Raw genomic sequence first — 57,671 nt, forward strand, 5'->3', positions numbered from 1 at the left:
CTGGTACCCACCATGTCCGTCGCTGATCAGTACGACTCGATGGCCGGGAAACAGATCCACGTAGCCGCCGTCGGGCGTCGAATGAATTGGATACCGCCCTATCAAGACCAGGTCCCCGCCCTCGACGCGCGCGTCGCGTTCCAGGAGCACGATGCCTGACAACCACGTCGTGGACGTGTAGGCACCGGGTTCGACGTCGGCGAATGCTTGACCGACCGTGCCAAAGATCGTGGCGGCACCCACGGCCACGGCGATCGCAGCAGTCCGGACTATCGCTGGTCTGGCGCGTATGGACATCGCCAACTCCTGTCGCCTCGGGTTACCAACTCTACGCCTGTCAACTCCGGCTGATCCGGCCGAAAATGATACGCGCCGTCCAGGCACTCGAATCGGACATCTCCCCCGGCATCATCACTGTCGTCGCCGACGAGCCTGCCGCGAGTCACTGACCACGGCGCCGTTGCACCGGGCTCGCGCCCGGCGAAAGAGGTTCGTCCTCAGCCTGTTCGGCGAGGGCGATCGTCACGCGGTCCACTCGGGTCGAGCCAGTGTAACGTTCGTCACCGTTGTTGCGACAATTCATTCAGCACACACCGTCCCAGACCCCGCCGGTGCTCTCGACCACCTCACCGCGGGAAGGGTTAGTGGAGATGGCTCAAGAATTCTCCCGAATGCGCCAAGAGCGCCCGCGCTGCCATCGCAGCGGCAACCACGGTGAGCACTCACCGCCACTGAACTGATAGCCGATACTTCGCATTCTGCAGCCTTGCCGCACCGTGCACATTTCGCACGGAACGGCGTCAGATTTGCTTTCAGTACTTTTTGCTTCGGCCGCCGTTTGATGACCGGAGTCCTCAGATGAGGTGTGTCCCATGGTTGAGAAAACTGCTGTCAGCCTGGTTATTCCAGCGCGCAATGAAGCACGCAATATCGCGTGGGTGCTGGACCAGATTCCGGACAGCATTACCGAAGTCATCCTTGTCGACGGCTCGACGGACGCGACCCTGATCACCGCCCGCAGCTCCCGGCCCGATATCAAGGTGGTGCCGCAGCAGGGCCTCGGAAAGGGTTGCGCGCTGCGCGCCGGATTCCTCGCCGCGACAGGCGATGTGATCGTGATGATGGACGCCGATGGCAGTATGTCGCCGCAGGAGATCTCGCATTACGTGCACTTCCTGGAGAACGGCTACGACTTCGTCAAGGGATCGCGTTTCATCGGCGGCGGCGGTTCACTCGACATCACCCGGATCCGGCGTTGGGGTAACCGGTTCCTGCTGACGGTGTTCAACGCGATCTATCACACGCGCCTCACCGATTTATGCTACGGGTATTGCGCATTTCATCGGCGCTATCTCGAGCATCTGAATCTGTGCGCGACCGGCTTCGAGATCGAGGCCGAGATGACAGTGCGCGCGATGCAGGCGGGTTTGCGGATCGCGGAGGTGCCCAGCCTGGAGTTACCGCGGCGGGCAGGCCAGTCCAACCTGCGCGCGATCCACGACGGTACCCGGGTCCTGCGGACCGTGGTGCGTGGTCATCGGATGGGGTCTGTGCGGGCGGGCGCGGCTGAATCGGTGCCGAATACACCTCCCGGCGTCGCGATGGGATCGTCATGATCGCCGTGACCCGGCACCTGAAGCCGCACCGGGAATTCAAGGAGACGGGTGCGGCGCGTGCGCTCGAGCAGACCGACCTGCCGATCGGGCGGATCGATGTCGAGCTGAGCTTGCCGGAGAGCGAACTCGTGCTCGCGGATCCGTCGGTGCGGCCGGCGAAGATCCTGGCGCTGCTGCGGTTGCACGGGCACCCCGTCGGGATCGCGGTGCTGGATGGGCGGCTCGGCCTGTCCTGGTACAGGCATGCTCCGACGGTCTGGACGGCGGTCGGCGACGCCGTCAACGCGCACCTGGCCGCGGACGGGCTGCCCCGAGTGGAGTGTCTCGCCGAGGTGGCGCGCGAGCCTGTGGTGTCGGCGCAGTGTCTGCGCTGGCATGAGGAGCTGCTGCTGCACGCTCCGGTGATCACCGTCGTCGTTGCCACCCGGGATCGGCCGGACAGTGTGTGCGAGTGCCTGGAAGCGCTGTTGCGGATGGAGTATCCGGCCTTCGAGATCGTCGTCGTCGACAACGATCCGACCACCGAGGAGACCGCCACGGCGATCTCGCGGCGTTTCGGTGGCCGCGTGCGGTATGTCCGCGAGAACCGGCGCGGTCTGGCGGCGGCACATAATCGGGGACTGTCCGCGGCCCGCGGCGAGATCGTGGCCTTCGTCGACGACGACGTGGTCGTCGACCGCCATTGGCTGACCGGGATCGCCGAAGGCTTCGCCTCCGGACCCGACGTCGCCTGCGTCACGGGCCTGATCCTGCCCGCCCAACTCGAAACGCCTGCCCAGCTGTTGCTCGAGCAGCACGGCGGGTTCGACAAAGGCTTCGACCTGCACGTCTTCGACACCAGCCGGAACCGGCCCGCGGATCCGTTGTTCCCGTTCACCGCGGGCAGATTCGGTTCCGGCGCCAATATGGCGTTCGATACCGCGGTCCTGCGGGGGCTCGGCGGGTTCGACCCGGCGATCGGGGCCGGCACGTTCGCGCGTGGCGGTGACGATCTGGCCGGGTTCTTCCGTGTTGTCGTCGCTGGACATCAGCTGGTGTACCAGCCCAGCGCGGTGGTGTGGCATCGCCACCACCGGGATATGGCAGCGCTGCGCAATCAGGCCTACGGCTATGGCGTCGGGCTCGGTGCGTTCCTGACCAGTGCGCTGGTCCACGAGCCCGCGATGGTCGCCGGGCTGGTGCGGCGATTGCCTCGCGGGCTCGGGTACACCTTCGGCGCGGCCTCGGATCGCAATCGTGGCCGCTACGACGGACTGCCCGGCGATCTGGCGAGGCTCGAGAAGCGCGGCGTGTTGTTCGGGCCCGTGGCGTACGTGGTCAGCCGGTGGCGCACCTACAGGGCGAGCAGTCCGGGTGGTCGGCAGTGAGTGTCGGGATGGCACGGCGACGAGCGCTGTCGGCAACGCCAGCACCGGCCATGCTCGGCACGTTCGCCCGGGATTGGCGTAAACCACTGCTGCGCAACGGCATACTGCTGACGGCCAGCTCCGGGCTGTCCGCGCTGATCGGGTTCGGCTTCTGGGCGCTCGTCGCGCGGCACTACGACGCCGCCTCGGTGGGCAGCAACGCGGCCGCGATTTCGATGGCGGTGCTCGCCGCCACGGTTGCCCAGCTGAACCTGTCCAGTGCCATGGTCCGGTTCGTGCCGACCGCGGGGCGCCGCACGACCGCGCTGATCGCGGGGGCACATGTGGTCAGCGCGAGCCTTGCTCTGATCATCGCCGTGGGTTCGGTGCTGGCGGTCGGGGTGTTCGCGCCCGGCACGACTTTTCTGTCCGACGACCGGGCCCAGGTGCTGTTCGTCGCGGGCACCGTCGCGGTCACCCTGTTCGTCCTGCAGGACGGTGTGCTGGTCGGATTGCGGCGCACTCCCGTTGTCCCGCTGGCCAACATCATGTTCGCGGTGACCAAGCTGGTCCTGGTCGTAGCCGTGGCTTCGACGTTGCCTCGCTATGGCATCTTCGCGTCGTGGACGGTGGCATCGGCGGCCATCGTCGTGCTCGTCGGCGCCTACCTTTTCCTGTGGGCGATCCCCCGCCGGGTCCGGGCAGCGAATCTCATCGAGGCGCTGCCGCCGATGCCGCAGATCGCTCGCTTCGTGACAGTCGACTATGTCGGATCGGTGTGCTCGATCGGTGCGGCGATGCTGTTGCCCATCCTTGTGCTCCACGCACTCGGCCCCGTGCCGACCGCCTACTTCTCGATCGCCTGGGCCATCGCGAACGTCATCCATCTGATCAATGTCAATTTCGGCACTTCCCTGGTCGCGGAATCCGCCGCCGATCCGTCACAGCTGGCTCGCAATGTGCATCAGATTCTGGTCCACGGCGCCAAGTTGGTGCTCCCGATCGTGGCCGCGGTGTTCGTGCTCGCCCCGGTCGTGCTCGCTATCTTCGGCAGCGAGTACCGCGCGGGTGCCGATGTGCTGCGCGTGCTCGCGTTCGCGGCGGTTCCCGGTCTGCTGGTCTCGACGGCGATCAGTTCGGCACGGGCGCATCGCCGGCTGGGTCTGCTCCTGACGATCCAGGCATCGAACTTCGTGCTCACTGTCGGCCTGGCGTGGGTATTGCTGGACCTCGTCGGCGTGGTCGGAGCGGGGGTGGCCTGTCTGCTGAGCCAGACCTCGATTGCCTGCGCACTGCTGGTGCGCCGCGATCTCTGGTGGTCCGTCGATGCGCCCCGGACGATTGTCGCAGCGCCGATTTCGGTCCGGTTACGCAGTGCGGCAGCACTTTTCGTTCTCAGGGCGGCCGGAGCCACGCGTCGACGGAGGACCCTGGACCGAGCGAGGGCAGTGTTGCGCAGGCCGGATTCCGCCGACGCGAGTCGTGACCTGGTGCGCCGGGCCGCACGGCTGGACACCGATGTGCCCTCGAAGGAATGGACCCGCGCCCGGCCCGTCCGGACGGTTACCGATGTCGCGGTCGCCTACCTCGGTCACGGTGACGGTCCGCCGACCGCGGTCCTGAAAGTCGCCAGGTCGCCGCTGGCTGCCGCCGACCTGCGCCGGCAACGGGAGATCCTGTCTGCCGACTCCCCGCTCGGCGACTGGCCCCTGCTCCCCCGCGTTCTCGCGTTCGGCGACGACGCCGACGGGGTGGCTTCCATCGAGACATACCATCCGCGCGTAGACCTGACCAGGGTCCTGACCGCGCACCCGGACCGGCTCGAGGCCCTGACGACGCTCGCGCTCACCTCGATCGACGAGTTGCACCGCCGCACAGGTCGCCTCGCCGTGGTGGATGACACCATGCTGACCCGATGGGTCGACGAGCCCGTGCACACCCTGACCGAGATGTGCCGGACCCTCTCCCCCGCGTCGATCGACACTGCCGACCGGATCAGGACCGTGGTGCGCGCGGCACTGGCCGACCACACCACGGTGATCGGCTGGGCGCACGGCGACTTCCACAGCGGCAACGTCTTGCTCGAATCCGGGCGCGTTAGCGCCATCATCGACTGGGGTGGCGCCCGGCCGGACTGGCTCTGCGCGCTCGACGCGTACCACCTGGTCTTGACGGCATCCTGCACCGTCGAACAGCGCGAACTCGGCTCGGTGCTGGTACGGCGGTTGCGCGCAGGCGGCCTCACCGAGCGCGAACGTCGTCAGCTCGACCTCGTCGGTGGTGCTGCGGCGCGCGGCGACCCGCTGGACGAGCGGATAGCGATCCTGCTGACCTGGCTGCATCATGTCGCGGCGTTGTCGCGCACATGCGGTGTCTATCGCGAGCACCGCGTCTGGTGGGCCCTCAATGCCGAACCTGTGCTGCGCGCGTTCGCCGACCTCGCCCCGAAGCTCGAGGCACAGCAGCGCATCACGGAACTCGTCGGTGCCGCCGACCGATCGGATCGGCCGGTCGCGGCGGCACCGGCAGATCTCGTGGAATTCGAAGCCGAATGGGACCCCGACGCCGCACCTGCACCCGCACCGGATCACGGAGGGCGGTTCGACCAGCTGACCGTCTCGGTTGTCATCTGTTCCTATGCCGAGGACCGTTGGGACACGTTGGTTCTCGCGGTCACCTCGATCCAGGCGCAGTCGCGGCCCGCCGAGGAAATCGTGGTGGTGATCGACCACAACACAGCGCTACTGGATCGCGCACGCACCCTGCCCGGCGTGACGGTCGTTGCGAACCGCGACGCGTCAGGGCTGTCCGGCGCCCGCAACACCGGAACAGCGGTCAGCACAGGCGATATCGTGGCGTTCCTCGACGACGACGCCTTCGCCGACGCCGACTGGCTGGCCGAACTCGCCGCGCCCTACGCCGATCCCGCTGTGCTCGGCGTCGGCGGCCTGGTCACCGCGAACTGGCTCACAGCACGGCCGTCCTGGTTTCCCCCAGAATTCGACTGGGTGGTCGGCTGCAGCTATCGCGGCATGGCCACCGGGCGCGCGGCGGTGCGCAACATGATCGGCGCCAATATGTCGTTTCGGCGTGAGCTGCTCGTCGAATCGGGCGGATTCCATATCGACCTCGGCCGGGTGGGGACACGGCCGCTCGGCTGTGAGGAGACCGAGCTGTGCATCCGCCTGCAGCGCGGCCACCCGGATGGCGTGCATGTCTATGAACCCGCGGCGCGGGTGTGGCACAGCGTCCCCGGCACGCGCGCGACGTGGTCGTATTTCCGCTCGCGCTGCTATTCCGAAGGCCTGTCCAAGGCGAAAGTCAGTGTTCTCGCGGGCTCCGATCGAGCCTTGGCCAGTGAACGGTCGTATCTGCGATCGACGGTGCCGCTGGGGGTGCTGCGCAACCTCGGTGCCGGATTGCGCGGGCGCCTCTGGGGATTCGTCACCGCGGTCGTGATGATGGTGGGGGTCATGGCTACCGCGATCGGCTATGCCGCGGGCACCCGCGCGGGACATCGCACACCGGCGGCGCGGCCCACTTTCCGGCGGACAGGCGTCTGGCGCTACATCGGTGTGGCGGTAGCGACAGGGTTGTGGCTGGTTTCGCTGCCCCGCATCGAGCTCGATCGCATCGGTGACTACGGCCTGCTGCCGCTGCTGCCGTTCACCTTCTGGGCGGCATTGGCTGTGCTGCTGGTGAGTTTCGGTGTGCTGGTGCAGGCAAAGGCGGCGACGACGCGGCTGTTGGCCGCGCATGTTGTCGTCCTGATCGCGATACTGCACGCGACGCCGTCGGTGACTTATGAGACGCTGCGCTATTCGTGGGCGTGGAAGCACGTGGGCATCGTCGACTTCTTCCAGCGGCACAACGGCGTCGACACCACGCTGAACGAGCTGGCGGTGTACCAATTCTGGCCGGGCTTCTTCAATCTCAACGCGATGCTGGTGAAAGCCGGTGGGTTGGAGTCCTCGCTCGGCTACGCCGCCTGGGCGCCGCCGGTGTTCAACCTGCTGCTGATCGGCCCGCTGTATCTGATCTTCGCGACTTTCAGCACCGATCGGCGCCTGATCTGGTCCGCGATCGTGATCTACGTCCTCGGTGCGTGGGTGGGCCAGGACTATTTCGCTCCACAGGCCTGTGCGAACTTGCTGTACCTCACGATCGTGGCGCTGGTGTTGCGGTATCTGCGCCGGGAGTCCATGGGCTTCGACCGGCGGGTGATCGTGGTGGCCGCGATCGTGCCGATGATGGCGGCGATCGTGCCAACCCATCAGTTGACGGCGCCGATGGTCATCCTGGCGCTGGGTCTGCTCGCCGTGTTCCGTGTGCGGCGAGTCTTCGTGTTGACGGTCCTCATGGTCGCTATGACGGTGGGCTGGGATCTGCTCGTCGCCGGGCCGTGGCTGAGCGAGAACCTCTCCGGCCTGCTGGCGAACTTCGGCAACGCCGAGTCGAATGCCGGGGCGAATTTCATCGATCTGGATGCGGGCAGCCGCAGTCAGGTCGTGGTCGCCGAGGTCGACCGTGCGCTGAGTGCCGCGATCTGGCTCATGGCCGTCATCGGGTTCGCCCGTCGTTTCCGCGGGCGCGGTGAACTCGCATTGCCGCTGCTGGCCGTCGCACCGCTGCCGCTGATCCTCAGCAACGACTACGGCGGTGAGATGGTCTTCCGGGTCTACCTGTTCGGGCTGCCCTTCGTGGCCTTCTACGCGGCGGCCGCGTTCTTCCCACGCCCGGCCGTCGACGCGCCCCGCTCGCGCGGACGCCGGTTCGGTCGGCTGGTGCTGCCGGTGGTGTTGCTGCTGCTCGTGACGGGGTTCGGTTTCGGCTACTACGGCAAGGAACAAACGGCCTACTTCGCGCCGGAGGAATACGCGGCGGCTCAGTTCGTCTACGGTATCGCTCCGCGCGGGTCGCTGGTCATCGGCGCGACGAGCGGCTTTCCCTGGGCGTTCAAGAATTTCGAGTTCTACGACCACATGTGGTTTGCCACCTTCGACGCCGATGACCGGGAAGACATTGTCGCGGAACCGGTCTCGCAGTTGGGCGACATAATGTCCGCGCAACGTCATCACCACTCGTACCTCATCCTCACCCGCAGCCAGAGCGCCGGGATGACGCTGTCCGGTGACCTACCGCGCGACGCGCTCGACCGGATCCAGCAGACGCTGTCCGAGTCACCGAGATTCACCGAGCTCTACCGGAACACGCACGCCGTGGTGTTCACCCTGACCCAACCGGCACCGGAGTGAGAACATGACACGAATTCCCGTCGGCCTCAGCCGGTATCGGCTTCCCGATCCCGCGGCATTGCGACGTGGTCTGCGTGCGACGCCGGCCGCCACCTGGGTACTGGCCGGTTCGGGCTGGGTCACGTTGCTGTGCGTGCACGCCATCTCCGCCGATTCACCGCTGTCGGTGCTGCGGACGCTCGTCGCCTTCGCGTTCGTGCTGCTGTGCCCCGGTCTCGCGGTCGCCAGGTTGCTGCCGTTGCGGGAGGACATCGAGGTCTGGGTGGTGGGAATCGCGTTGAGTGTGTCCTTCGGCCTGCTGGTCACCGTCGCGTTCACGGCGGCGCGCGATGATTCGACGACGTCGCGGTTGGTGTCGTTGGCGGTCATCACCACCGGGGCGGCGGCGGTGCGGATCTATCGATCGGCGCGGCCATGACCATCGTCCCGATCCTGCTCTACCACTGCGTGTCGGTCGATCCGGCGGGGTGGATCGCGCCCTATGCCGTGTCGCCACGGACTTTCGCCCGGCACGTCGAGCTGATGGCGGCGAGCGGCCGGACGCCGATGACCGTCACCACGCTGACCGACGCGCTCCGCGATGGCCGGGCGCTGCCCGCGCGCCCGCTGCTGGTGACCTTCGATGACGGCTTCGCCGACTTCGCCGACGCCGCACCGGTTCTCGCCGCCCATCAGATCCCGTGCACGCTCTACGTGACGACTGGCGCGCTGCGCGGACCGCACCAGTCCTCGCGGCTGTGCCTGCCACCGGCCCGGATGCTGGCGTGGTCGCAACTTCCCGAACTGGCCGAGCACGGCGTCGAGATCGGCGCCCACACTCACACCCATCCGCAGCTCGACACCCTGCGAGAACGGGTGGCGGCGGCCGAGATCCGCGAATGCAAGGACCTGCTCGAGGACGCGATGAGCCGGGAAGTTCGCAGCTTCGCCTACCCCCACGGCTTCCACTCGACCCGGGTCCGGCGCCAGGCGCAGTTGGCGGGCTACACCTCGGCGTCCGCTGTGGGCGATGCGTTGAGCTCGACTGCTGACGATCCCTTGGCGCTGGCCCGGCTCACTATTCGCTCGACGACCACCATCGACGAGCTGACAGCCTGGCTCTCCGGCCGAGACGCTGCTGTCGCGCCCTATCCGGAGGCGTGGCGAACCAAGGCGTGGCGAACCTACCGCCGATTGCGCGGTCACCGATCGACGCGCGGAGTCATCACGATGCCCGGCCAGTCATCGAGACCACCAGGAGGTACCTGACCATGCGCACCCTAGTTACCGGCGCTGCCGGATTCATCGGCTCGAATCTGGTCGACAGTCTGCTCGCCGACGGCCACACTGTCGTCGGTATCGACAATCTCGTCACCGGTCGAATAGGTAATCTGGACAGTGCGTTTCGGCACGACACGTTCACTTTCGCCGAGACCGGCGTCGACCGGCACGAGCTCGCCGAGATCGTGCGCGCGGTGGCACCGGAGGTGGTGTTCCATCTCGCGGCCCAGGTCGATGTCCGCAAATCGGTCGGCGATCCCTGCTCCGACGCGGGCACGAATGTGCTGGGCACCATCAATGTGGCCGAGGCGTGCAGGCAGGCCGGGACTCGCCGTGTCGTCTTCGCTGCCTCCGGCGGATCCCGTTACGGCACCCCCACCGCGCTGCCGATCGGCGAGGACGCACCACCCCATCCGCTTTCTCCGTATGCGGCCGCCAAGGTCGCCGGTGAGCTGTACCTCGCCGCGTATGCCGACATGTACGGGATGGCACCGATCAGCCTCGCGTTGTCGAATGTCTATGGGCCACGCCAGGATCCGCGCGGGGAAGCAGGCGTCGTCGCGATCTTCGGCTGTGCGTTGCTGCACGGACATCCGGGGACCATCTACGGCGACGGCACCGCCACCCGCGATTACGTTTATGTCGGTGATGTCGTCGACGCGTTCCGGAGCGCGGGCGCGGCGCCGGAATCACTGACCGGCACCTTCAATATCGGCACCGGAGTGCAGACCACCACCACCGAACTGCACCGCATGATGGCGGTGGCGCTGGGCATCGACGATCCCCCGGTGTACGCACCGGCACGGACCGGGGAGATCCAGGCCATCGCGCTCGATCACACCGCGGCCCACCAGAACCTGGGCTGGGATCCGCAAGTCGACATCACCGCCGGGATCGATCACACCATCGCCTGGCTGCGCGAGACCCTCGATCTGAGCGGCAGCGCGGCTGTCACCGCGTGAACGGAGCTGGACATGGCGCCAACGACAACCACGATCGGCTCATCGGCACCCAGGGTGACCGTGGGGGTGCCACGAGATGTGTGGGCCGAGCTGCACCGAGCGGACGTGCACTCGGTGCCTACCCAGACGCCGGAATGGCTGGACTGCCTCGTCGCGACGGGGAACTACCGGGACGCGAGCCGACTGTACGAAATGCCGGACGGTCGCCGGGCGCTGCTCCCGTTGGTTCGACGGACCTATCCGACCGGCGGGTCGACGATCCTGCAGTCGCTGCCCAAGAGTTGGGGGTACGGCGGCCTGATAGCGCCCGACGGGGTCGCGCCCGATCTCGTGTCCGCGGTGTTCGACGACTTGTCCGCGACACCGGCGCTGCGGATACACATCCGCCCCAACCCGGTGCACGCCGCCGCGTGGGCCGAGGCGGCCGCGGCGCGCACCGGCATCACCGCGGTGCCCGCACGCGCGCACATTCTGGATTTGGAAGGTGGTTTCGAGCAGGTGTGGCAGCACCGGTTCAAGGCCGCGACGCGCACCGCCGTCCGGCGCGCCGAGCGGGCCGGGGTGAGGGTCGAGACCGACACCACCGGCCGCCTCGTTCCGGTGTTCTACGACCTATTGCAGCGCTCCTTGGATCGGTGGGCGCGACAGCAGCACGAACCCGTGCGGCTCGCCAGACTCCGTGGGCGACATCGGGATCCGGCCGCTAAGTTCGCTACGATCGCCGAACGCCTCGGTCGCGGATGTCAGGTGTCGGTGGCCTGGTTCGATGGCCGTCCGGTGGCTGCGATCCTTGTGTTGCGCTGCGGGGCGAACGCGCATTACACCCGCGGAGCGATGGACGAATCGCGCGCCTTCCCGACGGCGAACCGGCTCCTGCATACGGTGGCGATCGAAGACGCGTGCCGCAGCGGCTGTCGTAGCTACCACATGGGAGAGTCTGGTGCCTCGCCCGGCTTGGCCCGATTCAAGGGCTACTTCGGTGCCGAGCCCTACGACTATTGCGAGTATTGGCTCGAGCGCGTCCCTGTCTATCGCGTCGACCAGGCTCTGCGGGGCTGCGTCAAACGTGTGATCGGCTTCCGCGATGTCTAGGCCCGCGCTCCGAGCGCGCGTGCGTGCGGCTCTGTTGGTGAGTGTCGCCGCCGCGGTCGTGGCCGCCTGTGGGACAAGCGTGCCCGGCCCTGTCGATCCTTTGCCGGGCGGCCGCTACGTCCTGCTGGCCAACGCGCAGACCAGCGACGTGCGCGTGCTCGACGCGTCGACCTGGGCCGGTCAGGGGGAACCGATCGAGGTCGGTCCCATCCCGTCCGACGTGGTGGTGAGTCCGACCGGCGACCGGGCCTATGTCGTCAGTCCCACGGCCAGTGTGATCACGGTGGTCGACATCGCCACCCGACGCACCGTCGGTGACCCGATCCGGGTCGGCACCTATCCGGCGGGCGTGGTCGTCAGCCCGGACGGGGGTCGCCTCTACGTCGCGGGCGGTGAGACCGACGACGTGCGCGCCTACGACACCACCACCCATCGCATGGTCGGCAAGCCGATGAAGATCGGCGACGCGCCGGGCGGTCTGGCGATCAGCGCGGACGGGCGGTGGATCTTCGCCACCAGCCAATACCAGAACGACGTGCGCGTGATCGACACCGAGGCGCTGGCCGTTGTCGGCAACCCGATCGTCGTCGGCAAGGCTCCGGCGCGGGCGGTGGTGAGCCCGGACGGGCGTCGGGTCTATATCGCCAACGCCAATTCCGACGATGTCTCGGTCGTCGATACCGACACCCGGCGGGTCGTCGGGGAGCCGATCCCGGTCGGCAGCTATCCGACCGGGATCGTCACCAGCGCCGACGGAAAGCGTGTCTTCGTCGCGAGCCAGAACTCCAATGATGTGCGCGTCATCGACACGACGACACTGCGGGTGATCGGGGAACCGATAAAGACCGGCGCCGCGCCCGCCCAGATGACGGCGAGCCCGGACGGGCGCCTGCTCTACGTCGCCAATGTGTACTCCGACGATGTGACCGTGATCGACACCCGGACACTGCGGGCAACCGGCTCGGGCCCGGTCGGCCGGACTCCACGAGGCATCGCGGTGGTGGCGATATGACCGTGCGGCACCATCGTGCGTGCTCGCGCGTCGGCATCGTGGTGGCCGTCGCCCTGCTCGGTGCCGGCTGCGGCCAGGCCTCGACGACCGTCGACCAGACCCGGCCGGCATTCGCCGACGAGTTCGACGGCCCGCCCGGCGCAGCACCCGATCCGTCGATCTGGCGCCCCGATGTCGGCGGAACCGGCTGGGGCAACGAGGAATTGCAGTATTACACCCGCGGCGTCAATACCGCGCTCGACGGCCGGGGAAACCTCGTGATCGAGGCGCGTGAAGGATCGGACGGGCACTCGTGCTGGTACGGGCGCTGCCGCTACACCAGCGGAAAGCTGACGACCCGGCAACGGCGCGGTGTCGCCTTCGCCCAGAGCTACGGCACGTTCGAAGCACGGATCCGCATGCCGAGCGGGGCCGGGCTCTGGCCCGCCTTCTGGCTATTGGGCGAGAACATCGACGCCGTCGGGCATCCGGCGGCGGGCGAGATCGATATCGTCGAAACGCTGGGCGCGCGAACCGATTCGGTGGAGCAGCACGTGCACGGGCCCGGACTCGACTTCGGTGCCGAATTCCGCCTCCCGGCCGGACAGTCGGTGACGGACTGGCACACCTATGCCGTCGAGTGGGCGCCGGACCGGATCACCTGGCTGGTGGACGGACAGGCCACGCGCACGCTGACCCGAGCCGAAGCCGGTCCGGGCTGGGTCTTCGATCACCGGTTCTACCTGCTGCTGAATCTCGCCGTCGGTGGCGAGTGGCCGGGGTCGCCGGACCGCGACACCGTGTTCCCGGCCCGGATGCTCATCGACTATGTCCGGGTCTATCCCGGGGAACGGTACTGAGACGATGACAACGCTGACGTGGGACGTGCAGACACCGCGGGGCCCAGCGCGGGTGACCAGTCCGGCGCCTCGCGCGGTGTGGGACGAGATCGTCGCCGCCGATCCCCTTGCGGGGCCGTCACATCTGCCCGCCTGGTCGGACTCCGTGTGCCGAGCCGACGGCTGGACCGAGGCCAGCAGGCTCTACGAACTGCCCGGCGGCAGGCAGGCCGTGCTACCGCTGGTTCGGCGCGCCTTCGCCGGGTCACCGGGCGACCCGAAGCTGCTCACCGTGCAGGCCTCGTTCCCGCACGGTTGGGGGTCGGGTGGAATCGTGGCACCCGGCGGTGCCGGGGTCGGTGATGTCGCGGTGGTCCTGGCCGATCTCGCCGCGGGCCGAGAGCTCCAGACTTTGCTGCGGCCCGGTTTCGCAGCGGCCGCGGCCTGGCGTGAAGCATGGTCGGGGGCGAGTGGCCGTGTCCCGGTTCGGATTCCGGTGCAGACCCATGTGCTCGACCTCGGCGGCGGGCTGGATGAGGTCTGGTCGCGGCGGCTCAGTTCGAAGGCGCGCACGGGCATTCGCAGTGCCCGCCGCAAGGCAGACAGTGCCGGGCTGGTTATCGAGGTCGGTAGTTCCCCCCAGTTGGTCGAGGACCTGTATGACGTGTACCTGCGATGGGTGGCCCGGCGGGCAGTGCAGCGGCGGATGCCGCGCCGGGTGGCCCGGCTGCGGGCGATGCGGGCCGAACCGCTGCGCCGGTTCCGTACCGTCGCAGCGGCATTCGAGGATCAGTGCCGTATCTGGGTGGCGCGCCTGGACGGGATCCCGATCGCCGCCGCCATCGCGGTCTTCCATGGTGGGGTCGGTGTCGGCTGGCGTGCGTTCAGCGACCGGGAGCTGGCCGGGCCGCTGCGGGCCCATGAGCTGATGCAGTTCTTGGCCGTCGAACATGCGTGCCGGATCGGGTGCCGCTACTTCGACATGGGCGAATCGGGCGGAGTCAGCACGCTCGCCCACGTCAAGGACCGGCTCGGCGGCACCCGGCAGCATCTCGCCGAGTACGCCTTCGAACGGGTTCCGCTCAGTCGCTTCGACAGTGGGCGCATCGCACTGCGCGGCTACGTCGAGCGCCGCGTACTGACGATGGACCACGCCGCGGATCGACCTCGCCCATGAGTGAGCGGGTGGCACCGCTGGATCTGCTCTGCACCGCGCAGACGGTCACCGACCTGCTGGGCCGGGCGATCGCCGACCGGGACCGGCTCGACACCTTCTTGCTCACCGCAGGATTGAACCAGCTGGTCGAGGATCACCTCCATCCCGATCCGCTCCAATTGCACCGCGCCGCTGACTTTCTCGACGACAGCGCTGCCTGGGGTGCCCACCTCGCCGCCGCCCTGGCCCGCGGCACGGCGCTGGTGCTGGGCCCGATCGCTGTCGGCCGGGGTGCGGGCGAGCTGTGGCGGCTGCGCGACGCGCTGGGCGAGATGTCGATCCGGTGCGGACACGCTGTCTTCGATCCCGCCGCCGACCTGTCGATCGGCCGCACCACGGCAGTGCGGGCAACCCGGCGGCTGCGCGCGGACCTCCTGCGGATTCCCACGTGTTTCCGCAGCTTCGACCAGCACCCGGACGACGTCGTCGAGCTTGCGCACCGGTTGCTGAAGGACGTCGAGCGCTCGGCGCCGATCTGCGTTGTCGGGGTTCGGACCTCGGGAAGTTATCTGGCTCCGCTGTGTGCCGCCGCGCTCGAGCTCGCCGGGGCGACGGCAGTGTCTGTGTGCACCTACCGCCCCGGCCTGCCATGGCGGCGCACCGAGGCGGCGCAGCTGCGCGCGGTCGTGGCCGCAGGCGGCACGATCGTGGTGATCGACGATCCGCCGGTCACCGGAACCGCGTTGGCTCGGACGGGACGAGCCGTCGAAGAGCTCGGCATCCCCGCACGCGCGATCGTCTTGCTGCTGGCCTTGGCCGGAACCGATCCGCCGACGACGATCCGGTGCTGGCACACGATCACGCTGCCCTGGCCGCAGTGGAGTGTGCACCAGCGGCTGACCGAGGAGGCTGTCGGTGCGACGCTGGCCGGGCTGCTCGGCCCGGGACACGAAGTGGTGGCGCGGCATCGGCCCGGAGCGCACGGACGCAGCCGGGCTCGCGTGCGCGAACGGTACACGGTGGAGATCACCACCGGCAGCGACATGATTCGCCGCGAGATCGCCGTCGAAGGCGCGGGTCTCGGCTACTTCGGGCGGCACGCGCTGGCGGTGGCAGCCGCCCTGCCTGGCCATTTTCCTTCGGTGTACGGGCTCGTCGACGGCTTGCTCTACCGCGACTGGGTTCCGGGTACCCACGCACCTGCCGAAAGCGCGGCGGCCGAGCAGATCGCTCGCTATGTGGTCGACCGTCGGCGTGCGCTGCGGGTCGGTGCCGACCCGACCACCCGATTGCGTGGACGCCGGCCGGCCTGGGAGGTGGCGGCCGGGCTGCTGAGCCGGGAGTTCGGCCGGCTCAGGCCTGCCGGGCAGACCGTGCTCATCGATCGAATCGTTCGCCACCTGCTGCGGGTCGACACGGCGAGCATCCCCGATGGCCACACCCATGCCCGCTACTGGTTGCGCGCCGAGCCGACCGGACCACTGCGCAAGGTCGACTTTCACCAGTTCTCCTTCAGCAACCTGGAAATGACCTGCTACGACGCGATCTTCGACCTCGCGGGCGCCGCCGCCGATCCCCCCTCCGGCACCTTCGAATCCCAGCTGCGCAGCGCCTATCTCGCGCAGACCGGCGAAACGGTCGATCCCGAAAAGTGGCTGCTGTATCGGCTCACGCAGCTGTGGGGGCTCGGCTGGGCCGACGAGCTGGCCGGTCCCGACCTCGAAGACCGTTGTGCGGAGGCCGTGCACGACTACCTGTCCACGGTCTTCGCTGTTCCCCAGCCGGCGAGCACCAGGGCGGCGGCCCCGATCTGCGCACTCGACCTCGACGGAGTCCTCGAGACCGATCCGCTGGGCTTCCCGTGCACCACGCCGGCCGCCGCGTTCGGCTTGCGGGCCCTGCTCGTGCACGGGTATCGGCCGGTTCTGGTGACCGGACGCAGCCTGCCCGAGGCAGTGACCCGGTGCCGACAGTTCGGCCTGGCCGGCGCGGTGGTGGAGTACGGCACCGCGCTCTACGACCACCGGAATCGGCACTGCGCCGACCTGCGTGACGGCAGCGCCGCGCAGACCGATCACGAGATTCGCCGCTACCTCGACGCGCACGATGGCATCGAGGTGGACCGGCGCTACCGCTACAGTGTGCGCGCCAGGTCGCAACGCGGACCGATCCCCGCTGAGCTGACCCGCGCGATCACCTCGATGACCGACGGAGCGGTGCGCGTCGTCGTCGGGGCGGGGCAAACAGATTTCGTCCCGCACGGGATCGATAAGGGCACCGGTCTGCGCGCACTGTCGGCTCGGCTCGGCGGTCATGTCGCACTGGCTGTCGGTGACACCAGCGAAGACCTGCCGATCTTCGCCGAGGCCGTGATCTCACGAGCGCCACGCAACGCCGACGACGCGGTGCGCGCCGCCGGAATTCCGCTGACCAGAGGCTCCTACCAGTCCGGATTCGCCCAAGCGTGTGCCGCGCTGCTCGGGCACCGACCGGGCAGCTGCCCGCTGTGCCGCCTGCCCGACCTATCTCCCCGGACTGCCGCACTGTGCGGGGTGCTCGGGCTGCGGGAGAACGGCGTGTGGGGACTGGCCACCCGCTCGGCCGTCCTGGCCGCTGTCGCAGCCACTCACAATCGCAGATGAAGTTCGACGATCGCGCTCGCCACCGACTGCACGGTGACATGGTGGCGGCGGGCATGGTTGCGGATCAGCGCGAACGCCTGGTCCATATCGATGGTGTTCTCGTTGGCGAGGATGCCCTTGGCCTGCTCGATCACGATCCGTGTGTCCAGGGCTCGCTGAAGCTGCTCGGTGAGCTGCCGCTGGTGGTGCTGGACGGCGGAGTTGACGAGGTACCCGCCGACGATATCGGCCAGCGCCCGTGCGGCCTCGAGGTCGGCGCTGCACCATGATCGCTGTTGGGCGGCGTAGAGGTCGAGCACCCCGACCCCTTCGGTGCCGTGGGTGATCGGTATGGCGGCTACCGCGGCGATACCGGCTCGCCGGGCGGCGGCCACGTAGCCCGGCCAGCGCACGGTGTATTGCCCCACATCGGTGACCGGCACTGTCACCTGGGTCGTGTGCGCGACGCAGCACGGCCCCGACCGAAACTGCTCCTGACATCGCTCCAGCTCAGCGGCGGGTTCGGAGGCCGCGGTGACGTAACGCAATTGTCCGCTGGTCGCCAGACTGACTCCGGCTCCCGTCAGGTCGAGAAGTGCGGTGACGGTCTGGGTCAAGTCGAGCAACACCGCATCGGTGTCGTTCGAGACCGGCAGCCGGGCGAACCGTGACACCGCCCCGATAAACGATTCGATGTCATCCACACGCAAAATCCTCAGCTCGCACAATCAGCTATCTCACCGTTACCATCGGCGGACGCGCGAACCCTATTACATCGGCTGTGTGCCCGAGGGCAGATGAAACGGCGATCGGACATCAGCGGCCAGTACCGCCGCGAGGCCTTCTCGCAGGTCCTCGACGAAATACTCGGGAACCTCCAGCGACGGGAAATGTCCCCCGGCTTCGGGTGAGCTCCATCGGACGATCTGCCGGTACCGCTCCTGCGCCCAGACGCGCGGACACTTTTCGATATCGCGGGGATACATAGTGATTGCTGACGGGACGTCGACCCGAAGTTCGGGGTCGAGGGAGTTGTGGCTTTCGTAGTAGATGCGGGCCGCCGATGCACCGGTTCGCGTCAGCCAATACAGGGTGACGTCGTCGAGAATCCGGTCTATGTAAATCGTCTCGAACGGGCTGTCGTCGGTATCTGTCCACTCAGCGAACTTGTCCAGGATCCAGGCGAGAAGCCCGCAGCTCCACCCATGCGGCCGCGATCTTTTCGGTTCCCCACCCGGTGGTGGCCGGCTTGTCGCTGTAACCAAATCCCGGTAGCGAGGGAACCACGACGTGGAACGCCGGCGCCGGGCCGCCTTCTTCGACACCAGCCAGAGTCGCACTCGTAAATGGTGTGACATGAACACGTGCGGGAATCGTGAGAAGAAGGCGCGCTTCATCGCCAATCAGCGCAAGAATCCCAGATCAACGGACTGATCATGACCTTCCATGCATCGAGGTAGGCTCCACCGGAACAAGGAGTCTCAGCATGGCGATCATCGATCCGAACAGCCCAGGGGCGCCGCAGCGAATGGCCGAGGGCCGTGCGGATATCGCGACCATGCTGCTCGACCGGCTCGGCGACCACCGACTCGGCCTGCGCACCCGCGATACCGACTGGACCTGGGACGCGGTCGTCCGCGAGTCGAGCGCCCGCGCGGAGCTCGCCCGCACCCTGCGCCGCGACGGCCCGTTCCACATCGGGGTCCTGTTGGACAATGTGCCCGACTTCGTCTTCTGGCTGGGCGCAGCGGCTCTGGCCGGCGCGACGGTGGCGGGTCTCAATCCGACCCGGGGTGACGCCCAACTGGCTGCCGATGTCCGGTATGTCGACTGTCAGCTGATCGTCACCGATGCCGCGGGGATGGCGCGGTTGCGGCAGCTGGATCTCGGTCTCGCGCAGGATCGGTTCCTGCTGGTCGACGATCCCGGCTATGCCGACCGGATCCATGCCTGCCACGTGCAGCCCTCGGCGGTGGGCGGACCGGACGCGTTGCTGCTGTTGCTGTTCACCTCCGGCACTACCGGCACCTCGAAGGCGGTGCGGTGCACCCAGCGCCGCCTCGCGACGGTCGCGAACGCGGCGACGGCGAAGTTCGGGCATGTCCGCGACGACGTGGACTACTGCTGTATGCCGCTGTTCCACGGCAATGCCATCATGGCGCTGTGGGCGCCCGCGCTGTCGGTCGGCGCGACGGTCTGCCTGATCCCGAAATTCTCGGCGTCGCAATTCCTTCCGGATGTTCGGTACTTCGGCGCGACCTACTTCACCTACGTCGGTAAGGCGTTGGGGTATCTGCTGGCCACGCCCGAAACCGCGACAGATTCGGACAATTCACTGGTGCGCGGGTTCGGTACCGAGGCGTCGGTGGCCGATCAGGACGAGTTCCGACGACGCTTCGACGCGAAGCTGTTCGAAGGGTACGGCTCCAGCGAGGGACCGAATCTGGCGGCCCTCGACCCGGCCGCGCCGCCCGCCGCGCTCGGCAGGCCCGCGCACGCCAGTGTGGCGGTGGTGAACCCGGACACTTTGCGGGAGTGCTCGCGGGCCGAGCTCGACGAGCACGGCCGGGTCCGTAATCCCGACGAGGCCATCGGGGAAATGATCGACAAGGCCGGTGCGCTCGCGTTCGAGGGCTACTACAAGAACGAGGTCGCCGATGCCGACCGCGTCCGCAACGGCTGGTATTGGACAGGGGATCTCGGCTACATCGATACCGCCGGATACCTGTACTTCGCCGGGCGCAAGGGCGACTGGATCCGGGTCGATGGCGAGAACACCTCGGCGCTCATGATCGAACAGGTCCTGCGCCGTCACCCCGCAGTCATCGCCGCCGCCGTGTTCGGGGTACCGGACCCACGCTCGGGCGATCAGGTCATGGCCGCTGTCGAGGTCGCCGATCCGGTCGGCTTCGATATCGACGCGTTCACCGAATTCCTCTGTGCCCAGTCCGATCTCGGTAGCAAAGGTATTCCCCGGCTCCTGCGTGTCTCAGCGAACCTCCCGGTGACCGGGTCGAACAAGGTACTCAAACGCGAACTGCAAGAACAGGGCTGGCGCACCGACGAACCGGTCCACCGCTGGGCGGGGCGCGGTCGACCGCACTACGCTCGGATGACCGAGGCGGACCGGCACGCACTGGAGTTGGAATTCGCCGCGCATGGCAGAGGGCGCATGCTGTGATCGGCTGCGCGCGCGGCACTTCGGTTCGATCAGCTCAGTAGCCGCATCAGGCACCTGGTCGTCGGGAGGCGTGGACACCGGTGCGGGTGGCCACGGCCGCCGCGCAGGACCGAAGGTTCTCGAACCGCTCTACACCGCGATGGGCTCGCGAATCTCCGGCATGAGTCACATCCTCGTGTCTTAAACGGGAATACAGTTCCATTAATGCGAGTTGATGGAGATAGTCCCCAGCGTTGGGGTTCCGCAGGCTCATCGACTGGGCTGTTGAGAGGATAGAAAATGTTGCACAACACGCGTGTCCGACTTGCTGCCACTGCCGCCGTTGCCGTACTCGGCGGGCTCGCTGCCTGCTCCACCGCCGAACCGGCACCGGCGTGGGACACCGGGTGGATGGCCGCTCCGCAATTGCCCAGCATCGGATTCGAGCCCAACTGGGCTCGGGAGGGTTTCGACAACCACACCGTGCGTCAGGTGGTCCGGGTGACCGACGGCGGCACCGCTGCCAGGATCACGCTGTCCAACCAGTACGGCACAGCGCCACTGCGGGTGGACAATGTCACGATCGGACGGACTGCCGACGGTGCGGAGGTGGAACCGAACTCGGTGCGGCAGTTGACCTTCGACGGCAACTCGGCCACCGCGATCCCCGCCGGCGCGACCTTGACCAGCGATGTCGTCGACCTCGATCTCGATGCTTTGGATTCGGCGGCGGTCACCATCTACCTGCCGGAACGCACCGGGCCTGCGACCTTTCACTCGCAGGCCTATGCCACCACGTATCGCGCCGCGGGCGACCACGCTGCCGACCCGTCAGCCGGGGCGTTCACCGAATCCACGCACTCCTGGTACTACCTGACCGACGTTCAGGTATCCAGCGATACTGACGACGAAGGCGGCACTGTCGTCACGATGGGCGACTCGATCACCGACGGATACGGGTCCGGCTACGACGCCAACACGCGATACCCGGACTGGCTCGCGCAGCGGCTCGCCGATGCCGGAACCCCACGTCCGGTTCTGAACGCGGGTATCGGCGGCAATCTGATCCTCAACGATTCGACATGGTTCGGTGAGGCCGCGATTCGCCGATTCGAACGGGATGTGCTCACCAAGCCTGACGTCAAAAGCGTTATCGTCTTCGGCGGCCTCAATGACATCGGCTTCTCCGAAATCGACCTGCCGACCTACAAGCCGAATCCGCAGGTCTCGGTGGCGCAACTGATCGCTGGTCATCGGGAATTGATCGCCGCCGCGCACCGGGCCGGGATCAGGGTCACCGGCGCGACTCTGCTGCCGATGAAGGGAGCCGAGTACTACAACGACGTCTCAGCAGCGAAGATCCGAGAGTTCAACCAGTGGATGCGGACCAGCGGGGAGTACGACGCGGTGGTCGACTTCAATGCCGCGGTCGCTGATCCATCGGACCCCGAAGCGCTGAACCCCGTCTTCGATTCCGGCGACCACAAGCACCCCAATGCCGCCGGCTACCGCGCCATGGCGAACAAGATCGACCTGACGACACTCTGAGTTGTCCGTCTGACTGCCATCGCTGGGCATCGGTTCGAAGCAACGGCGGTGGGGTGGCACCACAGTAAGGTGCCACCCCACCGCCGAACGATTCCCGCCCGATCGAAGCGGGCAGGTGGTTCTCCTGGAGGCGGACACGCGCCACCTGAGCGATCTTTTCGACATGTCCACTGCTACTGCGTGATCCGGGTGCCGTCATCGAACGGGCGGGTGATCGCCCACAATTGGCGGAACGTGCACGTCGCGATTTTCCAGCGACCGTCCTCCACCCGGTATTCGTCGGCGTACTCGCCGGTGGCGACGGTTTCGGTGCGCTCGATCAGGTTGACCTGGCGGAAGCGCAGCGTCCACCGGCCGCTCGCTGTGCCGTCCTCACGCACGGTGATGTCGGGGTGCACGCCGTGATGCATGTCGAGGATCGCGTGCTTGCCGTCCACCTGCTGCAAGGCGATCGACGCGAAGACCGCGGCCATGCCGTCGCGCCGAGCTGGCCGTAGTCCAGCGCCGAGCCGACCGCGACGAAACAGTCGCGGAAACCGACCGGGTCTTTGGCGTCGCAAGCACGGAAGTAGCGGTGCTTGAGCGCGGTGATCGACTCGATCGCCGCCGACCGTGCAAGGTGGCGGGCCAGGTCGTCGGGGAGCGATGGTGCGGACATGTCCGCCACCGTAGGACCGGGACGACGTCACTGATTGCCTGTCGTCCCGCTCATCGGGAATGCCCGCCGGTCTCCGCGACATGGCATTGCCGGCCGGGTCCGCGGTCGAGGTTCGCTGGAACTCGAGCTCAGGGACGGTCGACGTCGCGGATGATGGTCTCGGGCTTGAAGATCACCTTGTAGTGGTAACGGCTCACCTCAGCGGCCTCGAGCTGTTCGACGAAGTAGCTCACGTTGTCGGAGAGGCCGAGGAAGTGTTTCTTGTATTCGTCGTCACCGGTCTTGCACGTCACCTCGAGCTGGTTGTTCTCGTCCTTGATCGAGCACTTGCCCTCGATGGACAGCAGGTACTTGTCGGTGATTCCGTTGAAGAACACCACGCGGCGGTCGATCTTGAACTGGTCCGACTCTTTGGACAGGTTCTTGGACACTACGTCGGCGTCACTCGAGCACCCGGTCAGTGCGATGACACCCGCAGCCAGAGCCGCGGCAGCGGCGATGAGCTTGTTGTTCATGTTCTACCCCCTCCTCGACCATCATGACCGTCAGCGGCCGAGACCGCCACTGTCAGAGGGATTCTCGCCCGATCGCAACAGGATGCGCAGCGCGCGTCGCGTGCCCAGCGCTGAGGCGGAGGTGCACTGTGCGGCACGCACAAACCACCTGGACTCAGATTGTCCGAGTCAGGACGTGGCGGTACCAGCGGCAGACGCCCAAGGCGAAGCGGAGTTCGAAGGTGTCTGTGTCGACCGCGATGCCGTAGCGGCCGGTGACCTGTTGGATGCGGTATTGGACCGTGTTGCGGTGGACGTCGAGGACGCGGGCGGTGCGTGAGTAGCTGGCGCCTTCGGAGAGGAACACGTCGAGAGTTTTCCGCAAGAGCTCCACCTTGGCACCATCGCCGGCGAGCGGGCCGAGGACGCGGTGGACGAGGCCGGCTAGTTCGCCGGGGTCGTCGGACAGCAGCGCGAAGGGTGCGATCGTGTCGAAGTCGATGACCGCGGGTGCGCTCTCCCCAGCCGAGATGACCAGCGCCTTCGCCCGTGCGGCACTGCGGGCCGAGCGCCGGAACCCGGGCAGCCCGTCGCCGATCGGGCCGAGCGCGACGCGTACCGGCAAGCCGGAGGCCTCGACCTGTTCGGCGAGTTCGCCGAGCACGCACGGCTGCTCGACCGGGAACCAGATACACATGGCGCGGTCCCCCGACGCTGCGACCAATTCGGTGCCACCGGTGCGCATCGCCGCGGACAGCAGCTGTCGTGCCTGCTCGAGCGCGCGCACAGCGTCCGTGCCGGTGGCCGTCGACCACACTTCGGCCGCGTGGTGTCGCTGGTCGAGCCGGTAGCCCAGCACTTCTTCGGCCGCCGCGACATCGACATCGTCGTTGTCGAGCAGACGCGCGATCCACTGCTGACGAGCGGCTTGGCGACTGCTGAGCCAGCGGTCCCGTTCCGCCTCGTAGATCCGCCCCATCGACGAATTGAGCCGATCCAGGTAGGTCCCGGCGAATTTGAGCAACTCCGCGATCCTGGCGGGTTGGTCAGGGCCGGGAACGGCCAGGACCAGCCCGATCGCCGCGTCGAGGATCCGGTACTGCCCCAGCCCGTAGGCGCGCAGCAGAATCGTCAGCGGTACACCGCGCCTGGCCAGGCGTTGGGCGTAGGCGGCGGCACCGGCGGGCGTGCCGACGGTGGCCGGGTCGATATTGTTCGCCAGTACGTACTGCACGGCGGCGATGTTCTCCGCGATGCTCGCGGCTCGCATCTCGGCCAGGTCGGCGGCGACGTCGTTGAGCGGAATCATCTGCTCGGTCACCCGGATGAGGTCTTCGGTGATGGCGTCGACGCGCGGGCCGAGGGCCTGTCCCACCCATACCAGGGATCCGTACGCTGCCACGGCCGCTTCCATCCGTTGAACAAAAACCGTCGACACCATTGTGTCATCAGCACAAATTTCTGATCGATTCGGTCCGGACGTAGGTAAACAAACCAGTCATGTGGTCGTGACACCGTGACATGTGATGTCATGGTCGCCGAACGCCCCGATATCGACTCCTTCTTGCTTGTTCGACACTGGTCCGCCCCGGTAGGCCGAATCCGACAGGGTTCGTGGGTCATCGCAGAGCTGTGGGCCGCACACATGAAGGATGTTGTACTCGAATGCGTGAAGCGCGCACCTCTCCACGTGAAGCTCGTCGTGCGCCGCGCGGTCGAGGCAACCGAAAGGCGAGTACTCCGCTCTTCACCCAGCTGCTGACCGCGGCGGTCGACACCGCGGGCGATGCCCTCGCCGTGTCCTGCTCCCCGGCCGACGGTGAGCGCCGCGAACTCACCTACACCCAACTCGACGAGTACTCGTCACGGCTGGCCAGAGACCTGCTCGAGCGCGGGATCGGCCCCGGCGATGTCGTCGCGCTCGGATTCACCCGTTCGATCGAATCGGTGTCGGCGGTGTGGGCCGTGGCCAAGACCGGAGCCGCGTACGTCCCCGTCGATCCGGCGCTGCCCGCGGAACGGATCGCCTACCTCCTCGAGGACTCCGGCGCGATCCTCGGACTCACCTGCACGCCACATCGGGACAAGTTCGGCGAATCCGTCGCGTGGCTCGATATCGACGCCCCGGCCCACCACGACCGCATCGCGGCGCACCCCGCCCACCCGATCACCTACCTCGACCGAGTCCGCCCGCTGACCGATCAGCACCCGGCCTATGTCATCTACACCTCAGGATCGACGGGCAGGCCCAAGGGCGTCGTCGTCACCCACACCGGTCTGGGCGCCCTGGTCGCGGCGGCCAGGGAACGCTATTCGGTCGACGGCGGCGACCGAGTCCTGCACGTGTGCTCGCCGAACTTCGACGTCTCAGTACTCGAGCTGCTGCTGACATTCAATTCCGGTGCCACGCTGGTGGTTTCACCGTCGACGGTCTTCGGCGGCCCCGAACTCGCCGAGTTGCTGCGCCGCGAACGGGTGACCCACCTGCTGATCACCCCGGCAGCGCTGGAATCGGTCGACCCGCACGACCTCGACGACCTGCGGGTGGTCGTCGTAGCGGGCGACGCATTCGGCCCGACCCTCGTCGACCGCTGGGCCGTGAACCGCGCCTTCTTCAACGGCTACGGCCCGACCGAGGCCACCATCCTCGCCACCGGCACCACCGAACTACTGCCGGGCCAGCTCATCACGATCGGTTCGGCTTTCGCCGGAGTCGGTGCGACAGTGCTGGATTCGCGCCTGCGCCCGGTCCCCGTCGGTGTGGCGGGTGAGCTGTATCTGTCCGGCCCCGCACTGGCCCAGAGCTACCAGGGCAGGCCCGCTCTCACCGCCGAACGATTCGTCGCCTCACCCTTCACCAGTTCTCGCATGTACCGGACCGGCGACCTGGTCCGCCGCACCGCCGACGGCGATTTCGAATACCTCGGGCGCTCCGACTTCCAGGTGAAGATCCGTGGCTTCCGCGTCGAACTCGGCGAGATCGACACGGCCATCGCCGCCCACCCCGACATCGAGTACGCGGTGACCCTCGGCACGAAAGCCGACTCGGGCGCGACCGTGCTGGTGTCGTATGTGCTGCCCCGGCACGGGGTTTCGATCGACACCGAGGAAGTAGCCCGCTTCGTCGGCACGTCATTGCCCGCCCACATGGTGCCGACCGTCCTGATGACCCTCGACGAGATCCCGTTGACTCCCAACGGCAAACTCGACCGAAATGCCCTGCCCGCCCCCGTTTTCGGAGCTGTCGGTTCCCGCGCGCCCGAAGGCCCGGTCGAGACCGCCATCGCCGAACTGTTCGCTCAGATCCTGGGTCTGGAGCAGGTCGGTGCCGAGGATTCGTTCTTCGCCGCCGGTGGCGACAGCATTCTGTCCATCCAGCTCGTGTCACGAGCACGCAATGCCGGCATTTCGTTCACCCCGCAGGCAGTGTTCGAGCACCGGACTGTCGCCGGGTTGGCGCGGGTGGCGGTGGTGGGTGCCGAGTCCGCACCCACCTTGACCGAGCTACCCGGCGGCGGCGCGGGTGAGATGCCGTTGACGCCGGTGCTGGCCGCCGCACTGGCCGGTGGGCGTGTGTTCGGCCGGTTCACCCAGCAGATGGTCCTGGCCCTGCCTTCCGGTATCGATCGACACGCCTTGGTGGACACCCTCACCGCGGTGATCGATCACCACGACATGCTGCGAGCCGGTCTGCGCCACGCGGACGGCAACTGGGAGCTGCACGCACTGCCACCAGGTGCGGTGGACGTGAACGACCTGCTCATCCGCATCGATGTCCCGGCAGGCACCGACCAGCTCGATGACATCGCCGAGACCGCGATGGATTCGGTGCTCGCGTCGCTGGATCCGCAGGCGTATCGGATGATCGGCTTCGCGTGGCTCGCCCGCGAGGACGGCCCGGACGGGCTGGTCGTCGCGGCCAATCACGCGGCGATCGACGGTGTTTCGTGGCGAATCCTGTTGTCGGACTTGGTCGCCGCGTGGGCGCAGTCCGGTCAACGGGTCGTCTTGCCCCCGGTCGGCACGTCGTTCCGTCGATGGGCGCACGGCCTGACCGACGCGGCGACGAGCAGGCGCGAGGAACTGGACCACTGGCAGCAGACATTGTCGGTGCCCGACCCGCTGCTGGGCGGTCGTCCGCTCGGCGCTGCCGATACCGCGTCCACGGTGCGATCCATCAGCGTCGAAGTGCCCGCCGACATCACCCAGGCGGTCTTGACCGACCTGCCGACGATGTACCGCGCGGGTGCCGAGGACGGCCTGCTCGCCGCCTTGGCGATGGCCGTGCGCGCGTGGCGGGCCCGACATGGTGTCGACGCACCCGCGACCCGAGTCCGCCTGGAAGGTCACGGCCGCGAGCAATCCGCGGTCGACGGTGCCGACCTGACCCGCACGGTCGGCTGGTTCACCAGCATGTATCCGGTCGCGCTCGATCTGAGCGGGGTCGACAGCGAAGCCTTGTGGCACGGTGGTGACGCCACTGCCGACGCGGTGAAGGCGATCAAGGAACAGCTACGCGCGGTGCCGCACAAGGGCATCGGTTTCGGCATGCTGCGCCACCTGGACCCGGACTCGGCCGCCTTGCTCGATGGCCCCCTCGGCCAGATCGGCTTCAACTACCTGGGCCGCATCTCTGCGGGCGATGTCGCCGAAACCCTCACCGACCACAGCTGGCTCCCCACCGCCGACTGGGGCGAGCCCACCGCGGAGCAGGACCCCGCGCTGCCCGCTGCCGCCGTCATCGACATCAACGCCCTGGCAACCAGCACGGACGCGGGCCTGCAACTGCGCGCCTCCTTCTCCTACGTCACCGGAATCATCGACGAAGCGTCGGTGCGGGAACTGGCCGACTGCTGGACCCACGCGCTGGCGATCCTCGCCGAACACCTGCGCGATCCGGCAGCAGGTGGTCTCACCCCCGCCGATGTTCCGCTGGTCCAGGTCACGCAGGCAGAACTCGACAGCTGGCATCGCGAACGCCCAGGCCTGACCGATGTGCTGCCGTTGGCGCCCTTGCAGCTCGGTTTGATGTTCCTCGCCCAGGTGTCTGCGGCCGACCCCTATCTGGTCCAGCTGGCTGTCGAGCTGTCAGGCGAGGTCGACACCGACCGCCTGCGACGGGCCGCCCAGGCGGTCCTGAACCGGCACGCGATTCTGCGCACAGCCTTCGGCTCGTCGGCGGCGGGCACCCCGGTCGGCTTCGTGGCCGAGGGCGTCACGGTGCCGTGGCAGATCGTCGACACCGAGGGTGCCAACGCCGAGCAGTTCCTGGCGGCCGAGGCGCGGATCGGCTTCGACCTCGCCGCAGCGCCGCTGCTGCGCTTCACGCTGTACCGCCGCGCCGACGGCATGCACCTGGTGTTGACCGCGCATCACCTGCTGGTCGACGGCTGGTCGATGCCGTTGCTGATGCAGGAACTGCTCATCTGCTACGCCACCGACGGCGCCCCCGCGGTGCTGCCGCGTGTACGCCCCTACCGCGACTTCCTCGTCTGGCTCGCCGATCAGGACCGGTCCGCCGCCGTGCAGAATTGGCGCGAGGCGTTGTCCGGGCACGAGCCGACCTTGCTCACCGCGGCGATCGCACCCCCGACCGCACAGGCCGAGGGCCACGGAATGTGCACCCTCGATCTGTCACCAGCCGAGGCCGAAGAGCTGGCAGCTTGCGCGGCCGCCAACGACGTCACCGTGAATACCCTGTTCCAGGCGGCGTGGGGTTTGGTGCTGGCCGGGGCCGTCGGCCGCAGCGACGTCGTGTTCGGTGCCGTGGTCTCGGGGCGCCCGCCGCAGCTGGACGGCGTCGACAGCATGGTGGGCCTTTTCGCCAACACCATCCCCGTGCGGGTGAACTACGACCCAGCCGAGTCGTTGCGAAACCTGTTGTCGCTGGTGCAATCCGAACAGGTCGCACTCCTCGACGGCCACCACCTCGGCCTCACCGACATCCAGCGGGCCGCCGGCGCGGGCGAACTGTTCGACACGCTCATGGCGTATGAGTCCTACCCCGTCGACACCGAAGGAATGCGGCGCGCGCACGGCTCGATCGACGGCCTCGAGATCGTCGACGTCCAGGCAGCCAACGCCACGCACTACCCCGTAGCAGTCGGTGTCGAAGTGGGCGACGGGATCCGCGTCGGTATGCAGTATCGACTCGACGTGATCGACCCGGCCATCGCGGAAGCGCTGGCCCAGCGACTGCGCACGACTCTCGACTCCTTCGTCCGGACACCGGACCGCACCGCCGCTGACCTTCAGGCCACCCTGGAGCAGCGCAACGACCCGATCGCGGAGTCTGCCTATTGGCGTTCGGTCCTCACCGACCTGCCGCAGGACCTGAACCTCCCGACCGACCGCGCCCGCCCCGCAACTCCCGTAGCGACCGACGCCCACGTCACCTTCGAGATCCCCGCCGATCTCCACCAGCGCATGCGGGACTTCGCCCGGGCACGCGATACGACCGTGTTCACCCTCGTGCACGCGAGCTTCGCGGTGCTCCTGGCCCGACTATCGGGCACCGACGACATCGCGATCGACACTCCGTGCCCCCAGTCTCCGGACACGCACCTGGTGTTGCGACTGCGGGTGCACGGCGCTACCTCTGCCGAGGAACTGCTGGCCGAGGCCGCTGCCGTTGCCCGGCAGGCGTTCGCGCGAAACGGGTTGTCCCGCACTGCGTTGACGACCCATCTCGCCCGGGATGCGGCGATGCGACGCTCGGAGGACACGCAACGGTTGTCAGCGCAGTCGCCCGCACGTGATGAGCAGCCGTCGGTGCGGGTCATGCTCGCGTCCGAGGCGCGTCGAGACGCGGCGCCGCGCGATCTCATCCTGTCCCTGTGCTCGTCGAACACCTCAGATATCGTCGCCGACCAGTGTTCCCATGGTGATGACCGGCAGGCATTTCGTGCCGACAATGCCGGGCCGCCGGAGGCCGAAGTCAGCGCGGGTTTCACCGCTGAGTTCGCCTACGCCAGTGCCTTGTTCGACCAGCAGACGGTAGCGGTTTTCGCGGAGCGTCTGGTTCGCTTGCTCACCGCAGCGATCGAGCACCCACAGACCCCCGTCGGCGACCTCACGATGCTCAGCGTCGAAGAGCGAGCGACTGTGACGGCGCGGGTCGCTGCCCGCCGGACATCCGCCGCTCTGTTCCCTGAGCTGGCCTCGCGCGGTGGGACACTGGGCCGCGACCGAATCGCCATCCGGCATGAGAGCCGCTCGATCACCTACGGCGAGCTGACCGAGCAGACCGCTCGACTGGCCCGCGAGCTGATCGCCCGTGGTGTCGGCCCCGAAGTCGCTGTCGCCGTTGCCCTTCCACGGTCCTTCGACATGGTCGCCGCCGCACTCGCCGTCACCGCGGCAGGTGGGGTGTATGTGCCGATGGACCCGCGCAATCCCGCCCACCGTCTCCAGCACCTGGTCACCGACTCGGGTGCGACACTCGGCATCACGGCCCCCGCACACCTCGAAGACCTGCCCGGCGACACGACCTGGCTGACGCTCGACGACCTCGACCGAGCAGGCGCTGCGCACCAGACGACGCCGATCACCGACGCGGACCGCCTCGCACCCCTGCGCGTCGACCACCCCGCCTACATCATCTACACCTCCGGTTCCACGGGTCTACCCAAGGGCGTCACCGTGACCCACGCCGGTCTGGCCCCCTTGGTCGAGGAAGCCGTCCACCGCTACCACCTCGGGTCCGACCACCGTTTCCTGCACATCTGCGCCCCCTGGTTCGACCCTTCCGTTCTCGAATGGCTGTGTGCCTTCGCCACGGGAGCGACGCTGGTCGTCGTCCCGTCCGACATCGCGGGTGGCGTCGAACTCGCGGAACTGCTGGCCGCCGAGTCCGTCACCCACGCCATCATCACCCCCGCGGTCCTGGGCACCCTCGACCCGGCCGGTCTGGACGCACTGGAATCGTTGTCTGTCGGCGGTGACGTGACCACCCCGGAACTGCTCGCGAAATGGCAGCCCGGTCGCCGCTACCTCAACGGCTACGGTCCCACCGAGACCACGATCATCTCGTCCTACGCCGAACTCACTGCCGGACAGCCCATCGCGATCGGCAACCCCGTGCAGGGCACGCATGCGATGATCCTGGACGCCCGCCTGAACCCGGTCCCGCCGGGCGTCACCGGTGAGCTGTATCTGACCGGCCGTGCGTTGGCACGCGGCTACCGCAATCAGCCGACGACGACCTCGGCCCGATTCGTCCCTGATCCGTGGGGTGCGCCCGGCGCCCGCATGTACCGCACGGGCGACCTGGTGCGCCGTCGCGACACCGGCGATATCGACTACCTCGGCCGCGCGGACACCCAATTGAAGGTGCGCGGTTTCCGGATCGAACCGGGTGAGATCGACGCCGTGCTGGTCAGCCACCCCGACGTCGAATTCGCGGTGACCGTGGGTCGACAGACCTCCGCCGGGTCGACAACGCTGGTGTCCTACGTGCTCGCGGCACAGGATCATTCGGCCGACCCCCACACGCTCACCGAGTACGCCACAGACCGCCTGGCCGCGCACGCGGTGCCGTCCGCGATCGTGGTCCTCGACAAGCTGCCGCTGACCTCCAACGGCAAACTCGACCGCAACTCCCTGCCCGAACCGACCGTTGCGACGGCGCCCGCCGCCGCTCCGACGGGCACGATGCAAACCCTCCTGGCCGAGCTGTTCGCCCGCGTCCTCGGCGTGGCACAGGTCGGTGTGCACGATTCGTTCTTCGCGATCGGCGGCGACAGCATCCTGTCGATCCAGCTGGTCTCGCTGGCCCGCACCGCAGGCATCGTCTTCAGCACCCGTGACGTGTTCGAACACCGCACCGTGGCGAAGCTGTCCGACATCGCCGCCCTCGACAGCCCGGATACGCCCGTCCTGGCGGAACTGCCCGGCGGAGGCATCGGCGAGGTCGCGTTGACGCCGGTCCTTGCCGATTTCCTGACCACCGGTTCGAGTGACCGCTTCGCCCAAACCATGGTCCTGGCACTCCCCGAAAATATCGACCGTGCAGGCCTGACCACCACGATCGCCGCAGTCCTGCGCCACCACGACATGCTGCGCTCCCGCCTGCGACGAGACGGCGACAACTGGCGGTTCGAGGTCCTGCCAGCCAACGCCATCGACGTGGATTCCCTGATCACCGAGATCGACGCCTACTCGCCTGAGCAGGATTCATCGGCGACAGCGACCCTTCGCGCGGGTTCGCCCGGGGCTGTTGTCGGCGACCGAACCGACAGCGCCGCACCGCACTCGACGTTCGAAGCCGCACCGTCAGCCACTGCTGGCGACACATCAACAGCAGGCACACCAGATGAGCTGACCAGAATCGGCAGCGCGGCAATGGATTCGGCGCTCTCAGCACTGGATCCCGCGGCCGCTCGCATGATCGCCTTCACCTGGATCCGCAGGAACGGCGCCCGCGATGTCCTCGCGGTGGCCGCCCACCACTACGTCATCGACGGTGTCTCCTGGCGAATCCTGCTACCCGACCTCGTCGTGGCGTGGGCCCAGTACGCGGCAGGTCAGCAGATCACCCTGCCACCGGTCGGCACCTCGTTCCGCCGGTGGGCACACGGCCTCGCCACCGCCGACCGCACCGCCGAACTCGACCACTGGCAGCGGGTCCTGTCCACCCCCGACCCGTTGCTCGGCGCCCGCGCGGTCGACAGCCGCGTCGACACCGAGGCGACAATGCGGTCGATCACGGTGCAGATCCCGACCGAGATCACCGAACCCCTGCTCACGACCCTGCCCGCGCAATACCGGGCAGGCACCGACCACCCACTGCTCGCCGCGCTGGCCTTGGCCGTGCGGGTCTGGCGTGCCCGTCGCGGTATCGACTCGCCCACGCTGCGACTGCGACTCGAAGGCCACGGCCGCCAGGAGGACGCCGTCCCCGGCGCGGACCTGACCCGCACCGTCGGCTGGTTCACCACCGTCTACCCCGTCGCCCTCGATCTGCACGACATCGCCCCCGCGAACTTCGACGACGAAGCCCTCGCCGCAACGGTGCGCACGGTCAAAGAGCAGCTCCTGGCGGTGCCCGACAACGGCATCGGCTTCGGCCTGCTGCGCCTGGCACCGGATACCCGAAACCTGGTGTCCGGCAACATCGGCCAGATCGGCTTCAATTATCTGGGTCGCGCGAGCACCGCCGCCCAGCCCACCGACGACACCGCGTGGCTGCCCACGGCCGATCTCGGCGATATCGAGGTCGACTACGACCCCGCGCTGCCCGCGCACACCGTCCTCGACATCAACGCGATCGCCGTCACCACCGACACCGGTCTGCGACTGCGGGCGAATTTCCGCTATGCCACCGGCATCCTGACCGAGTCCGAGGTCCAGGAACTGGCCGAGGACTGGACGAGCTGGCTCACCGCCCTCGCCGACCACACCCGCCACCCGTCCGCGGGCGGGCTCACCCCGTCCGACGTTGCGCTGGTACAGGTTTCGCAAACCGACCTCGACACCTGGCGCCGAACCCATCCTGGCCTGTCGGATGTGCTGCCGCTGTCGCCGTTGCAGCACTCGCTGCTCGCGCTGGGCGACATGCTGGACGAGTCGGTCCACGCCTACGTCATCCAGCTCATGGCCGAATTGACCGGCGAGCTCGACACCGACCGGCTACGCCACGCGGCCGCGACCGTCCTGAACCGGCACGCCAACCTGCGCTCGGCCTTCGTCACCGCACCCGATGGCACCCCGGTCCAGCTCGTCGCCGACGCCGTCGAAGCACCGTTGCGGATCGTCGAAGCCGCCGACACCGAACTGCCCGCCCTGCTCGCCGCCGATCAGCGGGCCGGCTTCGACCCGACGATCGCGCCACTGCTGCGATTCACGGTGTACACCACCGGTTCCGGGCGCAGTCACCTCGTGCTGACCGGCCATCACATCCTCCTCGACGGCTGGTCCATGCCGCTGCTGATGAAGGAACTGCTCGTCCTCTACGCCACCCACGGCGACGCGACCCCGCTACCGCCGGTGCGCCCCTACCGCGACTACCTCGACTGGCTCACCCGCCAGGATCGCGCCGCCGCCGAACACGCATGGTCGGCGGTCCTCGACGGGGTGCGCACGACCATGCTCGCCCCCGAGCTGACCTGGCCGCCCGCGACCGGCGACGGCTACGGCCTGTGCGAGTTCGAACTCGACGCCGCGCGCACATCGGAGTTGACCACCTTCGCCGCGTCCGCCGAGGTCACCGCGAACACCGTGTTCCAAACGGCCTGGGGCCTGGTCGTCGCCGCGAGCACCGCGCGCGAGGATGTCGTGTTCGGCGCCACCGTCTCCGGGCGCCCGCCGCAGCTCGACGGCGTCGGCGACATGATCGGCCTGTTCGTCGACGCGGTCCCGGTGCGCGTGCGTATCGATCCCGGCGACAACGTCGGTGACCTGATCCGCGCCGTCCAGGCCGAACAGGCTTCCCTGCTCGACCACCATCACCTCGGCCTCGGCGCGATCCAGCGCGTCGCAGGATTGGGCGAACTCTTCGACACCATGCTCGCTTTCGAGTCCTACCCCGTCGACGTCGAAGGCCTCCAGCAGGCAGGCGGCGCACTCGACAACCTGAGCATCGACGACCTGCGGGGCGCCGACCACACCCACTACCCGATCACGGTCCTGGTCTTCCTCGGCGCCCGCACCCAGGTGCAGATCAAATACCGTCGCGACCTCGTCTCCGACGCCGTCGCGCAGGCGATCACCGACCGGCTCCGCACCGCCATCGACAACCTCATCGCGACACCGAACACCCTCGCGACCACCATCGCCGAACAACTCGCCGCCGACCCCACCGACCCGATCACGCGATCCCGGTTCTGGCGCCGAACCCTGGCCGACCTACCCGCCCGCCCGCCCCTGCCCACAGACCACCCACTGCCGCCCACACAACCCGGCCGTCGGCCCGCGAGCTCGCGCTCGGTCGATCGCCGCGACAACGACCAGACCCCTCCGCGGGATCACACCAAGGTCGTGATCCCCGCGACGGTGCACCGCGACCTGCGCCGACTCACCGAAACCGCGAACGTGAGCCGGCAGTCGCTGGTCCGCACAGCCTTGGCATTGCTGCTCGCACGACTCACCGCTTCCGACGACATCGTGATCAGAACCCGCACTCCTGATCTGCTGCTACGCACCGCAATCGATCCCACGGCACCGTTCCTCGATCTGCTCACTCAGGCACACGAGTCCGAGTCCCGGGCGCTGGCCCATGCGGGAATCCCGCTCGCGGACTTCGCCGACCTGCTCGGCGTCGAGCCCCATTCCTGGGGACAGGTGTCCCTGGCGATCCACTCCGGCGACTCCGCGACGCGCGAATCCGCCGACTGTTCGGACGCTCACTTGCCCGATGGCGCCCTCGCCAAGGCGGGCACCGAAGTCGGTTCCGATGCACGGCGCCTGCCGGGCGATGACGCCGAGGCAGCCGGTGAGCTCACCGTGACGGTGGTCGAGGCCAAGTCGAGCATGACAATCGAGTTGTCCTTCGCCCGAACCCTTTTCGATGATCACGAGGCCGGCACCTTCGTGCGGCGTCTGGTCCGGCTGCTCACCGCGATCGCCGCCGAACCGCGGACCCCGGCGGGCGACCTACCCCTGTCCGACCACGCCGAGTACACCTTCCTGACCCACATCGGTGACGGCACAGCCCCCACGACCACCGGCACCCTGCCCGAGCTGCTCGTGCGTGGCACCGGCTACGGCCAGCGTCGAATCGCCGTGCGCGACAGCGCGAACACCTACACCTACGGCACCCTCGATGCCGACTCCTCGCGCCTGGCCCGAGTCCTCATCGCCGAGGGGATCGGCCCGGAAACAGTTGTCGCCTCGGCGATCCCGCGCTCCTACGAGTCGATCCTCGTCTTCTGGGCCGTCGCCAAAGCCGGTGGCGTGTACCTCCCGGTCGATCCGAACTACCCCGAAGACCGTGTCCGCCACATGCTCGACGACTCCGGCGCGACCATCGGCCTCACCGTCGCGGCCAGGGCAAACGGACTCCCCGAATCCCTGCGCTGGTTGATCCTCGACGAGCCGACCGTGCGCGGCCGTATCGCCGCCTGTTCGTCGACCCCGGTGCGCGATCGCGACCGCCGAGCACCCCTGCGCCGCGACAACATCGCCTACGTGATCTACACCTCCGGCTCCACCGGCACCCCCAAGGGCGTTGCGGTCACCCATGCGGGACTGGGTGCCCTTGTCACCCACTCGGCAGCCCTGATGCGCCTGCGTCACGACCACCGCATGCTGCACGTCTGCTCGCCCAGCTTCGACCAGTCGATCGAGGAACTCGGCACCGCCTTCCATCGCGGCGCCACCGTGGTCATCGCACCACCGGACACCCTGGGCGGCACCGACCTCGACGACCTGTTGCGCACCGAACAGGTGACGCACACGATCATCACCCCCGCCCTGCTCAGCACCCTGGATCCGGCCGCCCTGCCCGATCTCCAGTGCGTGTCGGCAGGCGGCGAAGCCACCACCCCCGAACTCCTCGCCACCTGGCAACCCGGCCGCAGCTTCCTCAACGGCTACGGCCCCACCGAAGCGACCATCGGCGCGACCTACTCGGCATTGCGTGCCGGGGACCGCGTCACCATCGGCCGCTCCGTACCGGGCGTGCGTGCCGTGGTCCTCGACGCCCGCCTGCACCCGGTGCCGGTGGGAGCCACCGGTGAGCTGTATCTGGCTGGTCCCGCACTCGCCCGCGGATACCGCGGCCGCAGCGCCGCCACCGCCGATCGTTTCGTCGCCTGCCCGTGGGCCGGACCCGGCGAACGTATGTACCGCACCGGCGACCTCGTCCGCTGGGTGCACGGCGACACCTATGAGCTGGAGTACCTGGGCCGCACCGACTTCCAGATCAAGATCCGCGGTTTCCGCATCGAACCCGGCGAGATCGACGCCGTCCTGCTGCGGCACCCGCAGGTGAGTTTCGCCCTCACCGTCGGCGCCGAGAACCCCGCCGGTGACACCGCGCTGGTCTCGTACGTGACGGGCCGCGAGATCGATCCCGGCGCCATCGCGCGGTGGTCGTCATCGATGCTGCCCGCGCACATGGTCCCGGCAGCCGTGGTCGTGCTGGACCGCATCCCGCTGTCGGCCGCCGGAAAGATCGACCGAAACGCGCTTCCCGCACCGGAATTCGCGACCCGCACCTACCGTGAACCCGCGCCCGGGCTGGAACGGACAGTCGCCGAGGTGTTCGCCGAGGTGCTCGGCGCCGAACGTGTCGGCGCCGACGACAACTTCTTCGACCTGGGCGGCAACTCGCTGCTCGCCACCCGCCTGACCGCACGCCTCGGCGCGGCGGTCGACATCCGAGTGCCGGTGCGTGTGCTGTTCGCCGCACCCACCGTCGCCGAATGCGCACACGAGATCGCCGGATTGACCCGCGCCGCTCATCGCCCCGCCCTCCAGGCGCGGCCGCGACCGGACCACATCCCCCTCTCGCCCGCCCAGCAACGGATGTGGTTCCTCAACCGCTTCGACACCGGGACCGCCGCCTACAACATTCCGGTCGTGCTCCGTCTGACCGGCGCGCTCGACACCACCGCGATGCGGCAGGCATTCACCGATCTCGTCGCACGCCACGAGATCCTGCGCACGATCTATCCGACCGTCGACCACGCACCGGCACAGATCGTCTTGCCGATCGACCACCCGGATGTGCCACGCCTGCAGGTCACCGCGATCGCCCGGACCGGGACCACCGCTGACACCGACGAAGACATGACAACCGCGGTGACAGCACTGGTTTCGACAGTCTTCGACGTCACCGCCGAGGTCCCGCTGCGCGCCACCCTGTTCGAAGTGGGCCCGGATGACTACATCCTGGCCATGGCGGTCCACCACATCGCAGGCGACGGCTTCTCCGGTGGCCCCCTCACCCGCGACCTCGTCCTCGCCTACACCGCACGCACGCGAGCAGATGCCCCCACCTGGGCACCGTTGCCCGTGCAGTACGCCGACTACGCGATCTGGCAGCAAACCCTGCTCGGCGACGAAACCGACCCCACCTCGATGTCGGCTGCCCAGCTCGCCTACTGGCAGCACGCCCTGGCAGACCTGCCCGACCAGCTCGAATTACCCCGCGACCGGCCACGACCGGCGATCCAGTCCTATGCGGGCGGCCGCGTCCCCTTCACCGTCGACACCGCCACCCACGCCGCCCTCGCCGAACTGTCCCGCACCCATGGCGCGACCCTGTTCATGGCCGTGCACACCGCCCTCGCGGTGGTTCTCGCCGAGCTGTCGGGCACCACCGACATCGCCATCGGTACCCCCGTCGCGGGCCGCGGCGACGCCGTCCTCGACGACCTGATCGGCATGTTCGTCAACACCCTGGTCTTCCGCACCCGAGTCGACACCGGTGTGAGCTTCGCGCAACAGCTGACCCGTCAACGCGAAACCGACCTGGCCGCCTTCGCCAACGCCGACATCCCGTTCGAACGGCTCGTGGAGGTGCTCAACCCGGCCCGCTCCACCGCCCGCCACCCCCTGTTCCAGGTCGGTCTGTCGTTCCAGAACCTGGCCGAGGTGCGGATGGACCTGCCCGGCATGAGCGTGTCGTCGGTGGAGCTCGACCGTGAGCTGTCCCAGTTCGACCTGCACCTGATCCTGGCCGACCGCTACACCGCCGAGGGTTCTCCCGCCGGCATCACCGGCTACTGCACCTATGCGGCCGATCTGTTCGACGCGGCCACGGTAGCAGGCTTCCTGGCCCGGCTCACCCGCCTCATCGCCGCGGTGGTCACCGACCCCGGCGCACCGCTGCACACCATCGACCTGCTCGCCCCCGCCGAACGAGTCCAGATCCTCGACACCTGGAATCACACGGCGCGACAAGCAGATCCGAACACCACCCTGGTCTCGCTGCTCGACGCCACCGTCTCCCGCTCCCCGGATGCCGTAGCCCTCGTCGCCGACAGGGTTCGTCTGACCTACGCCGACCTCGATGCCCGAGTGAACCGCCTGGCGCGCTGTCTCATCGCGGCGGGCGTCGGCCCGGAAACCCGGGTGGCGCTGGCCATGCGCCGATCGGTCGACCTGGTCGTCGCGATGTACGCGGTCAGTACCGCGGGCGGGGCCTACGTCCCCATCGATCCCGACCAACCGCAGGCACGCACCCAGCACATCCTGGATACGGCCGCTCCGCTGCTGATCCTGGCGAACGCCGACACCTGGCTCGGCGCGACGGCCCCAGCCCCGGCCGGTCGTCGCAACACCGAGCGCACTGCCGCAGCATCGGGTGACCTCGGCAGTGGCAGCACAACAGCGAGGGGCTCCGCCACAGTCGACGACCCCGGCACCGCAACAACGCCTCCCGTCCTGACGGTCGAGCAATTGGACCTCTCAACACACAGTCCCGCTCCGATCACCGACCGCGACCGCCGCGCACCGTTGCGCCCGGCGAATACCGCCTACGTGATCTTCACCTCGGGATCGACCGGTCGCCCGAAGGGGGTGGCCGTCTCGCACGCCGCGATCGTCAACCAGTTGCGGTGGAAGACCACCGAATTCGGTCTCACCGCACAGGACTCCGTACTGCTGAAGACCGCCGCCACCTTCGACTTGTCGGTCTGGGAGTTCTGGTCCGCGGCGGTCTGCGGTGGCCGACTGGTGCTCGCCGCACCCGACGGCCACCGGGATCCGGCGTACCTCGCCGACCTGATGCGACGCGAAGAAGTGACGACCCTGCACACCGTGCCGTCGATGCTCGACACCCTGCTCACCGAAACGCTCCCGTCGTCGCTACGCCGCGTCCTGGCCATCGGCGAAACCCTCCCGGTCGCACTGGCTCGCCGGTTCGCCACCGTGGCACCGAATACCGCGCTGTTCAACGTCTACGGGCCCACCGAGGCCGCGGTCTCGATCACCAGCCACCGGGTGAGCGCCGCCGACACGACCACTGTCCCGATCGGTACACCGGTCTGGAACAGCCAGGTCTACGTTCTGGACGCACGCTTGCGCCCGGTTCCCGCGGGTGTTCCGGGTGAGCTGTACCTGGCAGGCGCCCAGTTGGCCACCGGTTACCTCGCCCGCCCCGACCTCACCGCCGAACGGTTCGTCGCCAACCCGTTCCACGCGGGCACCCGCCTGTATCGCACCGGCGACCTCGCCGTGTGGAGCGAACACGGCGAACTCGAATACCGCGGCCGCACCGACTTCCAGCTCAAGATCCGCGGTTTCCGCATCGAACTCGAGGAGATCGACGCGGTCCTGGCGTCCCATCCCGACGTCGGCTTCGCCGTCACCGTCGGCCGCGAGAACCAGGCCGGCGCAACAGTCTTGGTGTCCTACGTCGTCGCCGCACAAGGTCACGAGGCCACCGTGGACAGCATCGTGCAGTGGGCGACCCAGGCCCTGCCCACCCACATGGTCCCCACCACGATCATGGTCCTCGACGAAATCCCGCTGACCCACATCGGCAAACTCGACCGGGCCGCGCTGCCCGCCCCCGAACTCGCCACCCGCACCTATCGCGCCCCGGACACGGCCATCGAACACACGGTCTGCGACATCTTCGCCGACACCCTGTGCCTGGACCGCGTCGGAATGGACGACCACTTCTTCGAACTCGGTGGCACCTCCCTGAGCGCCACCCGGCTGTCCACCCAGCTCGGCGCCGCGACAGCCGCCACCATTCCGGTCACCTGGATCTTCACCACGCCCACCCCGGCGGGCATCGTCGCGGCGTTGCGTGCCGACAGTGCGGGCTCCGACGCCGCCTTCGACGTCTTGCTGCCCTTGCGCACCGAGGGCACCCGTGAGCCGCTGTTCTGCGTCCACCCGATCAGCGGCCTCGCCTGGTCTTTCAGCGGCCTCGCCGCCCACCTGGACCGTCCGCTCTACGGACTGCAGTCACCCGCGTTGAGTTCGGCTGAGCCCCTTCCGGATTCGATCGAGGAATGGGCGCTGCTCTACCTCAAGGAAATCCGCGCGGTGCAGGCCGAAGGGCCCTACCACCTGCTCGGCTGGTCCCTGGGCGGCGTCATCGCCCACGCCATGGCGGTTCAGCTACAGGAAGACGGCGAGGAAGTCGCGCTGCTGGCCATGCTGGACAGCACCCTGTCGTCGAAATCGACGGCCGTCGCAACCACCGTGACCGCTGCCGATCTGCTCGGCGGGTTCGTCGGTGCCGACGAGGTGAACCCCGCCGAGCCGGTCGACATTCACCAACTCGCCCGAACGCTGTTCGAACTCTCCGCCCCGCAGGCGTCACTCGACTCCGCCCGCATCGACCGAATCGTCGACGCGACGATCACCTCGGTCGCCCTCGACGCCGCCTATCGCCCTCGCCGTTTCGACGGCACCATCACCTATTTCACCGCGGCCCAGGATGATCCGACCGGGACCACCGGTGCGTCGTCCTGGGACGAGGCAGTGACCGGCTCTGTCGACAACCATTCCGTGGACGCAACCCATTGGCGAATGACCGAGGACCGCGCCCTCACCGTCATCGCCGAGACGTTGCGGGAGGAGCTGGGCTAGCCGACACCGACTATGACCCAGATCACTCTTGCGGTTGACCTTGGGTCAAGGTGGACGCTCATCTCATGACTTCGAACTCGAACAACGCAGCGACCACCACAACCACTGCCGCACAGGCTTATCCGAACCTGCAGCAGACCATCCAGGAGATCGTCGACACCGGTGTGGTCGGCCTGCACCTGCGGGTCGACGACGAGCAGGGCGTGTGGGTCGGCAGCGCCGGGCGCAGCGTGCTCGGCGAGCCCGCGACGCCGCCGATCAACGGGCGCGTCCGGATCGGCAGCAACACCAAGACCTTCCTCGCGACCCTGGTCCTGCAACTGGTGGCCGAGGGCAAGATCGCGCTGGACACTCCCGCCGTCGATTACCTGCCCCGGTTCGCACTCGACCCGCGAATCACGGTGCGAATGCTGTTGCAGCACACCAGCGGAATCTTCAATTTCACCGGTGAGGTCTACGAGGACGGGACGACCGCGCCGGGAGTCGTCGCCTGGGGCGGCAAGGAATGGGTGGACAACCGTTTCCGGACCCACCACGCCGATGACCTGGTGCGCCTGGCCCTGGCAAAACCTGCCCGGTTCGAGCCGGGCACGGACTGGAGCTACGCCAACACCAACTACGCGCTGGCCAAGCTGCTCATCGAAGCGGTCACCGGTCACTCGCTGGCTGAGGAGATGCAACGACTGATCCTGGGTCCGCTCGGGCTGTCGGACACCGTGGTGCCGGAGACCTCCACCGAGATCGGCGGACCGCACGCCCACGCCTACTACCGCTACGACGACGCCGGTGTGGAGAAAACGGTCGACGTCACCGCACAGAACCCCTCCTGGATCTCCAGCGGCGGCGACATGATCTCGACCACCGAGGACCTGCACACCTTCATCTCCGCGCTGCTGAGCGGCACACTGCTGCCCGCCCCGCTGCTGGCCGAGATGCTCACCCCCGAAACCAAGGTCGGCTACGGCCTCGGGGTGTTCGTCCAGAAGACCGCGACCGGCACCGTCATCACCCACAACGGCGGCCACGGCGGCCATGCGGCACTGATGTACAGCACGCCCGACGGCACCAAGACCATGACCGCCGCGCTGAACTATGTCGACGACGCCGACCTGTCCCTGGCCGTCGCGTTCCAGGCTGCGACGCAACGGCTCGTCGAGGAGGTCTTCGGCGCACCGGCCGGTGCGGTCTGAGTGCATCGCCGATCGCGAACCGGGCCGCGCCCAACCGGGCGCGGCCCGCGGACTTGACCTCACCGAGCCCATCAAGGTCAACTCTCCCGGTAGGACTACCCCGAGCAGGGCGGACTGAGCAGATGAACAACGGCGTCACAATCGGCCAGGCCGCGGTATTCGCCGGCGTCACGATCAAAACCGTGCGGCACTACGAGAAGAACGGTCTGCTCGACGAACCGGCACGCGACAGCTCCGGCTACCGCCGGTACGGCTCGGCCGAGCTGCTGCGGCTGGTGCAGGTCAGAACCCTGGCCGCCGCCGGGGTACCGCTGGCCGAGATCGGACCACTGCTCGACGCCGACGCGGCATCGTTCACCACCGAACTCGCCGATGTCGAGCGGCGCCTCACCGAACGGATCGAGGAGTTGATCGCCCGCCGTGACACCCTGCACCGCCTCGCCGACGGCGACCGCACGCTGCTGCCCGACCGCGCGGTGGCACTGCTCGCCCGCCTGCCCGAACTCGGTATCAGCTCAGCGGACATCGCCGCCGCCAGAGAGGGCTGGGTGCTGGCCAAAGCCCTTGTCCCGGAAGGCTTCGACGACTACCTCGTCAACGTCGAGAACGCCATCGCCGACCCCGAGTTCCTCGCCGTGTACCGGCGCGCCTCCGAGGCCATGAGCTGGGCGCCCGACGACCCACGCATCGACGACGTCGCCGGCGCGGTCGCCGAGCACTACCTCGCCAACCCCGAACACCTCGAGATCGTGACCGGGCTGCAAGCCCGCACCGAGGCCGCGACACGCTACAAATTGATCGCTCACCACGGTGAAGAGCCGGAATCGGCCGCGGCCAAGATGTCCGCGCTCGTCGAAGCGAAACTCCGTGCCGCAGGTGTCCGGATCCCCGGACCGAACTCCCACTGAGGCGCTGCCACCCTCAGATCTGGTGCACCCACGCCACGAAGAACAGCGCACCCGAGGCCGCGAGAACCAGGGCGATCGGGATCGCCCACCACGATCGGTCACCGCCGAGCACCGTCCGGGTCACCTGCAACTGCAACCGGCCGAACAGGGCGATCATGCCGACGAACACCGGCGCGATCAGCACGCCGAGCGCCGCGTGCACCGCCCACGCTCCCACCAAGGTGGGACCGCCCCACGAGTTCTCGTAACCATCGGCGGCGACCAGCGGATAGGCCAGACCACGCACCAGAACCAGCACGCTGAGCATCGCGAGAAACCAGCCGAGAAGCCCGACACTCCCGGACAGCACCGACTGGATCAGGCACCGCGCCAGCGAAACCTTGTGAGCGCCAACAGGTTCGCGCAACAGCAAGCGCGGCACCCGCAGCCGGGTTCGCACGCGGGTGAATGCCAGTGGCAATGCCAGCAGTTCATAGACCGCCGATCGTGCCACCGCGCCGATCACCGCAGGGACCCGGCCGCCGCGAGGTCGTCGAACAACAACTGGTCGACAGGCGGAACCAGATCGCGGTCGCCGAACCCGAACCAGGCCAGCGCCTCGATCTCGCTACTGGCCGTGAGCACCCCGCGGTAGTCGGCGGTATAGCACGCCATCCGGACGACCGCGTGGTGCCCGTCGGCGAGCGCGGCCTCGTAGGTGCCGACGTGGACCGCGCTCTCGGGCGCGAGTTCGACGGTCAGTTCCTCGGCGACCTCGCGGACCAGGGTCTGCAGGTCGGTCTCGTCGCCCTCGCGTTTGCCACCGGGGATGAAGAACACGTCCTTACCGCGGGGGCGGGCACACAGGATGCGACCGTTCTCGATCAGCACCCAGGCCACCGTATCGACGAGCTGCTGTTGCGCAGGTTCCACCACGGCCCGCAGCATAACGGGCGCAGACGCGCAGCGTTCCTCAACTGCGCATGGCCGGAGCGAATGCGGAGGTACGCCTGATCGGCACGTGCGCGACGGTGTTGCCCAGTCCCTTGCGCACGGCCACGGGCAAGGCGGGGTGCTACGCCTGCGGCATCCGGCGGTCAGTGACCGGGCAGCACGCACACGGTGTCCAGCCCGAGGACACGATTGAGGCGGCCGAACGCCAGCCAGGAACCGATGCTCATGCTCAGCTCCACCACTTCGGCCTGGGTGTACTGCGCGAACATTCTGGCCCAGAATTCGTCATCGAGGCCGTGATGGTCGGTGGCATAGCGCTCGGCGTATTCGGCAGCCAGCCTGGCGCGTTCGTCGAACCGGTCGGTGTCACGCCAGTGGGTGACGGCGTCGGCGAATTCCGCTTCGACCTTCTGCCCGTCGCGTTCGGTGCGCCAGTCCTGGCAGAACAGGCACCCGTTGATCTGGGCGATCCGCAGCCGAGCCGCTTCGAATTCACGCAGGCCCAGGGTGGAGTGCTCGTAGACCGACAGCGAGAACGCCGCCGCGGCGACTCCGATGCCGGGCACCATCTCGCCCCACACGAAACCGATGGGATCTTTGCCCTCGGGAATGTCGATGATCATTGTGGTGTCCTTCCGAGTTTGCCGACCGCGGCACGCAGCGGCACATCCAGTGCGTCATACAGACCCGGTGGCGCCTCGACCAGCCAGTCGATGGCATTGACCAAACGTCCTACCGCCGTGGCGTTTCCGCCCGCCGCGCGATTGCCGCCCTCGTCGGTCGCTTCGACGCTGACCTCGATACGCGGCGAGCCCTCGATGATCACCCGGTGTGCACCGTCACCGTCGGGCGGTGTGGGCCAGTCCGGTGCGCAGCTCGGATGAATGCGGGTGACATGCTCGATCACGATGCGCGGCTGCCCGTCGACGATGCCTTGCACCTCGAAGCGCACCGCGCCCTGTGTGCCGGCGTCGAACGCCCCCATCTGCTTGGTCTGCACGGTCGCATCGAGGGCGCGCCGGTCGACGGTTTCGCGAATCTCGTCGAGTTCGACACCCAAGGCCCTGGCCATCAGCCGAATCTGGCCGCCCCACACCATCGTCGGCACGCTCGCCATCAGCATCGGCGGCTGGTAATCCATCGGCTGGCCCATCCCGACGAGATAGCGCACTGAGTCGGGTTGGTCATAGGTGGAGTAGTCGAAGATCTCCTGGCAGCGCACCACCTCGACGGTGGCGGCGAGCCCGCTGATCAACAGTGGCAGCACATCGTTGCCCCAGCCGGGATCCACCCCGGAGACGAACAGCGAACCACCGCCCGCGGCAATGGCTTCCAGCACCGGCTCGCGGATTTCGGCTGGTGCGTTGCGCGGGTCGTAGAGGGCGTAGAGCGCGGGCGTGACAACGACGGCACCGGCGCGGATCGCCCGCGTGATGTCGGCGAGCGCGTCGTCGGGCCGGATATCTCCGGACGCCGCGTACACCACCGCCCGCGGACCGGCGGCGAGTAGAGCGTCGATGTCGTCACTGGCGGCCACCCCCAATTCGGTGTCGAGGCCCGCGAGCACGCCCGCGTCTCGGCCGACCTTGTCGGGATTGTGCACGAGCACCCCGGTGAGAACCAGCGCCGGATGGGCAGCCACGGCACGGATAGCGGCGCGGCCGACATTTCCGGTGCCCCAGACGATCGTGGGGATCATCGGGTCACCGTAGCAAGCGCTTGGTTCGGCGTCCGGGGTATCCGCAATCTCAGCCCACGCGCAGGCCGAGCCCGCGCGCATCGATCGCCTCGGCCAGCCGATTCACCGCCGCGGACAGCGCTCGCTTCGGGGTTCTGCGCGCGTCGAACATCGACACCACGACTTCTGTGCCGACCTGTTCCCAGGTGCCCGAGATCCGGCCGCCGACCACTACCAACGGGGAGATCCAGCCCGCTGTCCTGCTCACCTTCGACCGGTGCTCGGCGGGCAGTAGCGCGGTGTCGCCCGTTCCAGGCCCCAAGACGTACTGGTCGAACGGGCCGAGCAGATGGATGCCGCCGTCGAGAGTCGCCGCCGCGAGATCGTCGACGAACTCGCTCGGCATCCAGCCGATCCGGCCGTCGACGTCGACCTCGGTCAGCGCCTCGCCCATGGCCGCGAACCAGCCACGCACCACGGGTTTGCGCACGCTGTTGCGGCTGAGCCACGCATCGAACGCCTCCGGTGTCGCGGGACCGTACGCGCCGAGGTAGGCGCGGATCAGCGTCGGTGCGGCGATGTCGAGTTCGGGTATGCCCTGCCACCCGGAAGCCAGGTCGGCCGGTGCGGTGAAGGTGACCTTGTTGCCGCGCGCGGGACCGTGGCACAGCGCGCCCTGCCAGGCCAACGGTTTGAGCACCGCACCCCACCCGGACCGTAATTGCTCGCCGAGGTGGGCGAAGCCGGGTTCGGCGAGGACCGCCTCGACCAGTTCGTCCCGGGTCATCACCTGACCGGCCAGGACGCCGGACACCACCTCCACCAGGGCAGCCACCTGCTCAGGGGTCGCACCGAAAGTCCTCTGCCATGCGGGTTTCTCCCACGTGCGGGCCGATCCGATCAGCGAGAGCGCCGCCGCGGCCTGCTCGGGCACCATCGCGTGCAGGGTGCCACGCATCGCCCATGTCTTGATCAGCGTGCCCGCGCCCAACGCCTCGCCGACGTCGAGTGCCGGCATCGGAACTGCGCACCGCGACAGCCAACTGCGCCGCCGACGCCACCTGCGCCTGCACCCCGGCCAGCCTGGTCGCGACATTCTCGACCGACCCCGCGGTCGGTGCCGCGACGAACTGACGACCCAGCCGCCAGGCGAACACCTGATCCCATCCGACACTGAGCATGCGTCCCCATCCCATGACCGATCCCGTTGGACGTCCCCATCAGATCAGATCACCCCGACACGTTCGGGCTAGCTCGCCTCGGTCCGTCGGGTGGCGACTCGGCGCAATGCCGCGCGCAATCCCGCGAATTCGTCGTCACTGATCCGGTCGACGAAATAGTTGAGAACGAGGTCGGACCGCCCGCCGACACCGAGCGCTTCGTGCATGAGCTGGGCGCTGTGTTCCTCGCGGGTCAGCGTCGGCCAGTACCGGTACGCGCGCCCCTCGCGCTCCCTGGCCAGCCACCCTTTGCGGTGCAGATTGTCCATCGTCGACATCACGGTGGTGTAGGCGATGTCGCGTTCGGTCGCGAGTTCGTCGAACAGTTCGCGCACCGTGGTCGTGTCCACATCGCGATCCCATAGCCGATCCATCAGCACCGCCTCGAGATCCCCGAAACCACGCACCGCCGATCGACTCCTTCACCTTGCCCGAACCGGCTTCACAGTACCGGCACTGCCTCGGTGAGAGTCGCGAGCATGGCAATGGCAAAGAGGGAAACCCGCTCCTTGCCACTTCTAATCTATAGCGCACCCCGGGGCTTGCGGCAAGACCCCGGTCATGCCGCACAATCTCTCGGCAAGCCCGCAACCTGCGGAAATCTGGTCGAAGGGGAGTTTTCGATGATCGAGGTGATCGTTGCCGGCGGTGGACCCACCGGCATGATGCTGGCCGCCGAATTGCGGCTGCACGGGGTGCATGTGGTGCTGTTGGAAAGGGACACCGAGCCGACGAAGATCGTCCGCTCGCTCGGCCTGCACGCGCGCAGTATCGAGATCATGGATCAGCGCGGTCTGCTGGACAGGTTCCTCGCGCTCGGCCGCAAGCATCCGGTCGGCGGTTTCTTCGCCGGGATCCCGAAACCGGCACCCGAGCGACTCGACACCGCCCACCCGTATGTACTCGGCATCGCGCAACCGCTCACCGATCAGCTGCTGAGCGAGCACGCCACCGAGCTCGGTGCCGAGATCCGGCGCGGCACCGAGGTGGTCGGACTGAGCCAGGACGACGACGCGGTCACGGTCGACCTGGCCGACGGCACGCAGGTGCGTTCGCGCTACCTCGTCGGTTGCGACGGCGGCCGAAGCACCGTACGCAGGCTGCTCGGCGTCGTGTTTCCGGGTGAGCCCAGCCGGGTCGAGACGCTGCTCGGCGAAATGGAATTGACCGCGTCACCGGAAACGATCACCGAGGTGATGACCGAAGTCCGCAGAACCCAGCTGCGATTCGGTGCGATGCCGCTGGCCGGCGGGGTCTATCGCGTGCTCGCCCCCGCGGCCGGAGTCACCGAGGACCGCGCGGTCGCGCCCACCTTCGACGAACTGAAGCAACAGCTCATCGCCACCGCGGGTACCGACTTCGGTGCGCACTCACCACGCTGGCTGTCGCGTTTCGGCGACGCCACCCGCCAGGCCGAGCACTACCGTGTAGGCCGCGTGCTGTTGGCAGGCGACGCGGCCCACATTCACCCGCCCGTCGGTGGACAGGGCCTCAACCTCGGCGTTCAGGACGCGTTCAACCTCGGATGGAAACTGGCCGCGCAGATCAACGGCTGGGCACCACCGCACCTGCTCGACACCTATGAGGCCGAACGCCACCCCATAGCCGCCGACGTGCTCGACAACACCCGCGCCCAGATGGAACTGATGTCCCTCGACCCGGGACCACAGGCGGTGCGCAAGCTGGTATCGCAACTGATGGACTTCGACGACGTGAGTCGTTATCTCACCGAGAAGATCATCGCCATCGGAATCCGCTACGACTTCGGCCAGGGCGATCCACTGCTCGGTCGGCGGCTGCGCGATATCGCCTTGAAACGCGGCCGCCTCTACGCGCAGATGCACGCGGGCCGTGGACTCCTGCTCGACCAGACCGGGCGCCTGTCGGTGCGGGGATGGGCAGACCGGGTCGACCACATCGTCGATGTCAGCGAAGAACTCGACGCCCCCGCGGTGCTCCTTCGCCCTGACGGGCATGTGGCGTGGGTCGGGCAGGACCAACAGGATCTGCTCGCCCACCTGCCTGTCTGGTTCGGCCGAGAGGACCTCGCCACGCTGCGTTGACGTGGCGCGCGACAACCGCTGTGGTTGCGCCGACTCGCTGTCTCCCGGAATCATCGGCGTATGAGGTTCGCAGGGGTGGCCCGATGACCGAGCTCGACACGTTCGCCACATACCGGCCACTGCTGTTCACGATCGCCTACGAAATCCTGGGCTGTGCCGCCGATGCCGAGGATGTGTTGCAGGACAGCTACCTTCGCTGGCGCGATGCGACGGAGGTGACGCATCCGCGCGCGTATCTGGTGCAGATCGTCACCCGTCAGGCGATCAACCATCTCCGCTCGACCCGGCGCCGCCGCGAGGACTACGTCGGCACCTGGCTCCCCGAACCGATCCGCACCGCGCCGGACGCGGGCCACGATGTGTTGCTGGCGGAGTCGGTGTCGATGGCCATGTTGCTCGTGCTGGAAACCCTCGGCCCCACCGAACGCGCGGTGTTCGTCCTGTCGGAGGTGTTCGGGCACAGCCACGGCGAGATCGCGGAGATGATCGACAAGTCCGACACCGCCGTGCGGCAGATCGCGCACCGGGCCCGCGCGCATGTGGCGTCACGGCGCCGCCGCTTCCAACCGGACTCCGACACCAGCCGCGCGGTGATCGGCCGTTTCCTGCTGGCCGCCAACACCGGTGACATCGGCGCGCTGATGGCTGTGCTCGCACCCGACATCGTCCAGATCTCCGACGGTGGTGGCCGCGTGAGCGCCGCGCGCCGCCCGATCATCGGTGCCGAGCCCGTCGCGCGGTTCCTGATCGGGCTGGCACAGAACTCGATGGCGGGCGCGACTGTCGAATTCGGCAGTTTCAACGCACAGCCTGCGGTGATAGCCCGATCGAAGACCGGCGAGCTGGACACGGTGCTGGTGGTCGAGATGACCGACGACCTCGTCACCGGCCTCTACGCGGTCCGTAACCCCGACAAATTGCAGTCCATCGATGTGTTCCGCACCCTGAACATCGCCGCCGAGCTGTGACGGAGGACACATCTCCCCCGTGTCACGCTGAACCCCCGAGCGGTGTCTCCGAGAGTGTCCAGCAATGCAGCGGAACGAAAGGACCATCCCCATGAAGGTCATCCTCGTGTGCAAGTCGGTCTCGCACGGCAACACCCAGCGCGTCGCCGAGACCATGAGCCAAGTTCTCGGTGGCCGGGTCGTCGCCCCCGCCGACATCGATCCGGCCGAGCTCGCCGACTGTGACCTCGTCGGCTTCGGCTCGGGGATCTACTACATGGATTTCCACCCGGAACTGCGCCGATTCATCGCATCGCTACCAACCGGGCACCAGGGCAAGGCGTTCGTGTTCCGCACCAGCGGAGTCGCGGAACCACCGTTCCGCCGCTACGTCACCACCCTGACCAAGAGCATCGAACGGAAGGGCTTCGACGTGGTCGATGCCTTCGACTGCCGCGGCTTCGACACGATGCTCCCGTTGCGCCTCGTCGGCGGCATCCGTAAGGGCCACCCCGATGCCACCGACATCACGGCCGCTCGCACGTTCGCCGAAAACCTGCGGGCCAGGACCATCGCAGCACCCTGACCGGCCTAACTCGTCATACCCCGATGCGAACATATGTTCGTGTCCGATTCCGCCGCCCCACGTCGCCCGCGTATCCAGTCCCGCGCCGATGCCTCGATCCTGCACGCCGACCTCGACTCGTTCTACGCCTCCGTCGAACAGCGTGATCAGCCGTGGCTGCGTGGCAAACCGGTCATCGTGGGCGGCGGGGTGGTGCTGGCGGCCAGTTATGAGGCCAAGGCGTTCGGTATCCGCACTCCGATGAACGCGGGCCAAGCGCTGCGCTTGTGCCCGCACGCGATCGTCGTGCCGCCGCGAATGTCGGCCTATGCCGAGGCGAGCAAGGCGGTGTTCGCGGTATTCGGTGACACCACCCCGGTGGTGGAGGGGATCTCGATCGACGAGGCGTTCCTCGACGTCAGCGGGTTACGCCGGATCAGCGGCGAGCCGATCGACATCGGCCACCGGCTACGCGCCCAGGTGGCGGAGCGGGTCGGCCTGCCCATCTCCGTGGGTATCGCCTGCAACAAGTTCCTTGCCAAGGTCGCCTCCGCCGTCGCCAAACCCGACGGGTTGCGCCTTGTTGAACCCGGCACAGAGCTCGACTTCCTGCACCCACTGCCGGTGGAGCGATTATGGGGCGTCGGCAAAGTCACCTCGGCGACCTTGCACGCCAACGGCATCACCCGCATCGGCCAGCTCGCCGAACTCGGCGAACCCCATCTGCGCGCGATCCTCGGTCCCGCCGCGGCCCGCCACCTGTTCGCGCTGTCCTGGGCTCGCGACCCACGGCGCGTGGAAACCGGCAAACGGCGACGCTCGATCGGCGCCCAACGGGCTCTCGGCCGACGCCCCCGCGAGCCCGAAGAGATCGCCGCCTATCTCGACGGCCTCACCGACCGCCTCGGCCGCCGCCTGCGCGCCGCCGACCGTGTGTGCCGAACAGTGGTGCTGCGCCTACGTTTCGACGATTTCACCCGAGCCACCCGCTCCCACACCCTCGTCGAAGCCACCGACGCCTCCGCCGCGATCCGTCACGCCGCCCGCCTGCTTCTGCACACCGCGCAACCGCTCATCACCGACCGCGGCATCACCCTGATCGGCCTGTCGCTGACCAACCTCGACGACGCCGACACCATGCAACTCACCCTGCCCCTGGAGGCACGCGCCGAGAACACCCTCGACGCCACCCTCGACGACTTGCGCCGCCGTTTCGGTTCCACCGCCGTCACGCGTGCCGCACTGCTGCGCAGCGGCGAAGGGATCTCGGTTCCGCTACTGCCCGACTAGCCGCGCCGACGAACCAGCGGCAGGTACACCTCGTCGACGATCTCGACCAGTACATCATCGGGAGCGGTCGGCACGCCACGCAGCACGAACTCGTTGCGCAGCAGCACCACCGCGACCGTGGCGACCCGCGGATGCAGGCACTCCGGCGGCGCTTCGCCGCGCGCCACCGCACGCCCGAGCACCGTCAACCACATCGCGGCCGTCCCATCGGCCGACTGTTCTGGCAGCTGCGCCAGCATTTCCGCGGCACCACCGGCAGCGGCGATCAGTTCGCGCATGATCGCACCGAGTGTCGAACTCCAGTGCCGGTTGGCCCGGCGCAGCAATTCGAGGGCGTCGTCGCGCAGGTCACCCGTATCGGGCACGTCGACGGTGGTGGCCAGCTGCCGATACGCGGCGATGCCGAGCGCGAGCCGGTTGGGCCACCGCCGGTAGAGGGCGTTCTTGTTGGTCCCCGCACGCTGGGCGACCTTGTCCATGGTCAGTCCGGCGTAGCCGGTCTCGATGAGTTCGACCGCGGCGGCCCGCAGAATCGCGTCCTCGAGTTCGGTGCCACGCCTGCGCGTCGCACCCGGCTTCCCCTGGTCCACCATCGTCGATCTCCTCCGAAGTTCGTACGACCGTACCTTAGTAAACCATCCTTGTAGCCTGTTAACTCTTGATATACGGTACTGAACGTACCTTATTTGCTGAGAGGGAGACCCATCATGCGCGCCAACGGAATCACCTACGACACAGGCTTCATCCGCGACGGCCAATCGTCTCGCCCACACTTCGACCCTGAAATCGTCCACCAGGAACTGCGGATCATCCGCGACGATCTGCACTGCACGGCGGTCCGCATCGTCGGCGGCGACCCCGACCGGCTCGAGCTCGCCGCCGCCTACGCCGCCGACCTGGGCCTGGAAGTGTGGTTCTCGCCGTACCCGCTCGAACAAACCACCGCGCAGATGCTCGATCTCCTCGTCGACTGCGCCGAACGCGCGGAACGCATCCGGCGGCAGGGCGCCGAGGTGGTGTTCGTGACCGGTGCCGAATTGAGTCTGATGAACATCGGCTTCCTGCCCGGTGAAGGACTCGACGAACGAGTCGCGGCACTGGCCGTGCCGGGTGCACTCCCCGAATTGGTCGGCGAGGTGGGCACGCGCATCACTGACTTCCTCGGCGCCGCGGTGCCGCTGGTCCGCGAACACTTCGGCGGCAAGATCACCTATGCCGCAGTGCCGTTGGAACGGGTCGACTGGACACCGTTCGACATTGTGTCCCTTGACCTGTATCGCTCCGCCGAGGTCGCTGACCGGTTCGCCGACGGCGTCCGGGACTTGGTCGCGCAGGGAAAGCCCGTGGCCATCACCGAATTCGGTGCCGCGAGCTTCCGCGGCGCCGGCGATGTGGGTGCGCGCGGACTCGAGGTCGTCGAGTACGGTCCCGGCCCCGTCCGCCTACGCGCCGCCCTCCTCCGCGACGAAGCAGGCCAGGCCGCCTATCTGCGCGAACTGCTGCGACTCTTCGAAGACGGCGGTATCGACAGCGCCTTCGTCTTCCTCTTCGCCCTCTACGACATGCCGCACCGTCCCGACGGCGACCCCCGAGACGACCTCGATCTCGCCAGTTACGGCATCGTCAAAGTGCTCGACCGCACCGGACACACCTACCCCGGCCTGGAATGGGAGCCGAAACTCGCCTTCGCCGCGGTCGCCGACCACTACGGATCCACCGTGGGAGCCGACGTGGAATAATCGCCGAATGCCTTACGCCGTCATCGGCTTCCTGACGCTCGCCCTGTGGGTGTATTGCCTGGTCGACATCATTACCAGCCCCGACACGGGCATCCGGCACCTACCGAAAATGGGATGGATCATCGTCGTCGTCCTGATCCCGACGATCGGCGCGCTGTTGTGGTTGTTCGCGGGTAGGCCTGTCGGCGAGTCACGGCCTGCCTCGAATACCCGGTTCAGTGAATACGATCGGCCCGGTCGCCGGGTCGCGTCGAATCCCGACGACGACGAGGCCTTCCTCCGCGGCCTGCGTGAGCGCGCCGAACAGCAGCGTCGCGAGGCCCGCAGGCAACAGGAAGAACGCGATCAAGACCCGGCCTGATCACCCCAGAAGCACTGGACCGGTCGCGCGTCTACGTGCGCTGGTCGTGCTTGGCGGGCCGGAACAGTGATCGCGTCCCGAACAGTGAACTGTCGAACCGCTTGCCCGCGTCCGGTTCCCGGTGATAGCGCTCGATACGCAACACCTCGTTGCGGGAACCGAAGATGAACGGCACCCGCTGATGCACCTGGGCCGGGGGGACCTCCATCATGCGTTCGTGCCCGGTGGTCGCCGCCCCACCCGCCTGCTCGACGATGAACGCGATCGGATTCGCCCCGTACAGCAACGAAACACGACCCGGCAGTGCGGGATTGCGGGTGTCGCGCGGGTAGAGATACAGCCCACCCCTGGTCAGGATGTGAAAGGTGTCGGCCACCAGCGACGCCACCCACCGCATATTGAAATCGCGCCCCCGCGGCCCCTCGACTCCCTCCAGGCACTCGAGCACATACCGGCGCACCGGCCGCTCCCAGAACCGCTCATTGGCGGCATTGATCGCGAAACCCGAAGTGTCCTCCGGAATTCGCATCTGCGGATGAGTCAGCACGAACGCGCCGATCTCCCGATCGAGGGTGAACCCGTCGACCCCACTGCCGGTGGTGAGTACCAGCATGGTCGCGGGCCCGTACAGCGTGAACCCCGCACACACCTGCTCCACACCTGGTTGCAGGAAGTCGGATTCGGCGGGTTCCGCGTCGCCGGCGACCACCTCTTCAGGCGCCCGCAGAATGCTGAAAATCGAACCGACAGGCAGGTTCACGTCGATGTTGCTCGACCCGTCCAGCGCGTCATAGGCCAGTAGATACTTGCCCCGCCGCTGAGCAGCGGGCAACACGGTCGCGTGCTGCTCGGACAACAACCCCGATAAATGCCCGGACCACTGCGTCTGCCCCACCATGATCTCATCGGTCAGCACATCGAGGCGCCCACTCACCGACGACTCGTCGTCGACCCCCGACCCGATGATCGCCCCACGCGTCACCTGATTGGCAATGATCTTCGCCGCCGTGGCTACCACATTGACCAGCGCGGAGAACTCCCCTGAAGAACCGGGGTGCCGATGTTCTTCCTCGATCGTGTAGCGAGTGAGTGTTTTCAGTCCATTCGGCATCCGGCAACAGCCCCTATGAAATCCGGTGTGTCCCTTGCCCTTTCCAGAATGGCTCACAACACGCTCACAATCAATGTGAACCCGCCCGACAACATGGGCCGCGCCTTGATCGGCCGTCACGCTTGACCTTGCCCCTGGGGGCAGCGTTTACATTCGCTGTATGAGGATCGGAGAGCTTGCGCGGCTGGCTCAGCTCAGCCCCAAGGCCATCAGGCGGTACGAGGCTTTGGGGCTGGTCGCGCCGGAACGTCACCCCAACGGCTTCCGCGAATACGACGACCACACCGTCCGGCTGGTGCAGGAAATCCGATCCCTGAATCGTCTGGGAATCCCGGTGGAGGAGACCCGTCCGTTCCTGGACTGCCTGGCGACAGGCAGCGAACACGTAGACGACTGCCCGGCCTCACTGGCCGAATACCAGCGGACCATCGACGCATTGAACGCGGAAATCGAAGCGCTCACCGCCCGCAGAGACGCCCTCGCCGATCGACTCCGCGACGCCGCGCACCGCCACGGCACCACTCGAACGCTCCCGTGGCCAGAAGCGGTCTTTGCGCGGCAGCCCCTATCGGGCCGCGATGGGGCGATCGAACGGCACGCCGAGCAACCCCACGACAGCCCCACCGAACTGAAGGAATCATGATGACCCAGAGTTCCGCGATCGCAGGCACCGTCGCGGTGACCGATGAATCATTCGACCGCGACGTCCTCGCCCACCCGGGCCTCGTCCTCGTGGACGTCTGGGCCACGTGGTGCCCTTCGTGCAAAATGATCGCCCCCGTGCTGGCCGAAGTCGCCCGCGAACGCGCGGACACCCTCGCCGTTCGCACCCTCAACGCCGACGAGAACCCGCTCACCGCCCGCAATTACCAAGTGATGGCGGCCCCGACGCTGCTGCTCTTCCGGGACGGCCAACTCCTGCGCACCCTCGTCGGCGCCCGCTCGAAGGCTCGACTCCTCGCCGAGTTGGACGCCGCGCTGAGCAAATGATCCCGGTAGACGGGTACCGACGTCGTCGATACCGTTGTCGCCAGGGGCGAGATCCTCGCAGCTACACCAACTACGAGGAGAGACAACCTTGACGGTCAGCCGCACCATGGCCCCGAGCTTCTTTGCCCAGCCGCTCCGGAATCAGCTCGCCGGTTTCCTCGACGACCATCGCGAGTCATTGCGGAACTGCCTCGACGGGATGACCGAGGCGCAAGCGCGACGCTCACTGGTGTCGTCGCGAACAACGCTGCTCGGCCTGGTCAAGCACGCGACCTTCGTCGAGAGGGTGTGGTTCGACGAGGCGATCAGCTGCCGCTCACGCGCGGAGATCGGAATCCCCGAGACTCCGGACGAATCGTTCGTGCTCGAGGAGTCGGACACGATCGCGTCCATCCGAACCGCCTACGACCAGGCGTGCGACGCGTCCCGAACGGCCGCGGCGGACCTCGACCTCGATGACCTCGTCCACGGCAACCGACGCGGCCCGCTCCCGACGCGGTGGGTCTACCTGCATGTGCTGCGCGAGCTCGCGCAGCACTGCGGACACGCCGATATTCTGCGCGAGCAGATCCTGTCGACCGAACTCGCCGACGACCAACCCGATCAGCCCATCGGAGAAGGGGTTGCGACGATTCCGCTGGGCGGCAACGTCGTCGGAGACGCCGACGGGTAGCTCCCGGACGCCCGCGACGGAGGTCCTTGCGCCGCAGGCCAACTGCCTGATCCGGCGAACCTGCCACGGTGGCGCCACACCCGGACGTACGATCCGAGCGTGGCCGAATCCAATGGTTCCACCCCCTTGCGTGTGCTGGTCTACAGCAACGATGCCGATACCCGCCAACAGGTGATCCTGGCGCTGGGTCGCAAGCCGCGTGCCGATCTACCCGAGCTCGATTTCTTCGAGGTCGCCACCGCACCGGTGGTCATCGAGCAGATGGATGCGGGTGGGATCGATCTGGCGATCCTCGATGGCGAATCGGCTCCGACCGGTGGCCTCGGTATCGCCAAGCAACTCAAGGACGAGATCGAGCAGTGCCCGCCGGTGGTCGTGCTCACCGGTCGGCCCGATGACGCCTGGCTGGCCAACTGGTCGCGTGCCGAGGCCGCCGTCTCACACCCGATCGACCCCACGCAGCTCACCAACGCGGTCGCCGGGGTCCTGCTCGCCCGCTGACCCGGAGCGTCC

The 57,671-nt window shown here is 67.8% G+C and carries 38 protein-coding genes and 3 pseudogenes (1 of these 41 only partly in view); 27 read left to right on the forward strand and 14 right to left on the reverse strand.

The genetic code is table 11. The annotated features are described in order from the left end of the window. On the reverse strand, window positions 1-297 hold the 5' portion of the coding sequence (locus ACFWO8_RS12515; RefSeq protein WP_378948833.1) for a hypothetical protein. It extends 60 nt beyond the left edge of the window; 297 of the gene's 357 nt are visible here — the first part of the coding sequence; the start codon lies at window positions 295-297; its stop codon lies beyond the left edge, outside the window. Between the two features lie 575 nt (window positions 298-872). Between ACFWO8_RS12515 and ACFWO8_RS12520 the strand changes: the two genes are divergently transcribed. The 11 genes from ACFWO8_RS12520 to ACFWO8_RS12570 are packed head-to-tail and all read left to right on the forward strand — an operon-like array spanning window position 873 to window position 17,159. Next, window positions 873-1,616, forward strand: a complete 744-nt coding sequence (locus ACFWO8_RS12520; RefSeq protein ID WP_378948836.1) for a glycosyltransferase family 2 protein — start codon at window positions 873-875, stop codon at window positions 1,614-1,616. Then, entirely contained in the window at window positions 1,613-2,983 is a 1,371-nt protein-coding gene (locus ACFWO8_RS12525; protein ID WP_378948839.1) for a glycosyltransferase, read from the forward strand. The genes ACFWO8_RS12520 and ACFWO8_RS12525 overlap by 4 nt, the downstream gene beginning before the upstream one ends. Window positions 2,984-2,991: 8 nt before the next feature. Beyond that, on the forward strand, window positions 2,992-8,217 hold the full coding sequence (locus tag ACFWO8_RS12530) for a glycosyltransferase (RefSeq protein WP_378948842.1): 5,226 nt from the start codon (window positions 2,992-2,994) through the stop codon (window positions 8,215-8,217). A gap of 4 nt (window positions 8,218-8,221) precedes the next feature. After that, window positions 8,222-8,635 carry a hypothetical protein gene (locus ACFWO8_RS12535; protein WP_378948845.1) on the forward strand — a complete coding sequence of 138 codons (414 nt, stop codon included), beginning with the start codon at window positions 8,222-8,224 and terminating at the stop codon, window positions 8,633-8,635. Then, window positions 8,632-9,465, forward strand: a complete 834-nt coding sequence (locus ACFWO8_RS12540; protein ID WP_378948848.1) for a polysaccharide deacetylase family protein — start codon at window positions 8,632-8,634, stop codon at window positions 9,463-9,465. The genes ACFWO8_RS12535 and ACFWO8_RS12540 overlap by 4 nt, the downstream gene beginning before the upstream one ends. 2 nt (window positions 9,466-9,467) lie before the next feature. Next, window positions 9,468-10,439: an NAD-dependent epimerase/dehydratase family protein gene (locus ACFWO8_RS12545; RefSeq protein WP_378948851.1), complete on the forward strand. Its 972-nt coding sequence runs from the start codon at window positions 9,468-9,470 to the stop codon at window positions 10,437-10,439. Between the two features lie 12 nt (window positions 10,440-10,451). Then, window positions 10,452-11,531 carry a GNAT family N-acetyltransferase gene (locus ACFWO8_RS12550; protein ID WP_378948854.1) on the forward strand — a complete coding sequence of 360 codons (1,080 nt, stop codon included), beginning with the start codon at window positions 10,452-10,454 and terminating at the stop codon, window positions 11,529-11,531. 19 nt (window positions 11,532-11,550) lie between these two features. Further along, window positions 11,551-12,543 carry a beta-propeller fold lactonase family protein gene (locus ACFWO8_RS12555; RefSeq protein WP_378948857.1) on the forward strand — a complete coding sequence of 331 codons (993 nt, stop codon included), beginning with the start codon at window positions 11,551-11,553 and terminating at the stop codon, window positions 12,541-12,543. Continuing rightward, on the forward strand, window positions 12,540-13,382 hold the full coding sequence (locus ACFWO8_RS12560; protein WP_378948860.1) for a family 16 glycosylhydrolase: 843 nt from the start codon (window positions 12,540-12,542) through the stop codon (window positions 13,380-13,382). The genes ACFWO8_RS12555 and ACFWO8_RS12560 overlap by 4 nt, the downstream gene beginning before the upstream one ends. Window positions 13,383-13,386: 4 nt before the next feature. Then, window positions 13,387-14,538, forward strand: coding sequence for a GNAT family N-acetyltransferase (locus tag ACFWO8_RS12565; protein WP_378948863.1), 1,152 nt, complete (start codon window positions 13,387-13,389; stop codon window positions 14,536-14,538). Then, the gene (locus ACFWO8_RS12570) at window positions 14,535-17,159 is read left to right on the forward strand and encodes an HAD family hydrolase (RefSeq protein ID WP_378948866.1); all 2,625 of its coding nucleotides are present in this window, start codon (window positions 14,535-14,537) and stop codon (window positions 17,157-17,159) included. The genes ACFWO8_RS12565 and ACFWO8_RS12570 overlap by 4 nt, the downstream gene beginning before the upstream one ends. Here ACFWO8_RS12570 and ACFWO8_RS12575 read toward each other — a convergent pair. Further along, entirely contained in the window at window positions 17,144-17,842 is a 699-nt protein-coding gene (locus tag ACFWO8_RS12575; RefSeq protein WP_378948869.1) for an ANTAR domain-containing protein, read from the reverse strand. The genes ACFWO8_RS12570 and ACFWO8_RS12575 overlap by 16 nt on opposite strands. A 66-nt stretch (window positions 17,843-17,908) precedes the next feature. After that, window positions 17,909-18,443, reverse strand: a pseudogene (locus ACFWO8_RS12580) (alpha/beta fold hydrolase); the annotation flags it as partial. On the opposite strand from ACFWO8_RS12580, the pseudogene ACFWO8_RS12585 reads away from it, so the two are divergent. The 3 genes and pseudogenes from ACFWO8_RS12585 to ACFWO8_RS12595 all read left to right on the forward strand — a co-directional run. Next, window positions 18,444-18,572, forward strand: a pseudogene (locus ACFWO8_RS12585) (CGNR zinc finger domain-containing protein); the annotation flags it as partial. It lies immediately after the preceding pseudogene. Window positions 18,573-18,624: 52 nt separating this feature from the next. Then, a complete protein-coding gene (locus ACFWO8_RS12590) occupies window positions 18,625-20,319 on the forward strand; it encodes an AMP-binding protein (protein ID WP_378948872.1) in 1,695 nt (564 codons plus the stop codon). Window positions 20,320-20,598: 279 nt separating this feature from the next. Continuing rightward, on the forward strand, window positions 20,599-21,846 hold the full coding sequence (locus tag ACFWO8_RS12595; protein ID WP_378948875.1) for an SGNH/GDSL hydrolase family protein: 1,248 nt from the start codon (window positions 20,599-20,601) through the stop codon (window positions 21,844-21,846). A gap of 296 nt (window positions 21,847-22,142) precedes the next feature. Here the strand turns inward: ACFWO8_RS12595 and ACFWO8_RS12600 are convergent. From ACFWO8_RS12600 to ACFWO8_RS12610, 3 genes and pseudogenes are all read right to left on the reverse strand, one after another. Then, window positions 22,143-22,504, reverse strand: a pseudogene (locus tag ACFWO8_RS12600) (nuclear transport factor 2 family protein); the annotation flags it as partial. Window positions 22,505-22,632: 128 nt separating this feature from the next. Next, window positions 22,633-23,019, reverse strand: coding sequence for a hypothetical protein (locus ACFWO8_RS12605; RefSeq protein ID WP_378948878.1), 387 nt, complete (start codon window positions 23,017-23,019; stop codon window positions 22,633-22,635). A gap of 154 nt (window positions 23,020-23,173) precedes the next feature. Continuing rightward, complete coding sequence (locus ACFWO8_RS12610) at window positions 23,174-24,400, reverse strand: PucR family transcriptional regulator (protein ID WP_378948880.1); 1,227 nt, start codon at window positions 24,398-24,400, stop codon at window positions 23,174-23,176. Between the two features lie 263 nt (window positions 24,401-24,663). Here ACFWO8_RS12610 and ACFWO8_RS12615 point away from each other — a divergent pair, with 263 nt between their 5' ends. The 3 genes from ACFWO8_RS12615 to ACFWO8_RS12625 all read left to right on the forward strand — a co-directional run bounded on the left by ACFWO8_RS12615 (window position 24,664) and on the right by ACFWO8_RS12625 (window position 43,588). After that, a complete protein-coding gene (locus ACFWO8_RS12615) occupies window positions 24,664-41,490 on the forward strand; it encodes an amino acid adenylation domain-containing protein (RefSeq protein ID WP_378948883.1) in 16,827 nt (5,608 codons plus the stop codon). A gap of 65 nt (window positions 41,491-41,555) precedes the next feature. Next, window positions 41,556-42,680 (forward strand): serine hydrolase domain-containing protein, encoded by a 1,125-nt coding sequence (locus tag ACFWO8_RS12620; protein WP_378948886.1) that lies wholly within the window; start codon window positions 41,556-41,558, stop codon window positions 42,678-42,680. 122 nt (window positions 42,681-42,802) lie between these two features. Then, the gene (locus ACFWO8_RS12625) at window positions 42,803-43,588 is read left to right on the forward strand and encodes a MerR family transcriptional regulator (protein WP_378948890.1); all 786 of its coding nucleotides are present in this window, start codon (window positions 42,803-42,805) and stop codon (window positions 43,586-43,588) included. A 13-nt stretch (window positions 43,589-43,601) separates the two neighbouring features. Here ACFWO8_RS12625 and ACFWO8_RS12630 read toward each other — a convergent pair whose 3' ends face one another. From ACFWO8_RS12630 to ACFWO8_RS12655, 6 genes are all read right to left on the reverse strand, one after another. Further along, window positions 43,602-44,081 (reverse strand): hypothetical protein, encoded by a 480-nt coding sequence (locus tag ACFWO8_RS12630; protein WP_378948893.1) that lies wholly within the window; start codon window positions 44,079-44,081, stop codon window positions 43,602-43,604. Window positions 44,082-44,089: 8 nt separating this feature from the next. Next, window positions 44,090-44,503: an NUDIX domain-containing protein gene (locus ACFWO8_RS12635; RefSeq protein ID WP_378948896.1), complete on the reverse strand. Its 414-nt coding sequence runs from the start codon at window positions 44,501-44,503 to the stop codon at window positions 44,090-44,092. Window positions 44,504-44,664: 161 nt separating this feature from the next. Next, window positions 44,665-45,144: a carboxymuconolactone decarboxylase family protein gene (locus ACFWO8_RS12640; protein WP_378913679.1), complete on the reverse strand. Its 480-nt coding sequence runs from the start codon at window positions 45,142-45,144 to the stop codon at window positions 44,665-44,667. Next, a complete protein-coding gene (locus ACFWO8_RS12645) occupies window positions 45,141-46,220 on the reverse strand; it encodes a dihydrodipicolinate reductase (RefSeq protein ID WP_378948899.1) in 1,080 nt (359 codons plus the stop codon). The genes ACFWO8_RS12640 and ACFWO8_RS12645 overlap by 4 nt, the downstream gene beginning before the upstream one ends. Before the next feature lie 49 nt (window positions 46,221-46,269). Continuing rightward, a complete protein-coding gene (locus tag ACFWO8_RS12650) occupies window positions 46,270-47,217 on the reverse strand; it encodes a DNA glycosylase AlkZ-like family protein (RefSeq protein WP_378948902.1) in 948 nt (315 codons plus the stop codon). A gap of 231 nt (window positions 47,218-47,448) precedes the next feature. Beyond that, on the reverse strand, window positions 47,449-47,826 hold the full coding sequence (locus ACFWO8_RS12655; protein WP_378948905.1) for a BlaI/MecI/CopY family transcriptional regulator: 378 nt from the start codon (window positions 47,824-47,826) through the stop codon (window positions 47,449-47,451). A 216-nt stretch (window positions 47,827-48,042) separates the two neighbouring features. Here ACFWO8_RS12655 and rox point away from each other — a divergent pair, with 216 nt between their 5' ends. The 4 genes from rox (at window position 48,043) to dinB (ending at window position 52,284) form a co-directional block, all read left to right on the forward strand. Beyond that, window positions 48,043-49,482: a rifampin monooxygenase gene (rox, locus tag ACFWO8_RS12660; RefSeq protein WP_378948910.1), complete on the forward strand. Its 1,440-nt coding sequence runs from the start codon at window positions 48,043-48,045 to the stop codon at window positions 49,480-49,482. A gap of 83 nt (window positions 49,483-49,565) precedes the next feature. Then, on the forward strand, window positions 49,566-50,450 hold the full coding sequence (locus ACFWO8_RS12665; RefSeq protein ID WP_378948913.1) for an RNA polymerase sigma-70 factor: 885 nt from the start codon (window positions 49,566-49,568) through the stop codon (window positions 50,448-50,450). Between the two features lie 91 nt (window positions 50,451-50,541). Further along, window positions 50,542-51,015 (forward strand): flavodoxin family protein, encoded by a 474-nt coding sequence (locus ACFWO8_RS12670; RefSeq protein WP_378948916.1) that lies wholly within the window; start codon window positions 50,542-50,544, stop codon window positions 51,013-51,015. A gap of 33 nt (window positions 51,016-51,048) precedes the next feature. After that, window positions 51,049-52,284: a DNA polymerase IV gene (gene dinB / locus ACFWO8_RS12675; RefSeq protein ID WP_378948919.1), complete on the forward strand. Its 1,236-nt coding sequence runs from the start codon at window positions 51,049-51,051 to the stop codon at window positions 52,282-52,284. Here the strand turns inward: dinB and ACFWO8_RS12680 are convergent. Continuing rightward, complete coding sequence (locus tag ACFWO8_RS12680) at window positions 52,281-52,877, reverse strand: TetR/AcrR family transcriptional regulator (RefSeq protein WP_378948922.1); 597 nt, start codon at window positions 52,875-52,877, stop codon at window positions 52,281-52,283. The two genes, dinB and ACFWO8_RS12680, sit on opposite strands and share 4 nt — an antisense overlap. 114 nt (window positions 52,878-52,991) lie before the next feature. On the opposite strand from ACFWO8_RS12680, the gene ACFWO8_RS12685 reads away from it, so the two are divergent. Continuing rightward, window positions 52,992-54,023, forward strand: a complete 1,032-nt coding sequence (locus ACFWO8_RS12685; RefSeq protein WP_378948925.1) for a hypothetical protein — start codon at window positions 52,992-52,994, stop codon at window positions 54,021-54,023. 7 nt (window positions 54,024-54,030) lie between these two features. Beyond that, window positions 54,031-54,384, forward strand: a complete 354-nt coding sequence (locus ACFWO8_RS12690) for a PLD nuclease N-terminal domain-containing protein (protein ID WP_378948929.1) — start codon at window positions 54,031-54,033, stop codon at window positions 54,382-54,384. Between the two features lie 31 nt (window positions 54,385-54,415). On the opposite strand, the gene ACFWO8_RS12695 is transcribed toward ACFWO8_RS12690, so the two are convergent. Then, a complete protein-coding gene (locus ACFWO8_RS12695; RefSeq protein ID WP_378948933.1) occupies window positions 54,416-55,495 on the reverse strand; it encodes a class 1 fructose-bisphosphatase in 1,080 nt (359 codons plus the stop codon). A 160-nt stretch (window positions 55,496-55,655) separates the two neighbouring features. Here ACFWO8_RS12695 and ACFWO8_RS12700 point away from each other — a divergent pair, with 160 nt between their 5' ends. The 4 genes from ACFWO8_RS12700 to ACFWO8_RS12715 all read left to right on the forward strand — a co-directional run bounded on the left by ACFWO8_RS12700 (window position 55,656) and on the right by ACFWO8_RS12715 (window position 57,659). Further along, complete coding sequence (locus ACFWO8_RS12700; RefSeq protein WP_378948935.1) at window positions 55,656-56,138, forward strand: MerR family transcriptional regulator; 483 nt, start codon at window positions 55,656-55,658, stop codon at window positions 56,136-56,138. Beyond that, window positions 56,138-56,485 (forward strand): thioredoxin, encoded by a 348-nt coding sequence (trxA, locus tag ACFWO8_RS12705; protein WP_378948937.1) that lies wholly within the window; start codon window positions 56,138-56,140, stop codon window positions 56,483-56,485. Before ACFWO8_RS12700 ends, trxA begins: the two co-directional genes overlap by 1 nt. An 88-nt stretch (window positions 56,486-56,573) precedes the next feature. Further along, window positions 56,574-57,158, forward strand: a complete 585-nt coding sequence (locus ACFWO8_RS12710) for a DinB family protein (protein ID WP_378948940.1) — start codon at window positions 56,574-56,576, stop codon at window positions 57,156-57,158. A 99-nt stretch (window positions 57,159-57,257) separates the two neighbouring features. Then, window positions 57,258-57,659: a hypothetical protein gene (locus tag ACFWO8_RS12715; RefSeq protein WP_378948943.1), complete on the forward strand. Its 402-nt coding sequence runs from the start codon at window positions 57,258-57,260 to the stop codon at window positions 57,657-57,659. The last annotated feature ends 12 nt before the right edge of the window (window positions 57,660-57,671 follow it).

The organism is Nocardia sp. NPDC058480, from assembly GCF_042720495.1.
GTDB lineage: Bacteria > Actinomycetota > Actinomycetes > Mycobacteriales > Mycobacteriaceae > Nocardia.

Bases quoted from the DNA above. Each gene is read 5' to 3' on its own strand.
- ACFWO8_RS12520 (WP_378948836.1), top strand. From the start codon at position 873: ATGGTTGAGAAAACTGCTGTCAGCCTGGTTATTCCAGCGCGCAATGAA.
- ACFWO8_RS12525 (WP_378948839.1), top strand. From the start codon at position 1,613: ATGATCGCCGTGACCCGGCACCTGAAGCCGCACCGGGAATTCAAGGAG.
- ACFWO8_RS12530 (WP_378948842.1), top strand. From the start codon at position 2,992: ATGGCACGGCGACGAGCGCTGTCGGCAACGCCAGCACCGGCCATGCTC.
- ACFWO8_RS12535 (WP_378948845.1), top strand. From the start codon at position 8,222: ATGACACGAATTCCCGTCGGCCTCAGCCGGTATCGGCTTCCCGATCCC.
- ACFWO8_RS12540 (WP_378948848.1), top strand. From the start codon at position 8,632: ATGACCATCGTCCCGATCCTGCTCTACCACTGCGTGTCGGTCGATCCG.
- ACFWO8_RS12545 (WP_378948851.1), top strand. From the start codon at position 9,468: ATGCGCACCCTAGTTACCGGCGCTGCCGGATTCATCGGCTCGAATCTG.
- ACFWO8_RS12550 (WP_378948854.1), top strand. From the start codon at position 10,452: ATGGCGCCAACGACAACCACGATCGGCTCATCGGCACCCAGGGTGACC.
- ACFWO8_RS12560 (WP_378948860.1), top strand. From the start codon at position 12,540: ATGACCGTGCGGCACCATCGTGCGTGCTCGCGCGTCGGCATCGTGGTG.
- ACFWO8_RS12565 (WP_378948863.1), top strand. From the start codon at position 13,387: ATGACAACGCTGACGTGGGACGTGCAGACACCGCGGGGCCCAGCGCGG.
- ACFWO8_RS12570 (WP_378948866.1), top strand. From the start codon at position 14,535: ATGAGTGAGCGGGTGGCACCGCTGGATCTGCTCTGCACCGCGCAGACG.
- ACFWO8_RS12590 (WP_378948872.1), top strand. From the start codon at position 18,625: ATGGCGATCATCGATCCGAACAGCCCAGGGGCGCCGCAGCGAATGGCC.
- ACFWO8_RS12595 (WP_378948875.1), top strand. From the start codon at position 20,599: ATGTTGCACAACACGCGTGTCCGACTTGCTGCCACTGCCGCCGTTGCC.
- ACFWO8_RS12605 (WP_378948878.1), bottom strand. From the start codon at position 23,019: ATGAACAACAAGCTCATCGCCGCTGCCGCGGCTCTGGCTGCGGGTGTC.
- ACFWO8_RS12615 (WP_378948883.1), top strand. From the start codon at position 24,664: ATGCGTGAAGCGCGCACCTCTCCACGTGAAGCTCGTCGTGCGCCGCGC.
- ACFWO8_RS12620 (WP_378948886.1), top strand. From the start codon at position 41,556: ATGACTTCGAACTCGAACAACGCAGCGACCACCACAACCACTGCCGCA.
- ACFWO8_RS12625 (WP_378948890.1), top strand. From the start codon at position 42,803: ATGAACAACGGCGTCACAATCGGCCAGGCCGCGGTATTCGCCGGCGTC.
- ACFWO8_RS12640 (WP_378913679.1), bottom strand. From the start codon at position 45,144: ATGATCATCGACATTCCCGAGGGCAAAGATCCCATCGGTTTCGTGTGG.
- ACFWO8_RS12645 (WP_378948899.1), bottom strand. From the start codon at position 46,220: ATGATCCCCACGATCGTCTGGGGCACCGGAAATGTCGGCCGCGCCGCT.
- ACFWO8_RS12650 (WP_378948902.1), bottom strand. From the start codon at position 47,217: ATGCCGGCACTCGACGTCGGCGAGGCGTTGGGCGCGGGCACGCTGATC.
- rox (WP_378948910.1), top strand. From the start codon at position 48,043: ATGATCGAGGTGATCGTTGCCGGCGGTGGACCCACCGGCATGATGCTG.
- ACFWO8_RS12665 (WP_378948913.1), top strand. From the start codon at position 49,566: ATGACCGAGCTCGACACGTTCGCCACATACCGGCCACTGCTGTTCACG.
- ACFWO8_RS12670 (WP_378948916.1), top strand. From the start codon at position 50,542: ATGAAGGTCATCCTCGTGTGCAAGTCGGTCTCGCACGGCAACACCCAG.
- dinB (WP_378948919.1), top strand. From the start codon at position 51,049: ATGTTCGTGTCCGATTCCGCCGCCCCACGTCGCCCGCGTATCCAGTCC.
- ACFWO8_RS12680 (WP_378948922.1), bottom strand. From the start codon at position 52,877: ATGGTGGACCAGGGGAAGCCGGGTGCGACGCGCAGGCGTGGCACCGAA.
- ACFWO8_RS12685 (WP_378948925.1), top strand. From the start codon at position 52,992: ATGCGCGCCAACGGAATCACCTACGACACAGGCTTCATCCGCGACGGC.
- ACFWO8_RS12690 (WP_378948929.1), top strand. From the start codon at position 54,031: ATGCCTTACGCCGTCATCGGCTTCCTGACGCTCGCCCTGTGGGTGTAT.
- ACFWO8_RS12695 (WP_378948933.1), bottom strand. From the start codon at position 55,495: ATGCCGAATGGACTGAAAACACTCACTCGCTACACGATCGAGGAAGAA.
- ACFWO8_RS12700 (WP_378948935.1), top strand. From the start codon at position 55,656: ATGAGGATCGGAGAGCTTGCGCGGCTGGCTCAGCTCAGCCCCAAGGCC.
- trxA (WP_378948937.1), top strand. From the start codon at position 56,138: ATGACCCAGAGTTCCGCGATCGCAGGCACCGTCGCGGTGACCGATGAA.